We start from the raw sequence: 56,998 nt of genomic DNA, 5'->3' as shown, positions 1-56,998 counted from the left end.
ACGGCATGGTGCTTCAGTCCATCGGCGGCGGTGGCGGGCGGGCCTCGACCGTGGCCACCGATTCCGGCAACGGCATTTTCTCCGCGACCGTGGGCCTCGGAGCCTCGGGCGGTGCGGGCGGCGCCGGCGGCAAGGTCTATGGCAACGTGTACGGCACCATCCAGACGTCGGGCGATGCCTCCATCGGCGTTCTGGCGCAGTCCATCGGCGGCGGCGGCGGCATCGCCGCGACCAGCTCCACCAAGACATCGGGCAGCCACTCGCTCGCCCTGACCCTGGGCGGCGATGGCGGCAGCAGCAGTGAGGGCGGCATCGTCACCTTGGATCTCGCCGCCGGCTCGGTAATCCGCACCTCGGGGGACAATGCGTTCGGCGTGCTCGCCCAGTCCATCGGCGGCGGCGGCGGCATCGGCGGCACGTCTTCGGCCGACGCGACAGGCGCCGTCGCGTTCGGCGGGTCGGCCGGGCAGGGCGGGAATGGCGGCAACATCTACGCCCTCGCCGCTGGAACCATCGTCACCTCCGGCACCGGCGCGTCGGCCATCTTCGCCCAGTCGGTGGGTGGCGGCGGCGGCATCGGCGGCTCGGCGGCAAGCGCGGTGTTCTCGAACCAGGACGGCATCCAGGGCAGCGGCGGCGGCTCGGGCAATGGCGGCGCCATCTACGTCTCCCTCACCGGCACGGCCACGACGCGGGGCGACAACGCGCCGGTGATCGTGGCCCAGTCCATCGGCGGCGGTGGCGGCCTTGCGGCGACTGCCGGAGGCGTCGGCCTCGGCACGGCCGGCGGCGCGGGCACCGGTGGGCCTGTCACCGTGCTGGTCTCCGGCAGCGCCATCGCCACCGGCGACAATTCGCCGGCCATCTTCGCGCAGAGCCTCGGGGCGAGCGGAAACGGCCAGATCCAGATCCTCATCGCCGATGGCGGCGTGGTGCGGGGCGGCACGGGCACCGCTGCCATCGTCCTTTCGGGCGGGACCGAGAACACAGTCACCATCGCGCAGGGCGCGACGGTCTCCGGCCTCAGCGGCGTGGCCATCGCGGCCGGCGTCGGCGACGACAGCGTGGTCAACAAGGGCACGCTGAACGGCAGCGTCGATCTCGGCGGCGGCACCAACGGGCTCGTCAACGAGGCGGGCGCGACGTTCAATTCCGGCACGGTCGTCAAGACTGCCGGGGACACCTCCACCTTCGCCGCCACCTTCGGTGCGGGGCCGGGCGCTCCGGGCTTCATCAACCACGGTACGGTCAATCCCGGCGGGCTGGGCGTGATCGCCACCACCAGCATCGCCGGCGGTCTTGGCTCCGACGGCGTTCTACAGGTGGACGTGGATTCCGCCTCGGCCCGCAACGACCAGATCCGCGTCGTCGGCGGGGCCACCATCAGCGGCACCATCGATCCGCGCGCGACCAGCATCGCGCCGAAGGACTCCTACACCATCTTCGTCGCGGATCAGCTGACCAGCACGGCGGTGGCGAAGGACAGCGGCCTTGCCTACAGCTGGGCGGTGCATGCCGACGATACCTCCCTGACCATCAGCCCCATCGCCCACTTCCTGCCCAAGGGCGTGTGGCTGTCGGGCAATGAGGCATCCGTTGGCGGAAGCCTGCAGCGGGTGTGGGACACCGGCGATGTCGGCGGCATGTCCAAGGTGTTCAACGGCCTCATCGACATCAATTCGGCGCTGGCCTACCAGAGCGCGCTGGGCCAGCTCTCCCCGCAACTGCTCCAGGCCCCGGCGGGACTGCGCATCGGCGAGAGTCAGGCCTTCCTCGACCGCACCTTGAGCTGCCCCGTGTTCGTGGCATCGAGCATCCAGCTGCGGGAGGACAATTGCGCCTGGGCGCGGATCATCTACGACCACACCGGCCAGACGACCACCTCGCAGATGCAGGGCTATGCCTCCGACAGCCTGATCTTCCAGGCGGGAGTCCAGCACGAGCTGGCCACGGACTGGTTCCTCGCCTTGTCGGGCGCCTACCAGCAGTCGTCGGTCTCCAGTCCCAGCGGCTGGTTCTCGGCGAGCGGCAACGGCGGCGATATCGGCGTCGCCCTGAAGCGGCAGTGGGGCCCCTGGCTGTTCTCCGCGGCCGTGGACGCCGGCTGGGTCTCCTATGACAACACCCGGACCATCGGCATCGCCGGCGGTCAGGCCACCAGCAACTCCGATGTGTACAACGTCACCGGCCGGCTGCGGGCATCCTACGAATTCTCGTTCGCCAACTACTATGTGCGGCCGAGGCTGGACCTCGACCTCATTCACGTGGAGATGCCGGGCTTCAGCGAACTCGGCCGCACGGGAGCCGAGCTGGCGTTGCAGGGATCGAGCCTCACCACCTTCGTCGCCACCCCGGCGGTAGAGTTCGGCGGCCGGATGGACCTGCCGGACGGGGTGGTGCTCCGGCCCTACATGACGCTCGGCGCGTCCTTCGCCTCCAACGATGCCTGGCAAACGACGGCCCGCTTCCTGTGGGCGCCGCTGTCTGCCGGCAGCTTCGTCACCACCACGCCGCTGCCGGACGTGCTGGGCAATCTCGACCTCGGATTGCAGGCCGTTACCCGCGACAATCTGGAGATCAAGGTGGAGTACGGCCTCAATGTCGGCCAGGATTTCCTGTCCCAGCGCGGCATGGCGCGCTTCGCCGTCCACTTCTGAGGGCGGCGGCACCGGATGACTTTCTCCGCCGGGCGGTTAACATGCCGGCCGGTGAGCGAGGTCCGGGAGCAGCGGGTGGCGAGGTGGCGTGAGGCAGGGTGGGGGCGCGGCGCGTTTTGCGTCTGGCTTGCCTATGCCTTCGTGCTGCAATTGTTCGTCGCGGGCATCGCGCTCGAGCGCTCCGCCGTCACGGCCATGGCCAGCGCATCCGGCGGCAGCGCCCTGTGCGCCCGCAGCACCGGAGTTCCTGACAACAGCCCCGAGTCGCCGCAGGCAGACCATTCCGTCTGCTGCGCCCTCTGCGCCTTCCATTCTCTGGCGCCGATCCTCCCGGTTGCCGCCGACGCCGGACGTCCTGTCGCGACCCCCGCGATTTCCGAGCGGGCAGCCGTTGCCGCCGCAGAGGGAAGTGGTCGCGACCGCCGCGAGCCGCGGTCCTCGCAGGGGCCTCCCCTCGACGCCTGACCCCTGACGCCTTCGAAGGCCGAATCTGCCCCGCCTGCGCGGCCACGCCATCGCGTGTCCGGCTCGGGTGGCGGGCGGCTCATCAAGTCCAACCAGCAGGTTCATCCCGCCATGAGGCAGAAGCCCCATTGGCGCAACCAAGGAGCACCCATGTCCATTTTCCATCTCACCCGCCGTGCCGTGATGGCCGCTGCCGTCGCCACCGTCGCCCTGACGGGCGCTGCCGTGGCGCACGACTACAAGGCCGGCTCGCTGCAGATCGACCATCCCTGGTCGCGGGCGACGCCGGGCGGCGCCAGCGTCGCCGCCGGCTATCTGGTGGTGAAGAACACCGGCGCCGCGCCCGACCGCCTGATCTCCGCCATCGTGCCGTTCGCCGGCCGGGTCGAGATCCACGAGATGGCCATGAAGGACGGCGTCATGGTGATGCGGCCCATCCCGGACGGTCTCACCATCCCGGCCGGCGGCAGCGTCGAGCTGAAGCCGGGCGGCTACCACATCATGTTCATGGACCTGAAGTCCCCGCTCAAGGAGGGCACCTCTGTGGACGGCACGCTGACCTTCGAGAAGGCCGGCAGTGTGCCCGTGAAGTTCCAGGTGGAGGGCCTCGGCGCCTCCGGCAGTGCCCATCCCGGCCACTGAGTCCGTCGTCACGCTCCGGGTCCCGCCGCATGGCGGGGCCTCGGAAGCGCGGATCGGGAGCGGCGCGCACTGCGCCGCTTCCCCTCTCCACCGCGAGCGCTTGACAGCGCGGAGCTGTTCGGTGCCTGCTGCACGTGCGAACGGTGCTCCGGTTGCCACGGCATCCGGAGTGAAACGGGAATGGGGTAAGGCCTGAACCTGCGCGGAAATCCGCCAGGGAGGTCCGAAGCCCCAACCGCCCCCGCGACTGTGAGCGGCGAGCGATCTTCCAGTATGCCACTGGCCACAGCCCCTAGGGCTGGCCGGGAAGGCGGGGGTGAGCGTAGACCCGCGAGTCAGGAGACCGGCCGATCGCATGATGATAACCCTCGGGCCGTCGGGTGAGACGGCAACGGAGACCAGCATGCATATCGAACCCGGACTCGTGGACGGGGCCAAGATCGGCCTCAGCTATGTCACGGCGGCCGCCGCCGGCGGCTACGCCCTGAAGCTTGCCTATGAGGCGGTGCGCGAGCGCGGCTTCCTTTCGCTGGCGGGCCGCACCCTCGCCACCACCGCTCTCGTGTTCAGCTTTTTCGAGGTGCTGCCGCACTATCCGGTGGGCGTCTCGGAAGTGCACCTCATTCTCGGCTCGACCCTGTTCCTGATGTTCGGCGCGGCTCCGGCGGCCCTCGGCCTCGCCTTCGGCCTGCTCGTCCAGGGCCTGTTCTTCGCGCCGTTCGACCTGCCCCAGTACGGGATGAACGTGACGACCCTGCTGGTGCCGCTGTTCGGCGTCGCCGCCGTCGCGCGCCGCATCGTGGCGCCGGGCACGCCCTATGTGGAGCTGAAGTACGGGCAGGCGCTCGCGCTCTCCACCACCTATCAGGCCGGCATCGTCGGCTGGGTGGCGTTCTGGGCGGTCTACGGCCAGGGCTTCGCCTCCGAGAACATCGCCTCGGTGGCGACCTTCGGGGGCGCCTACATGCTCGTCATCATCGTCGAGCCGCTGGTGGACCTTGCGGTGCTTGCGGCCGCGAAGGCGCTGCATGGCGCCTTCAAGGGCGGCAACCCGCTGCTGGAGCGCCGGCTCTACGACGCGGCCTGATCGCGCCCGCAAGCAACCCTCGGATAACAGAACGCCGGCGGTGCTCCCGCCGGCGTTCTGCGTTTCAGGGAGCCTCGACGGGCGGGGGCAGCGCGGCTGGGGCTTCCGGGTCCGGCACCAGATGGAGGAGCGGATCGAAGCCGCCCACATGGTTCGCCCAGGCAAGGCCGACGGCGAGGCCCTTGGCGCGGGGCAGCACATGGAAGGCGGCCGCCACCGCCACCAGTTCGCTGGCCGCAAGCTCGAGCGCCAGCGGGAGCTCGCTGATAAGCTCCAGAATGCCGCCCACCAGCGATCCGGCCAGCAGCGCAAGAGGGATTGCGAGGACCGGCACGGCGTTGGTGACGCGGGCATGGCCCAGCGCCTCGCCGCAGTGCGTGCAGGCTTCCGAAACCTGCATCCAGCGCCCGAACAGGGCACCTTCGCCGCAGGCCGGGCAACGCCGGGACCAGCCACGCCGAGCCGCCGCCTCGATAGGGCGGGGCGGGTTGAAGCCGTTGGTGTGATAGAGCCGCCGCGGCGCGCGGCGCGCCGGATCGAACGCGGTGCGGGTGACGGTGCCGAATTCCGCCGACATGGCGGCGCGGGCGCGCGCGAGCGCCTCCGAAGACGCGTGAGATTGCGTGTCTGACATGAACGAAAACCCGAAGGGCCGCATGGGCGGCAGGGACCGGAGGCGTCGGGAGGCTCCCGCGCCGGTTCAACTTTGGGTCACGTCACAGGAGGGCCACGCGCCTGGGCGCCGCGGGCTTGCTCGGCCGGCTGGCGTTCGCAGCCCACGGGGAGGTGCGCGATGCGCCGGCCATCGGGCGCCGCGAGCGCGGGTTGCGGCGCCACGGCAAGGCCGGGCGCCGAGGTCAGCACGCAGGCGTCGCAGGGATGGGCCTTGAGAACCGTTCCGGCGTCTGCGCCATTGAGGCAGAGGTCCGGCAGCGTGCCGTCCGGCAGCGCATAGGCCGCAAGATCGACGGGAGCCTCGGAGGAGGGCAGGGCGACAGGCTGATGGGCGAACCCGAGCGTCAGCTGCGCCAGCACGAAAAGTGCGGCAGCCGCTACCCGCAAGCCCTTGAATCCCAACCCGATGCCCATGCTCCGCTTGTGTGCAACGCGGCAGAAGGGGTCAAGCGCGTGAATCTACGCAGCGTCTCCCTGCCGCAGGCCGGCTCTGGACCTGCCCGAAGCAGCCGTTATGGTCGCCCGCGACCAGCCAGCGGAACGAAGCCCGAGGAACCGCCCATGACCAAGACCGTGACCCTTCCCAATGGCGAGACGGTGCCCGCCCTCGGCCAGGGCACCTGGTACATGGGCGAGCGTTCCACCGCCCGCTCCGCCGAGGCGAAGGCCTTGCAGCGCGGCATCGACCTCGGCCTCACGCTCATCGATACGGCGGAAATGTATGCCGACGGCGGTGCCGAAGAGGTGGTGGGGGAGGCCATCGCCGGGCGTCGGGACGAGGTGTTCCTCGTCAGCAAGGTCTACCCGCACAACGCCAGCCGGACCGGCGTCGCCGCCGCCTGCGAGCGCAGCCTGAAGCGGATGAAGACCGACGTGATCGACCTCTATCTCCTCCACTGGCGTGGCAACCATCCCCTGTCCGAGACCATCGCCGGCTTCGAAGCGCTCCAGAAGGCGGGCAAGATCCGCCTCTGGGGCGTGAGCAACCTCGACACGGACGACATGGAGGAACTGCTCTCGACCAAGGGTGGCACTGCCTGCGCCGCCAATCAGGTGCTCTACAATCCGGGCCGCCGCGGGCCGGAATTCGACCTGTTCCCGGAGCTGCGCGCCGCGCGCATCCCGGTCATGGCCTACAGCCCCATCGAGCAGGCCCGCCTGCCGCGCGGCGGGGCGCTGGGCGCCGTGGCGAAGAAGCACGGCGTGGACCCGTTCCAGGTGGCGCTCGCCTGGGTGATGCGCAGCGGGGATGTCATCGCCATCCCCAAGGCGAGCCGCATCGAGCATGTGGAGATGAATGCCGCCGCGCGCGATCTGGTGCTGGACGCCGAAGACCTCGCCGCCATCGACAAGGCCTTCCCCCCGCCGCGCCGCAAGGTGGGGCTGGAGATGCTCTGAAGCACTTTCAAGCGAAGTGGATGCCGGTTCGCGTGAAGAGAATGCATATGCTCTAAGCCGGTCGCGCGTCCGGATCGTAGGGCGCGGCGATGACCACCACGTCGGCGTCGGGTATGGCGGCGGTGAGTGTCTGGCGCAGGCCCTGCGTCACCGAGCTGACATCGGCGATGGTGCGCCCGGGCGCGAAGCCCACCGTGATCTCCACATGGGCGACATTGCCGGACTTGCGGGTCCGAACGCCGATGAGCTGCTCATAGCGATCGAAGTAGGCGGCGAGCGCGGCGTTGACCTTCATCTGGAGCGGCTCGGCCAGCGCCCGGTCGAGAAGGTCCGGCAGGGCTTCCGAGATCATGGCGCCGCCGATGACCAGCATGAAGGCGGCGCCGATAAGCCCGCCGATATCGTCGGCGGCCAGCCCCACCTCGGTATGCGGCAGCAGCACGTCAAGGGCGACGCACACCACCACCGTCACCGAGGCGACCGCCTTGGCGATGCGGGCGCGGAACTGGCTGAGCACGATGATGGAGGTGCCCGCGCGCGTCGCCCGCCACAGCGGAACCAGCGGCGCCAGATTCGTGAACAGGTTGTAGACGACAAGCCCCAGGGCGGCGGCCACCCAGAATGGCGGCAGCGGCTCGGATTCGGTCGAATCCATCACCTTGATGAGGATGAACACCGCCGCGAGCAGCAGCAGCACGCCGATGGCGGCCGCGAACATGCGCTCGAGCTTGCCGATGCCGAAATCGTAGAAATACATGCGGCCGCGATGGGCGGCGCGCAGCGTCACCAGCGCGAGGCCTTCCACCAGAAGCAGCAGGCCGCCGCGCAGCAGTTCCGCCAGCATGGCCAGCGAACCGATCCGCGACACGGTGATGAGGTAGGGCACGAAAACGCTGAAATCGAGAAGGATGGCGAACAGGATCGCCCGTTCCTTCTGGAGATCGGTCGCTGTGGGCACGCGCATCAAACTTCGCCGTTCAGGTATGAGAACGCGCGACCCTAACCGAGACGAGCAGGAGGCGGAAATACAATCATTTTCCGCCACGCATGACGAGCTTGTCGCCGCGGAACTCGAAGGCGTCCAGCCGCGACAGGAAGCTCATGCCGAGGAGGCTGGTGCGCAATGCGCCGGCGGGAGAGACGAGGGCGGGCACATGCCGTTCGACGATGCTGCCGATGGTCATGGTGTCCAGCACCACGGCGGCGGCGCGCGTCCGGCCGGCGGCGGTGTCGACGGGCACGTCGTACTTCAGGAAATCCACCGGCAGGCCCACCGCCTGCGCCGCCTCGTGGGTCAGCACGACGGAGGAGGCTCCGGTGTCGACCAGCATGCTCACCCCGGAGCCGTTGATGCCGGCGCGCACCGCGAAGTCGCCACCCGCGCCGCGCGTCACCTCCACGATGCTCGTGCCGGTCTGCGCGAGATTGACCGCATAGCCCGGCGCGACCTCGGCCAGCACCTTGCGGCCGACCTGGGCGAGGGGGTCACGATAGGTGTAGCCGAGGGCCAGCAGCACCGCGAGCACCAGCCAGAAGGCGGCGGCCATGAGCGATTCGGCGATCCGGCCGCGAATGATGGACCACGCCGCCGCGCCGACGAACACGGCGATGGAAAGCTGACCCACCAGCGCACCGAACTTGTTGATGTCGATGCCCGCCACTTCGCCCTGCTCGTGGTTCACCGCGAGGATGACGCCGCCGGCGAACAGGCCGATCAGGAGGAGCCAGAGGAGACGGTCGCTGCGCATGGCGGCCTATTCCATGAAGGCGTCCGGCGCCGTCTGCCGGAGACGCGCCAGACGGTCGGGGAGGACGGCCATGATCCGGTCGCGCGCATCCGGGGAGAAGGAGGCCCAGCCGCCGATCTCGCGCAGCGTCCGCCCGCAGCCGATGCACAGCCCGCTCAAGGGCTCCACCGCACACACCTTGATGCAGGGCGTGACGATGGTGCCGGTGCGGGAAACGGTCCGGGTTTCTGACGGCTCGGTCATGGCTGCGCGGGCGGGCCCTCGGCTCCTTCCGGCTGAGGCGGGGCGGGAATCGCCGCTCGCCTACCGTCCGCCGAAGATAAGCACGCCGAGGAGGAACACAATCACCGCCACCTGCTGGGTGGCGCCCGCCACGTCGCCGGTCTGCCCGCCGATGAGGCAGCTCGACAGGCGCATCATCACCAGCAGCGCCAGCACAGGCCCGATCAGGCCGGCAAAGGCCGCGCCGATACCGAACGCCGCCACCATCAGCACGCAGACGATGAGGGCGGCGACCAGGGCACAGGACAGCGCCGCCGCTTCCGAGGGCCGGCCGACGGACGCGCCCGCGCCGTCGGTGCGGGCCGGGGGCAAAGCGGCGATGAGCAGCACCCCGGCGGCACGCGAGGCCGCTTCGCCGGCGATGAGGGCAAGGCCGGCGCGGAGCGGGCCGACCGATATGGCGAGCGCCTCCAGCGCGCCGATCCGCAGCAGCAGCCCCAGCAGGAGCGCAGTCCCGCCATAGGTGCCGATGCGACTGTCGCGCATGATGGCGAGCTTGTGTGCACGGTCACGGCCGCCGCCCAGCCCATCCGCGGTGTCGGCCAGCCCGTCCTCGTGGAAGCATCCGGTGGCCAGCGCCAGCGCCGTCACCGCGAGCACGGCGGCAAGGAACGCCGGCAGCTTCACGGCCATGGCGAGGATAAGGACCAGCGCCCCGATCAGGCCGAGCACAGCGCCGGCGATGGGGATCGCATAGGCGATGCGGTTGATGTCGGGCGGCGCGAAGGCGGTGTCATCCCGCGCCGGCAGCGGCAGGCGGGAATAGAAGCGCAGCGCGGCAGCGAGGTCCTGTCCGAGTGTTCTAGCCATCGGTTGGGGCTCGTCGCTCCGGGCGTTGCGAAGGGGCGGGGGGGGCCCGCCGCCCTTGGGAGCGCCATTTGCGGCGCAGGTCAAGTACCGCGCAGGTTACGGCCCGGCGCACGCGATGCGCACGGCGGGCCTGCCCAAATCCCCGATCAGAAGGTGATGAGGCCGATCATCTGGCGGATGAGGCTCAGTTCCTCGCCGCTGGTGGGCGTGGTCTGCGACACGAAGTCGAACACCTTGCCGTCCTTCAGTCCGTACTGGGCGATGCGCGTCACGCGCTTGTTCTTGTCGAAATAGACCGCGAGCACCTTCTGCTCGGTGATCTCCGGCTTCAGGAAGGCGACGCGCTGCTGGGTCTGGGAGATGTAGAAGAAGGCGTCGCCGTTCAGCGTCGCGACGGTGGACGGCGTGCCGAGCACCAGCAGCACCTGTTCCTGGCTCGATCCGACCGGGATCTGATCCAGCGCGCCATCGGCCAGCACGTAGCCGCGCTGATAGGTGCGAACCACGCCGGAGAGCTGGCCGCCCGTGCCGTTCACGATCACCTGGTCGCAGCCTGTGAGCGCCATCCCGGCGAGCAAGAGGGCGGCGGTCCCCGCAAGGCCGAGCCTCCGGTTCCTGGTGGTCGGCGCGTTCCCCGTGCGTTCATGCCTCTTGTCTCGTGACGCCACACGCATCCCCATTTTTGTCCAGTGAACGGCGCCCCGGCGCGCCGCCTCGGCTACCGCCCCTTGCCATGCGGGCGAGGGCGCGTTACGCCGCTTGCCCGTTCAACTCCTCGCCGGACCTTGGCCCGGAAGCCGAAATGCTCAACCTGTTCCGCTCGTCAAAGCGTGCCAAGTCCCGCGAGACCATCGAGCGCCTGTATGGCGTGATCGTGGCACAGTCGCGGCGGGCGGAGTTCTACACCGACTTCGGCGTTCCCGATACGCTGGAGGGACGCTTCGAGATGGTGGTGCTCCACACAGTGCTCGTGTGCCACCGCCTGAAGGACGGCGACGACACCGCGCGCGCTATGTCGCAGGAGATTTTCGACGCCTTCGCCGCCGACATGGACAGCACCATGCGTGAGCTGGGCGTCGGCGACCTCACCGTGCCGAAGAAGATGAAGAAGATCGGCGAGGCCTTTTACGGCCGTGTTGCGGCATATGATACCGCACTGGCCGACGGCGGCAACGCGCTGCTGGCGCAAGCTCTCGCCCGCAATGTTCTCGGTACGGAAGAGACGGTGCCCACGGCAGCCCCCTTCGCGGCTTACGTTCGTGCCGCTGCGGACAGCCTTGCGGCAACGCCCTTTGAAACCTTCGCCCGCGGCGTGCTGGTGCTGCCGGCGCCCCAACTCAGGCCTGCTCCGGAGGCGGGACAATGAGCGATCTTCCTTATTCCCACATGATCTCCGTCGCCGACCTCCCGCCGCTCGGCCTTCACCTGAAGCTCGCGCCCGATGCAGCCGCCACGGCGGCGCTTGCGCGCTATGCGGGCGTGCTCCACGCCGAAGGGATTCTGGCGACGCTTCACCTTGTGCCGGAGGGCAGGGAGGGCGTGCGCGTCTCGGGCCGACTCACGGCGACTGTCCGCCAGACGTGCGGGGTGACGCTGGAGGCGTTCGACGCGCCGCTCGAGGAGGAAATCGACGTCCACTTCGCCCCCGCCGGCACCTACAAGCCCTCCGAAGAGGACGAAGAGAACGAGATCGACCCGCCGGACGAGATCGTGGACGGGCGGATCGATGTGGGCGCGCTGGTGTGCGAGTTCCTGGCCCTCGGCATTGATCCCTACCCGCGCAAGCCCGGGGCGGTGTTCGAGCCGCCGGCGGAGGATCCCGCCATTTCGCCCTTCTCCGCACTCTCCCGCCTGAAGGACAAGGAGTGAGCGCACCTCGCCGCCCCGGAGCAGTTGCGATGGCGCCGCGACACGCTATTGTCCGCCCGCCGCAACGGCGACGGTAACGACGGGACATGCTTGCCGGGATTCCTGATCCCTCACCTTTTCCGCCAGGGCAGAGCCCGCCGCCATTCGATCGAAGCAGGGATTTACGCCGGAGATGACCGTACCCGTCCGCATCGCCGTCGACGCCATGGGCGGCGACCATGGACCCGAGACGGTCCTTGCCGGGGCGGAAATCTCGCTGGGGCGCCATCCCGACACAAGCTTCCTCCTCTATGGCGATGAGGCGCGGGTCCGCGAGGTTCTGAAGAGCCACCCCAAACTCGCTGCCGCGTCCCGCATCATCCACACCGACGTTGTGGTCGGCATGGACGACAAGCCGAGCCAGGCGCTGCGCCGGGGCCGCTACAAGTCGTCCATGTGGAAGGCCATCGACGCGGTGAAGGTCCACGAGGCCGACGTTGCCGTGTCCGCCGGCAACACCGGCGCGCTGATGGCCATGGCCAATTTCAATCTGCGTACCATGCCGGGCATCAGCCGCCCCGCCATCGCCGCCATCTGGCCGACGTTGCGCGGCGAGACTGTGGTGCTGGACGTGGGCGCCTCCATCGGTGCCACCGCCAAGAGCCTCGTCGAAATGGCGATCATGGGCTCGGCCATGGCGCGGGTGCTGTTCGACATCGAGAAGCCGACCGTCGGCCTCCTCAACGTGGGCGTCGAGGAGATCAAGGGCGTCGAGGAAGTGAAGGAAGCCGCGCGCATCCTCCGGGAGGAGGGGGTGTCGGTGAACTATCACGGCTTCGTCGAGGGCAACGACATCGGCGCCGGCACGGTGGACGTGGTCGTGACCGAGGGCTTTTCCGGCAACATCGCCCTCAAAACCGCCGAGGGCACGGCCAAGCAGCTCGCCTCCTACCTGCGCTCGGCCATGAGCCGGACGCTGCGGGCCAGGATCGGCTATCTCTTCGCGCGCGACGCCTTCCGCGTGCTGAAGGAGAAGATGGACCCGCGCCGGGCCAATGGCGGCGTGTTCCTCGGCCTCAACGGCGTCGTTATCAAGAGCCACGGCGGCACCGACGCGGAGGGCTTCGCCGCCGCCGTCGACCTCGCCTATGACATGGTGCGCCACCAATTGCTGGCGCACATCGAACAGAGCCTCACCAGCCGCAGGCCTCCGGAGATTTCCGAGCGCCGGCCGGAGGCCGCAGGGGCGGAAGGACAATCGTGAGCGGTATCAGGTCCGTCGCCCGGGGCACCGGGTCCTATCTTCCCGAGCGGGTTCTCAGCAACGCCGAGCTCGCGTCGCGCATGGACACGTCCGACGAGTGGATCGTCCAGCGCACCGGCATCCGCCAGCGGCACATCGCTGCGGAAGGTGAATTCACCTCCCACCTCGCCATCAAGGCGGCCCAGCGCGCGCTGGATGCGTCCGGCCTGACCGCCGCCGACATCGACCTGATCATCCTCGGCACCGCGACGCCGGACCTGACCTTCCCGGCCACCTCCGTGACGGTGCAGGCCGAGCTTGGCATCACCCGTGGCGCCGCCTTCGATGTCCAGGCCGTGTGCTCCGGCTTCGTCTTCGCCCTCGCCACGGCCGACGCCTATCTGAAGACAGGCGCCTTCAAGCGGGCGCTGGTGATCGGCGCCGAGACCTTCTCGCGCATCCTCGACTGGGAGGATCGCGGCACCTGCGTCCTGTTCGGTGACGGCGCCGGTGCGCTCGTGCTCGAAGGCGTGGACGCGGCGACAGCCGGCGATTCCGGTCTTCTCACCTCTCACCTGCGCTCGGACGGCCGCCATCGCGCCAAGCTCTATGTGGACGGCGGGCCGTCCACCACGGGCACGGCCGGCCATCTGCGCATGGAAGGCAAGGAAGTGTTCAAGCACGCGGTGGGCATGATCACCGACGTGATCGAGGACGCCTTCGCCGCCACCGGCGAGAGCGCCGCCAGCATCGACTGGTTCGTGCCCCATCAGGCGAACCGCCGCATCATCGACGCCAGCGCGCTGAAGCTGGGCATTGCACCGGAAAAGGTGGTGACGACCGTGGATCTCCACGGAAACACCTCCGCGGCCTCCATCCCCCTGGCACTTGATGTCGCAGTGCGGGATGGGCGGATTACCAAAGGTGATCTGGTGTTGCTTGAGGCAATGGGCGGCGGATTCACCTGGGGGTCGGCACTGATCCGCTGGTAGACCACATAATGCGTTGACCTTGCTCGGCTGGCGCGGCTAGTTTGCCGGACGCCGTTGCCCGCAGGCGCTGGGGTCTGTGGGAGGTGCGGCGTCGTATCCGTCACATTCGTGCAGCCTCAACTGTTAAGAATTGCTGCGTTTGCAAGGCTGGGCGGTCGCAGGGCGTTGGCGGCCGGTCCGAGCGCGCTTTCAGGGGTCGGGGAGACATATGGCTGGTCGGACCGTAACGCGGGCGGATCTGTGTGAGGCCGTCTATCAGCAGGTTGGACTTTCTCGCACCGAGTCTGCCCAGCTCGTCGAGATGGTTCTGAAGGAGATTGCGGACTGCCTCGCCCGCGGCGAGACGGTCAAGCTGTCTTCGTTCGGTTCCTTTGTCGTGCGCGACAAGGGCGAGCGCATCGGGCGCAATCCCAAGACCGGCCAGGAAGTGCCCATCGAGCCCCGCCGGGTCATGGTGTTCAAGCCCTCGAGCATCCTGAAGCACCGCATCAACGGCACCGAGCCGGACGGCGCCGACGAGGACTGATCCCCGTCGCCTGCCCACGGACAGGATTTCGTAACCGATCGCGCGAACAACCGGGGACAAGCCCTTGCCGTGGCTTGTCCGCCTTTCCGCATGCGCCAATCGCACCTATGATTCCCGCACGGGCTCTGGGCGATTCGGTCGAACGAAGCGGGAGACAAGGTGGGCGACGCGCGCGAGACGGAGAAAGCTCCGGACGCCTTCCGGACCATCAGCGAGGTCGCGGACGAGCTTGAGCTCCCGCAGCACGTCCTGCGCTTCTGGGAAAGCCGCTTCACCCAGATCAAGCCGGTGAAGCGCGCCGGCGGCCGGCGATTCTACCGGCCGGAGGACGTGGACCTCCTGCGCGGTATCCGCCACCTGCTCTACACCGACGGTTTCACCATCAAGGGCGCCCAGCGCGTGCTGAAGGACCAGGGCGTGCGTTACGTCCAGGATCTCGGCATCGAGCGTGAGGTGGCCTCCATGCGCTCCGCGCGTCCGGCCCGCGCCGCCGGCGGGGAGGGCGTGACGTTCGGCGGCCTGCTCGGCCTGCTGCCACGCCGACGCGGCAAGGGGCGGGGAGGGGAGGAGGATGTCCTTCCCGAGCTGCCCGAAAGCGCCGAGCTGCCGCTCCCCTTCCCCGATGCCGAGGCCGACCGCGATCTCGCGTCCGAGCCGGCCGCCCCCCCGAGGCCCCTGCGTGAAGGCAGCGCCCGTGGCGGCCGCTCGGAGAGGCTCGATCCCGCATTCGATGCCCCGCAGCGGGAAATGCCCCTGCGCAATCAGCCGCTTCGCGACAAACCCGAATTTGACGGATCGAGCCGCTCGCCCGATCGCGACAAGGCTCCCCCGGACCGCCGTCGCCCCGCAGCGGACGACCGCCGCGAGCCCTCGTTCGAGGCGGACGACTTTCCCGCCCGGCGCCCGGTCCAGCGGCACGATGCGGATATGGATCGCGACGCCGCTCCGATGCGTCGGAGTGATCCGGGATTGGAACCGAGGCTGGAGCCGGGCGTCGAGCGTCATATGCGTCGCGATCGTTCCCAAGCGGACATCGAGGCGGACGAGATGGCGAGCCGACGCGCAGAGCCGCCGCCGCCACGCCGGGCCGCGCCGGAGGGGCATCCGGGCGAACGGCTCGAGCCTCAGCTGCGCCCCATGCAGCGGCCGAGCCGCGGGCCAGCGTCACGTCTCGCCATGCCGGCCGACGATCAGGCGCCCCATTCGCCCGAACTCGACGACCCGCTGCTGCCGTTCCTGGATGATTTTCCGCCGGCACCGCAGGTGTCCGAGCCCATCGAGGACCGCATCCGCCGCCTGAAAGCGCAGGATCGACGTCCGCCGCGGCCGCATGAAGTCCCCGAGTACGACACCCACCATGAGGCTCGCCACGACGCCCGCGACGAGGCCCCGCGCGCGCTGGAACCAAGCCGCCCCGATCGCTCCGCGCCCTTGCCCCGCGAGCCGGAGGAATATCCGGGCCCGCCCGAGGATTTCATCCCCCGCCACGCCCGGCGGCCGGCGGCCGAGAATCGCGACTGGCTCGAGGCGGAGCCGCTCCCTCCACGTGACCGCGATACGCGCGAAGGCCGGCTGCTGCGTGACGGCGATTGGCGCCAGACCGATTGGGTGGAAAGCGCGACCGTTGAACCGACAGCCTCGGACGCCGATCGGGGCATCGACTGGCAGGCCAGGGACCGTCAGGACGAGGATCGGAGGGACGAGGAGTGGCGGGACGACGGCCGCTGGGCGGCTGACGCGCCTCCCGAACCGCCCCGCGCATTCCATGCCCCCTCCGCCCGTCCGGCCGATGACGAATGGCCCCAGGCCGCGCCATTGCCTGCCGAGGCGCCCGCCCCTTACCGACAGAACCCGAGAGCCGCCGAGCCGGAGTATTCCATGAACGACCAGGATCGGCCCCATGATCGGTCCGAGGATCGTTACGCCGATCGGCCGTCGGACCGGCGCGCCTTCGAGCGGCCCGTGGACCGCCCGCGCCGGCCGGACCCCCGCGCCGGTGAGGCGCGGCGCGAGCCGTCGCTGGGTGTCGCACCCGCCCCTGCGCCGCGCGCAGGCGCAGAACACCCCATGAGGCGTGATCCCTACCCAACGGAATCGTACGGTCCGGGAGAGGTGTCGGCCCGCCTGCCCCGGTCGCCGGGCAGTTGGCAGGGCGAGGCCATGCGTCGCGCGATCGACGAGGAATGGGGCGAGGGGGCCCCGCAGGCCCTTCCCCGCGCCACGCGCGTCGGGCCGCTCATCGGCCCCATCAGCGAAGAAGGCGAGGGCGGGTTTCCCATGCCGGAGTCCGAACAGCGGCTTCTGGCCGAGCGCATGGCCAGCCGTGGCTTGGCGCCTCAGCCTGCCGCACCCGCGCAGTCCCATGCGGCGTCGGTTCAACCGACGCGGCCGGCGGCCGAGCGGACCAGGGCGGCACCGGCCGTTCCGGTCGAGGAGGCTGTCGTCAGCCAGCAGGCGGAGCCGAGCCAGAGGCTCCCCCGTGAGCCTTTGCGTCCCGGTCCGCCGGAGCAGTATCTGCCGCCGCATCTTCGGTCGGAGCCGCGCGTGGTGGGTCAGCCACCCATGGCGGCACCGGTGCTCTCCCGCGACGACGTGCACCGGATGCAGTCGGCACTCTATGAGCTGGGCGAATGCCGTCGGCTGATGGAAGGGCTGACCGGACGGCGGGGCGAGGCCAGAGCGGCCGACTGACCGGCCATCATCGGGGTCGAGCAAGGCCGGGCGCGAGGCGATCCCCAGGTACGCCCGGCCTTGCCTTCAATTCCGTCCGGTCACTCGACGACGGAGAGGGAAACGCGGGTGACGCCAGAGCCGGTAAATCCAAGCTCCGACGCTGCCGCCTTGGACACGTCGATCACCCGGCCACGGACGAACGGCCCGCGATCGTTGATGCGGACCACGACGGCTTTTCCATTGCGAAGATTGGTGACACGCACCTTGGTGCCGAAGGGCAGGGAACGATGGGCGGCCGTGTAGGCCGTCGGGTTGAAACGTTCACCACTCGCGGTGCTGCGGCCTTGCCAATAGTAGGAGGCGATGCCGGTGGAGGTGTCCGCGTTCGCCATGTTCGGAACGGCCATGGAGGCCGGCAGGGACAGGGCGGCGCAGGACAGGACCACACGTATCTTCATCCGTTCAATCTTCCGTGTTGTTGAGGAAGATCGCCGAATGACCGCGCAATCAGGCCACATTGACACGGTTCGCCGGCGAAAGAGTGGCGATTCGTTCTCCTCTGCCACAATCCCGCCGCGATGTAGCGCCGAATAGCGCAGCCTAAGGTGGTATCTTTATCCCGTTTGAATGATCCCTGGGGAGAGCGGCGCGCGCTTTGCACATTCGGTTCGGGAGGGGCTTGTCGGGGCCACGGTGATGGTCTAAGCCTCCCCTCCACGTCGGAGCGTAGCGCAGCCCGGTTAGCGCACTAGTCTGGGGGACTAGGGGTCGGAGGTTCAAATCCTCTCGCTCCGACCATTCCATCCCGGCATCCGCAGTATCCCATCCCATTTTCGATCTGTGTGATGCCTGGGCCTGAACAGCCTCGGAGCGCGGCCATTTTCTCCTCCCTCCTTTCGCAATTGCTGAGCCGCCGAATGGGGGAGCCGTTGACGCGCGCGGCGGCTGCTGCGGGCTGCGCGTCTGCACCGGGGTGCCGCCGATTATTCACCTGATGCTTCAGGCGAATCGTGATTCGCATCTCTTTGCTGACGTAAGATTTTTTGCCGAAACCTCATCCAACCTTGCAGGGTCGGTGCGGCGGCAAGTCCGCGGGATTTCGGGGCCAAGGACCGCTTCAGTCCCGATGAAAACGCCGCCCGACAAGGTGGTGCGGTGTGACTCCGAGCGCGATTTGGAGCACCCTGCGACAGATTCTGCGCCGGGTGATCCCGGACGCCGGGAGAGACGTGATGCCCCCCTCCAGCGACGCCGCGACCCTGACCTTCACCATCCTCGGCTGCGGCTCCTCGGGCGGCGTACCGCGGGTGGGGCAGGGGTGGGGCGCCTGCGATCCCGCCAATCCGCGCAATCGCCGCCGCCGTTGCTCGATGTTGGTGGAGCGCGTCGGGCCGGGCGGCAAAACCAGCGTTCTCGTCGATGCTTCTCCGGACCTGCGGGAGCAATTGCTCGGCGTGAACGTGACCCATCTGGACGCTGTGCTGTTCACCCACGAGCACGCCGACCACACCCACGGAATCGATGATCTGCGGCCGCTGGCCATTCACAACCGCAAGCGGGTCGACATCTATGCGGACGAAGATACCGCCCGCATCCTGCATCAGCGCTTCGGCTATTGCTTCGCTACGCCCCCGGGCAGCGCCTATCCGCCGATCCTGAACGACCATCGGTATCGGGAAGGCCGCGAGATCGTCATCGATGGCGCGGGCGGCCCGATCGCGGCGCTGCCGTTCCGCCAGCGGCACGGCGACATCGACGCCTTCGGCTTCCGGTTTGGCGGCGTGGCCTATTCAAGCGACGTGAACGGGTTTCCCGAAAACAGCCTGATGCATCTGCACAATCTCGACGTCTGGATCATCGACGCCCTGCGGGAGACGCCGCACCCCTCGCATTTCACGCTTCAGGAAGCGCTGGACCATGTGGCGCAGCTCAAGCCCAATCTCGCGATCCTGACCAACCTGCACACGGACCTCGATTATTCCACCCTGGCGGCGCGCCTGCCGGAGGGGGTGATTCCTGCCTACGACGGCATGCAGTTCACGTCAGACATCCGAAGCGGCGCGGTCGTCCACGAGCGGACTGGGGCGGCAGGCTAGCTACCTGAGCGACTCGGGCATTACTTTTGAAGCCTCACTTAAGTCACTGTCTTGGATTGATAAAATTGTGAATTTTGGTGGTACCGAACCGTGGTGTCCAGCGGAGCGAAGGTTGCCCGTCGCCATCTAAGTTCCATAATATCTCTTCTGCGATTATTGTTTTCAGGGGAGACGCGATCGCCCCGCCTCACGCGTGCTGCGCCTTCAGGTCGACCAGCGGCGTGCCGTCGAGACAGTCCAGGCCGCGCACCATCACCTTGAGCCCCTCTACGCCCACGAGCGTGACGACCGAGGACGCGATGGGGTTCGGCCGCACGGGCGAGCGCAGCGCGAAGGTGCCGCGGGTGCCGCCGTCGCGCGGGCTCTGGAGCACCAGGTCGCGCCGCGCCCGGTCCATCCAGTAGAGCACCTGGAGGTGCGGGCAGTCGGCGACGCCGGTCAGGGCATCCGCCCAGCGCGGATCAATCTCCAGCGTGCAGACCGGCCCCTCCTCCGGATCGCCGCGGCGCGGACAGGTCCCGCGCACCGTCCACGGCGTGCGGATGCGGCCGATGAAATAGAGCCCCGCATCGAACCGTTCCGGCAGCGCGACGCAGGTCTCGCCGGGCCGGATGTCGTCGTCGATGGGGCCGGTGGGCGCGATTTCGATCATGGGCGGGAATCCGTTGGACGCCGACAGCATAGGCGTCGCAACCCCGTGCTCAAAGGCGGCATCGGGCGCAGTCGCGCGCGGCGTGCCCGCGCATTAGGATGGTGCCCCATCCCTCCGGAGCCCCCCATGCAGCCCTCCCGCGATATTGCGCGCCTCATCGAGATCATGGCGGCCCTGCGCACGCCGGGCACCGGTTGCCCGTGGGATCTGGAGCAGACCTTCGCGACCATCGCGCCCTACACGCTGGAAGAGGCCTATGAGGTGGCGGATGCCATCGCCCGCGCCGACTTGCCGGACCTGAAGGAAGAGCTGGGCGACCTGCTGCTGCAGGTGGTGTTCCACGCCCGCCTGGCGGAGGAGCAGGGCGCCTTCGCCTTCCCTGACGTGGTGGAGGCCATCACCACCAAGCTGGTGCGGCGGCACCCCCATGTGTTCGGCGACGCCCGCGACCTGTCGCCGGAGGCGGTGAAGGGGATGTGGGCCGAGATCAAGGCACAGGAAAAGGCCGAGCGCGCCGCCGCCCGCGCTGCTGCCGGGCTGGCGCCGGAGGAGGGCGGAAAGGGGACCCTCTCGGGTGTCGCCCTGCCCCTCCCTGCCCTCACCCGCGCCTTGAAGCTTCAGGAGAAAGCCAGCCGCGTGGGCTTCGACTGGAACGACGCGCGGCAGGTGCTGGCCAAGATCCGCGAGGAGACGGAGGAGGTCTCGCAGGCCCTCGACGCCGGCGGCACCGAGGCCATCCGCGACGAGATCGGCGACCTGCTGTTTGCCGTGGTGAACCTCGCCCGTCATGCGGACGTCGATCCCGAGACGGCGCTGCGCGGCACCAACGAGAAATTCACCCGGCGCTTCGGCCACGTGGAGACGCAGCTCGCGGCGGATGGCCGCCGGCCCAACGATGCCAGCCTCGACGAGATGGAAGCCCTCTGGCAGGACGCCAAGCGGCTGGAGAAGCAGAGCGAGCGCGCGGCCGAATAGCCGCCCGCTCGCCGCCCTACATGGTGTGGACCCGTCGCGCCCCGAAGCGGCGGGCGACAAGGCCGGCGCGCTCCGGCGGGATGCGCAGGGCCACCTGCAGCACGCCGTCCTCGCCGGTGGTGCGCTCCAGCACCTCGCCATGGCGATACAGCCAGCCGAGCCCCTCGCCGTCCTCCGCCGCAAGGATCACCGAAAGCGTCACGCGCCCGGAGGTGATGCGACGCTCGATAACGCCCAGCAGATCGTCCGTCCCCTCCCCGGTCAGGGCCGAGACGGCAACGGGCGCCTCGGCCCCCGCACGCAAGGTCTGGTTCTGCACCTGCTCGCGAGCCTCGGGCGAAAGCCGGTCGATCTTGTTCCAGACCTCGATGACCCGGCCGCCGTCCTTGACCTCGACGCCGAGGTCTTCCAGCACGTCGGCCACATCCGCCGCCTGCGCCTCGGTATCGGGGTGGGAGATGTCGCGGACATGGAGGATGAGGTCTGCCTCCAGCACCTCTTCCAGCGTGGCCCGGAAGGCGGCGACGAGCTGGGTCGGCAGCTCGGAGATGAAGCCCACCGTGTCGGAGAGGATGATGCGGGTGCCATGCGGCAGGTCCACCGCCCGAAGGGTCGGGTCGAGGGTGGCGAACAGCAGATCCTTGGCCATCACCTCGGCGCGGGTCAGCCGGTTGAACAGCGTGGACTTGCCGGCGTTGGTGTAGCCCACCAGCGCAACGATGGGATACGGCACGCGCTTGCGGCTGGCCCGGTGCAGGCCGCGCGTGCGCTTCACCTGCTCCAGTTCCTTCTCGATGCGAATGATGCGATCGCCGATGAGACGGCGGTCGGCCTCGATCTGCGTCTCGCCCGGTCCGCCGAGGAAGCCGAAGCCGCCGCGCTGGCGTTCCAGATGGGTCCAGGAGCGCACCAGCCGGGAGCGCTGGTAATTGAGGTGGGCCAGTTCCACCTGCAACGCGCCTTCCTTGGTACGGGCGCGCATGCCGAAGATTTCGAGAATCAGCGCGGTGCGGTCCACCACCTTGGTGGACCAGGCCTTCTCCAGATTGCGCTGCTGCACGGGAGACAGAGCGGCGTCGAAGAAGACGAGATCCACATGCTCGGCCTCCACGATCGCCGCCAGCTCTTCCACCTTGCCGGTACCAAGATAGGTCGCGGGGCGGATCTCGGACAGCGATACGAGGCCGGAGAAGACGACGTTCAGCTCGATGGCGGCGGCAAGGCCCACGGCCTCGTCGAGCCGCGCCTCGGGGCTGCGCCGTTCCGGCGCGCCTCCCCTGCCCCGCCGGCTGACGACGGGCGTGACGACAGCACAGCGCACGGCCGGCGCGCGACGGTCGATACCGCCACGCGTGGGCTCGTGCGTCGTGTCGTGGGTGGGGCTTTCGGAATCCATCCCGGATTCGGGCAGCAGTGCCTCATGCTCGCCGGGGACCGGAATATCCTCCCCGGCGTCGATGGGACCTTCAACCTTGCGGCCTGCGAGCTTGGACGTTGCCGTCTTCGAGGTATCTGCCTTGGACTTTGAACGTCCGCCCGCCTTCTTCCCGCTTTGATGCTGCACGCTTAAGCCTTTTCTCCCCCATCGTCCGTGGGATCGAACAACTGAACCGGGTGACCCGGCATGATGGTGGAAATGGCGTGCTTGTAAACCAGCTGGGAATGCCCGTCCCGGCGCAGGAGCACGCAGAAATTATCGAACCAGGTAACGACGCCCTGCAATTTCACCCCGTTCACCAGGAAAATCGTGAGGGGAGTCTTGTTCTTGCGGACGTGATTGAGAAAAGTGTCTTGGAGATTTTGTGTCCGTTCCGCCGCCATTTTCGTATCCATTGTTTCGGCGTTGAGGCCCACGGGCAAGCGCACGTCTGGAGTGTACACCCCCGTGAGAGTTGGGCTGCTAGAATGGCACAGCCCCATGGCGGCGCAATATTATTTTGCTCCGCAACATGATCCGGTCTGGGACAAACTCAGGCGACTTCCGAAAAATCGTGGAATTTCAATCGCAAAGCCTTGGCGACGGGGCCGGGGACACCCGATCCAACCGGGGTGCCATCGATCATCACGACCGGCATGATGACCGTGGTCGCGGCCGAGATGAACGCCTCGTCGGCCGCGTGGGCCTCCGCAACCGTGAATGGCCGTTCCTCAACGGTATAGCCGAGATCCGCCGCCACCTCGAATGCCACAGTGCGGGTGATTCCCCTGAGGATACCGCTGTCTGCGGGGCGCGTGACGATGGTGCGGCCGGCGGTCACGATCCAGGCGTTGGTGGAGGCGCCTTCGGTCACATAGCCGTCGGCATCGACGAACCACGCCTCGCGCGCGCCGGCCTCCTTCGCCAACTGCTTCGCCAGCACGTTTGGCAGCAGGGAGACGCTCTTGATGTCGACCCGCGGCCAGCGATTCTCCGGCACGGTGATGACGGCGACGCCCTTGCGCGCCAGAGCTTCCTGCGCCTCCCGGTCCGTGCGGCGTGCGGTCACGACAATGGAGGGGGCGGTGTCGGGTGCGGGGAAGGCGTGGTCGCGACGCGCGACGCCCCGGGACACCTGCAGGTAGACCATGCCGTTGCGCACGTGGTTGCGGCGCACCACCTCGCGGAGCACGGCGGACAGTGCCGACCGTGACATGGGCGCTGCAATGAACAGCTCGCGCAGGGAGCGATCGAGCCGGTCGAGATGGCGGCGTTCGTCCACCAGGCGGCCGCCGAGCACCTCGCAGACTTCATAGACGCCGTCGGCGAACTGATAGCCGCGATCCTCCACATGCACGCTGGCGTCGCGATGGGGGAGATAGCGTCCGTTGACGTAGGCGATGCGCGACATGACTGCGTCGGCCCTCAGGTGCGCCAGATGGCGAGATGGATGAAGACGAAAAGCCCGATGATCTCCAGCCGCCCCGCGACCATGCCGATGCCGGCGACCAGCACCGAGCCCCACGGCAGGGAGGAGATGGCCGGCCAGCCGCCGCCCGCGGCGTCGTAGACCGGGCCGGTATTGGTGACGACCGCCGCCGCCGCAGCCAGTGCCGCATCGAGCGAGGGCAGGCCGGGGCTGAGCGCGATCACGCACAGGCCGTACAGGAAAGCGAGGCTCGCCGCCCCCGCCCAGACGCCCCGCATGGCGGAACCGACGCCGCCCTCCAGCGCCGAGGGCAGGACGATGTGGGGATAGACGAGGCGCAGGAGATCGCCCCGCGTGCGCAGCAGGATGGCGCGCAGCCGCAGCATCTTCAGCCCGCCCGCCACCGACAGCGCACCGCCGCCCAGCAGAACCACGAGGATGACAAGGCCGAGCGGCAGGTTGGCATAGGTGCCTTCGTGCGGGCCGATGCCGCTGGTCGAGATCAATGAGGCGGCGGTGAACAGGCCGTCACGCACCGCATCGAGCGACGACATCTCGTCGGTGCGGAACAGCAAGGCGCCGAGGATGATGCCGAGCACCGCCCACCAGCCGATGATGACGAGGCTTTCCACCTGCTCCGGCGCGGCATTGATGCGGCGGGTGATCAGTGCCCGGTGCCAGCGCACGCTGGTGGCGCTGAAGATGAGGAAGGGCAGCAGCAGCCACTTGGGTGTCTCGTCAAGCGCCAGCGCCAGTTGTGCCTCCGGCGGCAGATGGGCGCCGGCGGAGACGACAGCGGTGGCCAGCGTGAAGGCCACATAGAGGGTCTCGCCGGACGCGAGCAGCACGATCATCGCCAGCGCGGTCGCCGCCAGATAGGCGGGGCTGATCTCGCGCAGGACCTTCATCAGATCCACCACGTCGAGCGCGGTGCCGCCGCGCGGCGTGCGGTCCGGCAATCCGCCGAGGCCCGCCGGCGCCAGCACGGCGACCGCAGTGACCACTGTCAAGAGACCGCCGGCCCATTGCAGCAGGCCGAGGAAGACATAGAGGCTCGCCGGCCCCTGATGGAGCGCGGTGAGACCGGTCGCGGTGAAGGCGGAAAGCGCCTCGAACCAGGCCTGAAGCGGCGACAAGCCGGAGACGATGGCGACCGCCGGCGTCGCCATCAGCGGCAGCACAAGCCACATGCAGGCCACCAGCGCCACGGCACCGGTCCGCGTCAGCCGGGTCTCGAGCCCATGGGTGGTGAAGCGCAGCAGGCCGGCGAGGAACAGGCAGAAGCCGGACGTGGCGAGCCACACCGCTACGGGCCCCGTGCCGGAGCGCGCGGCGACCGCCATCGGCAGGAGCGCGAGCGCCCCGATGGCGGCGATGCCGGCGGCAAGCGGGCGGGCGGCGTTGGCCATAGGATTTCGCGTCCCGGGATCGGGTCAGAAGAATTCGAGCGCCACGCGGAACAGCTGCTCCACGCGCTTGATGCGATCGGCGAGGGCGAACAGCACCACCCGGTCGTGGGCGCGCACGACGAAATCGCCGCGCGGCAGCAGTACCTGCCCGTTGCGCACCACGGCGCCGATGCGCAGCCCGTCCAGCAGGCTGAGATCGCGCAGCGGCTTGCCCACCAGCGGCGAGGTTTCCAGCGCCTCCGCCTCGATCATCTCGCCAGAGCCGTCGAGCAGCGCATGGACGCCGCGGATGCGGCCGCGCCGCACATGCTGGAGCACCTTGGAAACCGTGATCTGGCGCGGGTTCACATGGGCGTCGATGCCGAGGCCGCGGGCGAAGGTGGCGTAGCCCTGCTCGTTCAGCAGCGCGAGAATGCGCTTCGCCCCCACCTGCTTGGAAAGAAGGCAGGAGAGGATGTTGATCCGGTCGTCGTTGGTGAGGGCGATCATGGTGTCCGCCTCCCCCACCCCCGCCTCGTCGAGAATGGCGCGTTCCAGCGCGTCGCCGTTGAGCACGACGGTGCGGCGCAGTTCCTCGGCGATGGTCTGCGAGCGCTCGCGGGACGCCTCGATCAGCTTCACGCGCGCGGCGGCGTTGCGCTTCTCCAGCTCGGTCGCGACGTAGTAGCCGATATTGCCACCGCCTGCGATGACGATGCGCTGGGCCGGCACCTCGTCATGGCCGAACAGGGAGAGCGTGCGCTGCACGTGGTCGGCCTGCGCGACGAAATAGACGAGATCGCCGGTGAGGATCTGGTCGTTGGAGCGGGGCACGAAAGTGCGCCCGGCCCGGCTCACCGCGACGATGGTCGCCTGGATGTCCGGGAAAAGCTCGGTCAGCTGCTTCAGCGGCGTGTCCACCACTGGGCAGTCCTCGGTGCAGGAAACGCCGACGATCACCACCGCGCCGTCCGCGAAACTCACCGTGTCGGAGGCGCCGGGCAGGGAAAGGCGGCGCAGCACCATCTCGCCCACCTCCACCTCGGGGGAGATGATGACGTCGATGGGCAGCTGGTCGCGGGAGAACAGGTCGCGCCATTCGGGGGCGAGATAGGTCTGGGCGCGGATGCGGGCGAGCTTGGTCGGCACGTTGAACAGGGCGTGGCCCACCTGGCAGGCCACCATGTTCACCTCGTCGTGGAGGGTCACGGCGATGAGCATGTCCGCCTGCTCGATGCCCGCGCGGGCGAGCACGTCCGGATGGGACCCCTGCCCCACCACGCCGCGCACGTCGAGCTGTTCCGTCACCATCTGGATGCGGCGCGGGGACGTGTCGATGATGGACACGTCGTTCTGCTCACCGGCGAGGCGCTCGGCGATGCCGAACCCCACCTGGCCCGCGCCGCAGATCACGACCTTCATGAACCCTCCCCCCGGCGCCCGGCCCCCGCAGGTCAGCGGACCGAACGCACCGATGCAGCCCCCTTTTCGGGCACCCCGTCAACCCGCCCCGGTCACGTCCGGGGACCTTCACCCTACGCCGAGAGCCTTAAGCTTTCGATGAAGGGCGGAGCGCTCCATGCCGACGAATTCGGCGGTGCGCGAGATGTTGCCGCCGAAACGGTTGATCTGGGCGGCGAGATATTCGCGCTCGAACACCTCGCGCGCCTCACGCAGCGGCAGGCCCATCAGATGCTCGCCGCCATTGCCGTTGGGCAGGGTCGGCACCAGCGCGCCCACGTCCGGCGGCAGCATGGCGGCGGTGATGGTTGCCTCCGGGTCGCCGCCGGCGAGAATGAGCAGGCGCTCCACATTGTTGCGCAGCTGGCGCACGTTGCCCGGCCAGTCGTGGGATTGCAGCACCGCCATGGCGTCCTCGCCGATGGGCCGGCGTGGCAGACCGGTGGTCTGGGAGATGCTGTCGAGGAAGAAGTCCACGAGATCGGGAATGTCCTCGCGCCGCTCGGCGAGCGGCGGCACGCGGATCGGCACCACCGAGAGGCGGTGATAGAGATCCTCGCGGAAGCGGCCCTTGGCAATCTCCTCCTCCAGGTTGCGCCCGGTGGAGGAGATGATGCGCACGTCCACCGTCACCTTGTCGTTGGAGCCGACGCGGGTGAAGGTCTGCTCCACGAGCACCCGCAGCACGCGGTTCTGCGTCTCCCGCGGCATGTCGGCGATCTCGTCGAGGAAGAGCGTGCCGCCGTGCGCCTCTTCCAGCGCCCCGCGCTTCTGCTCCCTGCCCTCCCCGTCCGCGACGCCGAACAGCTCGAACTCCAGCCGCTCCGGTGTCATGGCCGCGGAATTCAGCACCACGAACGGCCCCTGCGCGCGCCCGGAGACGCTGTGAACGAGCCGCGCGGTGAGTTCCTTGCCCGAACCGGACGGGCCGACGATGAGGATACGGCTGTTGGTGGGGCCGACCCGTTCGATGGTGCCCTTGAGCTGCTGGATGGCGCTGGAGCGGCCGACGAGGATGCGCCCGTGCGGCGTGAGCTGCTTCAGCTCCTTCAGCTCGCGCTTGAGACGCAGGGTCTCCAGCGCCCGCTCGGTGACCATCACCAGCCGGTCGGCATTAAACGGCTTCTCGATGAAGTCGTAGGCACCGCGCTTGATGGCGGCGACCGCGGTCTCGATGTTGCCGTGGCCGGAGATCATCACCACCGGCAGGTCCGGGTGCTGCGACTTGATCTCGTTGAGCAGTTCCAGGCCATCGAGGCGGCTGCCCTGCAGCCAGATGTCGAGGAACACGAGATTCGGCCGCCGCGAAGCAATGGCGCCGAGCGCGCCGTCGGCATCCCGGGCGGTGCGGGCGGAATAGCCCTCGTCCTCCAGAATGCCGGCGACCAGCTCGCCGATATCGGCCTCGTCGTCGACGATGAGGATGTCCATGGCCATGGATCAGGCCCTCCCTGCTTGAGGGACCGGTTGCGCCCCGCCCGCGCCGGCCGGTGGTAGACCATCCGCCCGCATCCGGAGCCTGATCCAGGCGCCGCGACCCTCGGGCGAATCGTTGAGTTCAATGCCGCCGCCGTGCTCTTCCATGATCTTGCCGACGATGGCGAGGCCGAGCCCCGTCCCCTTCTCGCGCGTGGTCACATAAGGCTCCAGCAGGCGGCTGCGTTTTTCGCGCGGTAGGCCCGCGCCGTTGTCGATGACGTCGATCAGGAGATCCTCCCCCGCCGCGGAGACGCGGACGCGGATGCGGCCCTTGCCGCGCTCGGCGTCCGGGACAGCCTCGATGGCTTCCGCGGCGTTCTTGAGAATGTTGGTGAGTGCCTGGCTGATGAGCCGGCGATCGAAGCGGGCCGGCTGCGCTGCCGGCAGCTCGGCCTCGAAGGTGACGTCGGGGTGTCCGACCCGCATGAGGAACACGGCTTGGCGGACCGTCTCGGCGAGATCCTGCGCATCCACCACGGGCTTAGGCATGCGGGCGAAGGAGGAGAACTCGTCCACCATGCGGCCGATGTCTCCCACCTGCCGGATAATGGTGTCGGTGCACTGGTCGAACACATCGCGATCCTGGGTGATGTGGCGTCCGTATTTGCGCTTCAGCCGCTCGGCGGACAGCTGGATGGGGGTAAGCGGGTTCTTGATCTCGTGGGCGATGCGCCGCGCCACGTCCGCCCATGCCGAAGTGCGCTGGGCGGTGATAAGGGCGGTGATGTCGTCAAGCGTCACCACCCAGCCGTGCGCCTCGGCTCCCGACTGCTCAGTGGTGACGCGCATGGCGAAGATGCGCTCGCGACCGTCGCGATGGACCGTGATGTTGCCCTGCACCGCCCGCTGCCCGGCGCCCCGCGCCTCCTCGAGCAGTGAGGCCGTCTCCGGCACCACCTCGGCGAGCGGGCGGCCGAGGCCCTCGGCCTCGGTGACACCGAGAAGGCGCTCGGCGGAGAGGTTGAGGATGGTGACGCGGGCCTCGGCATCAAGGCCGATCACGCCCGCGCCGACGCCGGAGAGCACCGCTTCGGTGAAGCGGCGGCGGCTGTCCATCTGGTCGCGGGCGCTGACCAGGGCGTTGCGCTGGGTCTTCAGCTCGCCGGTCATCTTGTTGAAGGTCTCGCCGAGGGTGGCGAGGTCGCCTTCCGCACGGTTCACCGGCACCTGGATGTCGAGATTGCCCTTGGCCACGCGATCCGCCGCCCACATCAGCCGGCGGATGGGCGCGACCAGCCATTTGGAGAAGGTCACGCCGAGCCACACCGCCGACAGGAGCACGATCAGCGTGACGATCGAATACATGGCGGCAAAGGCGAGCTGGACGCTGAACCGCCTCTGCTCCAGCGCGCGATAGTCCGCGAGCGTGTCGCTCGTCACCTTCAGGTAGCCCAGCACGCGCGGATCGATGGGGCGGGCTACGTAGAGGAAGAGATCGTCGAAGCCGATGAGCGGCACCACGGCGCCCACATAGTCGGCATCCACATAGATGATGGGCTGCTCGGCCGTGGCCTCGTTGATGGCGATGTTGGCGGGGACGAGGTATTCCCGGCCGGTGCGCAGGTTCGCCCGCTCCACCACGGAGAGGTCGCGGTGGATGATCTGGGCACCCGGCACGTTGCGCAGGGCCGCCTGGGCCGTCAGCACCTGGCGGAATTTTTCGATGTCCGTGTCGTAGAGGGTCTTCTGCTGCGACAGGTCGTTGGCCATGGCCAACGCGTCGCCGCGGATGGAGAGCGCGTGCTCGCGCACATAGGTCTGCGCCACCGAGGAGGCCGAGCCGACGATCTCCTGCGTGCGCTCGGAGAAATAGCGGTCGAGGGTCCGGTCCAGGGTGAAGCTTGCCACCAGCGCCACCACGACCGCCGGCACCACGGCGACAATGGCGAACAGGCCGATGATGCGCACATGGAGCCGCGAGGCGGCTCGGCCGCGCGCCCGCGCCTGCCAGATGCGCCAGACTTCCCGGCCAATGATGGCGAGCAGCGCGACCGCGGCGATTGCAGATGCGGCCAAGGCCTCGAGCGTCACCGTCGGCGTCGGCACGATGGAGGTGAGGCCCATGATGATGGCGAAGGTCGCCACCGCCAGAGCCAGCGACAGCACCACCACGACGGGCGCGAACAGGCGGGCGAACAGACTGCGCCGCGGCCTCACGTCTCTTGCGGCGTACCTGACCGGCTCATCGCTCATGTGTGCCTGACCGTCCCAACGCTACCGGCCGCGCGACGACTCGCGCAGTCCAGAGTGATGCAGTGGAACGACACTGGTGCAAAAATGTGACAGACGCATCCCCCTTCCACCGTATTTGCGGTGAGGGAGCAAAACGCAGGTAGCCGGGTCAACGAACGACCCGGCCTTTTCTGTCCATCCGAAAGATGAGGCCCCGCAAGAGTCCGTCCCCTGCGGGAGGGCGGCGCCCGGCCGCGATCGAATCAGCGCGCGGCTGGCAACGTGACCGGAATGAAGCCAAAATCCGACAGGGTCTTCTGGCCGGACGGGGAGAGGATGTACATGGCGAAGTCGGCGGCCGGCAGGGATGCCGTGTTGGCGAGCGTCAGCCCATATTCCGGCCCGACCGCGAGGTCGCGTGGCAACGCCACCACCTTGTACCTGCCGGGGTCCGCCTTGCTCATCTCCTGGGTACCTGAGCAGTAGTAGATCGCCACATCAGCGCTCTTGTCGCCGAGGGCCACGGCCAGCCGGTGGCGGCCGTTGAGCGGTCCGGTCGTGGCCGCGCCGCCGAATACCTGCTGCGCCTTTCCGCTCAACGTGGCGAACGCGCCCGGGTGCTGCTTGTCGATCAGCGCGAACAGCTCCCACGTATAGTCACCGCCCGGATCGGCTTTGGGCGTCGAGGTGGCGAGGCGGATGTCCGGCTTCAGCAGGGTCTCCACCAGCGTGTCGGACGCGAGCGCCGGGCCATCGGCCAGAGCGATGGCGCACAAAGCGTTGCGGGCGAACAGGACGCTGTCGCTGGCAAGGCCCTTGTCCGTCAGCGCTTGGGCGTGGGGCAGAGCGGCGGACGCGAAGATGTCGAAGGCGCCGCCGTTTTCCAGCTCGGTCCTGAGCACGCCGGACGGGCCCCATTTGGTGGAGACGTGATCCCTTGGGTGACTCCGGCCATATTCCGAGATCATCGCGTTGAAGGCGCCGGTGAGGCTGCCAGCCGCGACGAGGCGGATATCCTCGGCGCGGGACGTTGCGGCGGAAAGGCAAAGAAAAACAACGGCGCAAATGCGGGCGCGCATGGCAAGGCTCCGAAATGAACAAGCGAATGAGCTATATTCATTCGGATATATCGTGGCCGTCAATAAACCCCGCGGATGGGACACCCGCGGGGCGTGTGCGTCGTCTCAAGACGTGGGGGTCACCGCGACGTGCGGATCACCTGGATATCGAGATCGCGAATCTTCTTGCGCAACGTGTTGCGGTTGAGCCCGAGCAGTTCCGCCGCCTTGATCTGGTTGCCGCGGGTGGCAGCGAGCGCAGCGGAGAGGAGCGGATATTCCACGTCCTTCAAGATGCGGTGATAGAGGCCGGGCGGGGGCAGGTTCTCGCCGAAGCCGGAGAAATAGGTGTTGAGGTGGCGCTCGACCGAAGCGGCGAGCGTCGCGTCCACCGGGCCTTCTTCCGACAGCATGTTCGGCATGGGCTCGGAGAGCTCCGCCTCGATGATGGCGGGGGTGATGACCTCCTGCGGATAGAGCGCGGCGAGGCGGCGGACGAGGTTTTCCAGCTCGCGCACGTTGCCGGGCCAGCGATAGCGCTTCAGCCGGTCGAGGGCGGCGGTGTCAATCTGCTTGGCCGGCAGGCCTTCCCGCTCCGCTTGGAGGAAGAAGTGGCGAACGAGGTCCGGCACGTCCTCCGAGCGCTCGCGCAGCGGCGGCAGGCGCAGGGGCACCACGTTCAGGCGGAAGAACAGGTCTTCGCGGAACAGGCCCTGCTGGATCAGCGTGCGCAGATCCTTGTTGGTGGCGGCGATGATGCGCACGTCGGTCTTGATGGGCGTGCGCCCGCCAACCGTCGTGTATTCGCCCTGCTGGAGCACGCGCAGCAGGCGGGTCTGCGCCTCCATCGGCATGTCGCCGATCTCGTCGAGGAACAGCGTGCCGCCCTCCGCCTGCTCGAAGCGGCCGGGATTGCGGGTGGTGGCGCCGGTGAACGAACCCTTCTCGTGGCCGAACAGCTCGCTCTCGATGAGGTCGCGCGGGATGGCCGCCATGTTGATGGCGACGAACGGCCCGGTGCGGCGCTTGCCGTAATCGTGCAGCGCGCGGGCCACCAGCTCCTTGCCCGTGCCGCTCTCGCCCGCGATCATCACGGTGAGGTCGGTCTGCATCAGCCGGGCGAGGAGGCGGTAGATCTCCTGCATGGCGGGCGAGCGGCCCACCAGCGGGATGTTGTCCTGCTCCTCGGGGGCGTGGTGGTGACCGTCCCCCTTCTTGGGCTCCGACAAGGCGCGCCCGACGATGGAGATCAGCTCCTTCAGGTCGAAGGGCTTGGGCAGATATTCATAGGCCCCACGCTCGGAGGCGCGGATGGCGGTCATGAAGGTGTTCTGCGCGCTCATGACGATGACCGGCAGATCCGGCCGCGCCTTCTTGATGCGCGGCAGGAGGTCGAAGGCGTTCTCGTCGGGCATCACCACGTCGGTGATGACGAGATCGCCATCGCCCTGGCTCACCCAGCGCCACAGCGTGGCGGCGTTGCCGCAGGAACGCACCTCATATCCCGCGCGCGAGAGCGCCTGGTTGAGCACGGTGCGGATCGCGGCATCGTCGTCGGCGACCAGGATGCTTCCGGATGGCATCGACACCTCAATTGTCCTCTCGAACAGGGCTCTTGCCGCGATACATGGGCAGGAGCACGCGGAACGTGGTGCGGCGGGGCTGGCTGTCGCATTCGACGATGCCGCCGTGGTCGCCGATGATCTTCGCCACCAAAGCAAGACCGAGGCCAGAGCCGGTGGGCTTGGTGGTCACGAACGGGTCGAACAGGTGGGGCACGAGGTCGTCCGGCACGCCCTTGCCGTTGTCCCGCACGCAGAACTCAAGCGGCAGGCTGACGCGCGTGGAGGCGCCCGGCACCATCAGCCGCACGCCGGGGCGGAAAGCGGTGGAGAGCAGAATCTCGCCATCCTGGTCGCTGTCGATGGCTTCCGCCGCATTCTTCACCAGGTTCAGGAACACCTGGATGAGCTGGTCGCGGTTGGCGAGCACCGGCGGCAAGGAGGGATCGTACTCCTCCACGAAGCGGATATGGCGGGCAAAGCCCGAGGCCGCGAGCGTGCGCACATGCTCCAGAACCGCATGGATATTCACCGGCTCGCGCTCCACCGGGCGCTCGTCGGAGAACACCTCCATCCGGTCCACCAGCTTCACGATGCGGTCCGCCTCGTCGCAGATCAGGCGGGTCAGCGCCCGGTCCTCGTCGTCGGCGGACTGCTCCAGAAGCTGCGCCGCACCGCGGATGCCGGAGAGCGGGTTCTTGATCTCGTGGGCCAGCATGGAGGCGAGCGCGCTCACCGAACGGGCGGCGCCGCGGTGGGTGAGCTGGCGGTCCATCTTGTCGGCGATGGTGCGCTCCTGGAGCATCACCACCACATGGTCCGGCTGCTCGTTCACCGGCGCCACGTGGATGTCCACGATGCGCTCGCCGCCGTTGCGCGGTGTGCCGAGGTCCACCCGATATTCGTTCACCGGCGCGCCGCGCTGGCGCACCTGATCGATGAGGCCGAGGAGCGGCGTGCCGAACGGCACGAACTCGGTCAGGGGACGCCGGCGCAGCAGCGGCGCGCTGACCTCGAAAAAGGCTTCGGCCGCCACGTTGGCCTCCACCACATGGCCGTTGCCGGCGATGGTGAACAGCGGATGCGGCACGGCATCGAGAATGGCGCGCGTCATGCCGGGCTCGGCGTTGCCGGCCTTGGCGACAGGGTGAACGGGCGGGCTGACGGCTTCCTGCGCCGCCTCCATCTTCGCCGCCTCGTTGGCAACCTCCTTGCCCGCAGCCTTGGTCGCGGCCTTCGAACTGCCCTTGGCCTTTTTTTCCATCTTCCGTGTGTCTTGCTTTCTGGCTTCGGCCGTCATGCCGCGGCCCTCCACATGAGTTCGTCGTAGGCCGCCGTGATCCCGGCCTTCACGCGGCCGGGCTCGTCGAGCACCAGCAGCGCCTTGCGCCAGCGCTCCACGAAGGCGGCGCGTGCATTCCCCTGCCCTGTTGCCGCGGCATCGAGCGCCCAGCCGATATGCTTACGCGCCTGCCGGACGCCGAGGGCCGTGCCATAGAGCGAGAGCCAACCCTCGTAGAGTTCCAGCAGGATGTCCCGCTGCAGATCGAGCGGCGGATCCTCCTCGACCATGCGGCCGGCGAGCACCTGCGCCACCCGGCCCGGTAACCAGGGCCGGCCCTGCGCGCCACGGCCGATCATGAGTCCATCAGCACCGGATGCCGCGAGAATGGCCGGACCATCGGAAAGGCTCGTCACGTCGCCGTTGGCGATCACGGGGATCGATACGGCATCCTTCACCGCGCGGATGGCGCTCCAGTCCGCCCGGCCGGTGTAGAACTGGCAGCGGGTGCGGCCGTGGATCGTTACCATGGAAAGCCCGCACGCCTCCGCCATTTCGGCGAGGGCGACGGCGGTGGGCGAGCCATCGTCCCAGCCGAGGCGGGTCTTCACCGTGACCGGAACGCTGACCGCCCCGCGCACCTCCTCGAAGATGGCGCGCGCCAGAGGCAGGTCGCGCAGCAGGGCCGCGCCGGCGGCGCCGGTGGTCACGCGCTTGGCCGGGCAGCCCATGTTGATGTCGATGAGTCCGGCACCGGCGGCCTCTGCCACGCGCGCGGCCTCGCCCATGAGTCGCGGATCGTTGCCGGCGATCTGGACGGCGTGAAACGACACGCCCTCCCCTTCAGCGCGCAGCAGCATCTCGGGATGGCCATCGAGAAGCGCCTCGCTGGCGAGCATTTCTGATATGACGAGCCCCGCGCCATGGCGGACAGCCATCCGCCGCACCGGCGCATCGGTGATTCCCGCCATGGGGGCGAGGATGACCGGATTGGGCAGGGTCACGGCGCCGAGGCGCAACGCCGGAATGGACAATGGGACAGTCTCTTGCACAGAATTTAGGCCAGCTGTGTTCTGCCTACATCTTAGACAAATGTGCGCGGCACGCAAGGGCAGTGTGCGCACCGCTGCACCGCAGCATGTCCGGTCCCGACTTGCACTGCCAGCCTGACCCGCCGCCTTCATCCAAAAAGGAAGGCCGGCCGTGACCGGAACGTCGGCCACGAACTGCGTGGCGATCGTGGTGGCTGCCGGGCGCGGAAGCCGCGCGGGCGGGCCTTTGCCGAAGCAGTACCAGCAAATGGGCGGCGAGCCGGTGTTGCGCCGCACGCTGCGCCTTTTTTGCGAGCATCCGGCCATCACGGCCGTGCTTGCGGTCATCCATAGCGATGATTCAGGCCTCTTTGCGGACGCCGCGAAAGGCCTGCCCAAGATTCTGGCACCGGTTTCCGGTGGCGCGACGCGTCAGGACTCGGTGCGCGCGGGGCTCGAGGCGCTGGCCGGCGTCGATGCGCCGGCGGTCGTGCTGGTGCATGACGCCGCGCGCCCCTATGCGACGCCCGATCTCATCAGCCGGGCCATTGCAGCGGCAGGGAACGGCGATGCCGCGATCCCGGTGCTTGCCGTGACCGATACGGTGAAGCGCGTCGATGCGACCGGCGTCGTGGCGGAGACGCTGGACCGCGCCGTGCTGCGGGCCGTGCAGACGCCCCAGGCCTTCCGCTATGCCCCGCTTGTCGCCGCCCATCGGGCGGCGGCGGACAGCGGCGTCACGACGCTGACCGACGACGCCTCGGTGATGGAATGGGCCGGGCACAGGGTCGCTACCTTTGCCGGAGAGACAGGGAACATCAAATTGACCACAGCCGAAGACATGTCCCGCGCCGCCGCGACCTTCGCCGAACTGCCGGACGTGCGCACCGGCACCGGCTTCGACGTCCATGCCTTCGGCCCCGGCGACCATGTGATGCTCGGCGGTGTCGCGGTGCCCCACGGTTTCGGGCTGGTTGGCCATTCGGATGCCGACGTGGGCCTCCACGCCCTCACCGACGCCCTGCTGGGGGCGCTCTGCGACGGCGACATCGGCGCCCATTTCCCGCCCTCGGACCCGCAATGGAAAGGCGCGTCCTCCGACCGCTTCCTCGCCCATGCGGTGGACAAGGTGAAGACGCGCGGCGGGCGTATCGCCCATCTCGATCTCACCCTCATCTGCGAGGCGCCGAAGGTCGGCCCCCATCGTGATGCCATCCGTGCCGAGATCGCGCGCATTACCGGCGTTCCGGTCGCCCGCATCTCGGTGAAGGCCACCACCACGGAGAAGCTCGGCTTCACCGGCCGGCGCGAGGGCATCGCCGCCATGGCCAGCGCCACCATCCGCCTGCCGGCGGGAGAGGAGATCTGACGATGGACGAGGAAACCTACGCCCGCGCCGTCGCCGTCCTCGACGCCTTCCGCGCCCGCGGCTGGACGCTGGCAACGGCGGAATCCTGCACCGGCGGCCTCGTGGCCGGCGCCCTCACCGAGGTGCCGGGATCGTCGGATGTGGTGGACCGCGGCTTCGTCACCTATTCCAACGCCGCCAAGATGGCGATGATCGGCGTGCCCGAAGCGACCCTTGCCGCCCACGGCGCCGTGAGCGAGGCAACCGCCCGCGCCATGGCCGAGGGCGCGCTGAAGGCGGCAGGCGTGGATGCCGCGGTGGCCATCACCGGCGTGGCCGGGCCGGGCGGAGGCTCGGCGGCCAAGCCCGTGGGCCTCGTCCACTTCGCCTGTGCCCGTCGTGACGGCAACGTCGTCCACCGAGAGAAGCGATTCGGCGAGATCGGCCGCGCAGAGGTCCGCCGGCTGTCGGTTCTCGAGGCCCTCGACCTGCTGCGCAGCGCAGCGTCCTGAAAACGAAAAAGCCGCCCGAAGGCGGCTTTTCTGTCCTGAAAGGCGATCGCCCGTCAGTTCTTGGTCACGACGCAATCGCCCCCCTGCGCGCGCAGGGACTGACAGAGTTCGTTGGCTTGGTCGCGGCCGGCGAAGGGACCGACCTGGGCGCGGTAATAGATGCCCTTGTCGCCAAGGTCCGCCTTCTTGACCGTTGCCTTGTAGCTGCCGAGCAGGTTCGGATACTTGGCCTGCAGCGCCTTCCACGAGCCGAGCGCATCGCTCTCGGACCGCTGGGAAGCCACCTGCACCACATAGGTGCCGGCCGCCGTGGGCGCGGGAGACGTGCTTGCCGTCGCATCCGCAGGGGCGGAGGCGGGCACGGTGGTGACGGGATTGGGCTGGGGCAGCCCCACCGGGATCGGGTTCTGGCTCGGCGCATAGGCCGAGACGGCGCTGGAGGGCACGCCGGGCGTCACGCTGCCGTCGGCGCGCACGGTCATGGTGCGCACGCGCTTGGGCTCGGTGAGGTTCTGTGTCGCCTGCATGGGCTGCTGGGTCGCAGCCGGAGCGCTGTCCGCCGGGGCGCGGGCGGCAGACGTCACGTCCACCGGCTGCTCCTCGCGGGGCACCATCTTCTCGTTTCCGGCGGTCACGGGGCCGCCCACGCGGTCATAGATCGACTTCTGGGCGTCTGCCGTGGCCGGCGTCGTGGTCTTGGCCGGGGCGGAATCGGCCTTGATGACCGGCGGCGCGCTGGACGATGACATCAGGCCGGAGCGGCCCACGGCCATGTTGTAGGCGAACACGCCGGCAACACCCGCGACCAGGAGACCCACCAGCGAGACGCCGAGCAGAAGCGCGGTGCGACCACGGCGGCGGCGCGGCTCGGGCTCGTACATCTCATCGCCGTGGGGCGGCATGTAGCCGTCATCGGCATATTCGGGATCGTAGCGGTCGTCGTAGTCGTCGTAATCGTAGTCTTCGTCACGGCGCGCGGCGGAATAGGCATAGCCCGCCTCGTCCGTCTCGTCGTCGTAGCGCGCCGACTGGTGGGCCGGCTGGCCGGAGGCGGGACGACGGTCGTCCGGGTAACGCGCGTCCTGATACCGGGCATCTTGAGAGCGCGCGTCCTGACGATATCCCTGGGCATCCGCCCGGCCGTAAGCCTGCTGCGCCTGCGGGGCCTGCCCCTGCCCGTAGCCGGCGGCCCGCGCGCGGGGATCGGCGTTGCGGGGATCGGTCTGGTGAGGATCGGGCTGGCGCGGATCGTCTACGCCGTCGTCATAGTCGTCGTCGTAATCGTCATAATCCTGAGCCGGCGGCTGCTGCGGCGGCACGGCGCGGGCAGCGGCCGCATCGCGGGCGAGCGAGCCGTAACCCAGGCGAACGTCAGCCGCGCGCGGGTCCGCCGGGCGGGGCGCAGGGGCGTAGGACGGCGCAGGCTGGGCATAGCCGGACTGGCCATAGCCCTGCGGGGCGCGGGACTGGGGCTCCGGCGCATAAGAGGGCGCGGCGCGCGCCGGAACGGCGGGCTGGCGTGCGGGGGCGGTGTTCCACGCCTCGGCGTCGTCGTCCTCATCATAATCGTGTTCGACAGCGGCCGGACGCGGCGGCGGCTGGAGCGCGGCCCGCGTCGGCTGAGGCGGCACCAGACGCTGCGCCGGTGCGGGAGCTGCCGGCGGCGCATAGCGCTGCGCGGGGGCTGGGCGGGGGGCCGCCTGCTGGGGCGCGCCCGAACGGGACTGCTGTTCGGGCTGGAGCCCGTCGAAATCGTCGAAGGGATCGTGATCCATGAGCCGAGCGAGCTCGGCGAGGGGATCACGTCCACCCGCGCGATCGCCACTGGCGGCCTGCGCCGGCCGGGAGCCGGGGCCGCTTCCCGTGGCAGCATCGTCACGCCGGTAGCGGTACCTGCTTTCGTCGCCCATGTCGCCTCGATGTGTTGCGCCGCCCACCCGGCCGGATCCTCGCGAAATGGATCTTCGCGAACCGGCCACAAAGCCCCGCCCGCACCTCGGCCAGCATACGCCGGACCGCAACCGGACGAGCGATTATTTCATCTCGTCAACGGCCTCCACCCCGAGCACCTTGAGACCGGAAGCGAGTACCGTGGCAACGCCATGCACCAATGCGAGGCGAGCCGAGGTCAAATCTCGATCATTCTCGATAATGAAGCGTAAATGTGGCAAGTCTTTTCCCCGGTTCCACTGGGCGTGGAACTCGCTCGCCAGATCATGCAGGAAGAACGAAATGCGGTGCGGCTCGCGCGCCGTTGCCGCCTGCTCGACGAGGCGCGGCCAGGAGGCGATGCGCCGCAGCAGCGTCAGCTCGCCTTCGTCGTCGAGTCGCGACAAGGCGGCCCCGGCGAAGGCGGCAGGTTCGGCGGGCAGATCGGAGAACTGCTCGCTTGCATTGCGCAGGATCGATTTGGCCCGGGCGTGGGCATACTGCACGTAGAAGACGGGATTCTCGCGTGATTGCTCGATCACCTTGCCGAGGTCGAAGTCGAGCGGCGCGTCATTCTTGCGGAACAGCATCATGAAGCGCACCGCATCGCGGCCCACCTCGTCCACCACCTCGCGCAGGGTGACGAACGAGCCTGCGCGCTTCGACATGCGCACCGGCTCGCCATTGCGGAACAGGCGCACGAGCTGGATCAGCTCCACATCGAGGCTGCCCTTGCCGCCCGACACGGCCTTCACCGCCGCCTGCATGCGCTTCACGTAGCCGCCATGGTCGGCGCCCCAGACGTCGATCATCTTGAGGAAACCGCGCTCCACCTTGTCCTTGTGGTAGGCGATATCGCCGGCGAAATAGGTGTAGCTGCCGTCCGACTTCTTCAGCGGCCGGTCCACGTCGTCGCCGAAGTCGGTGGAGCGGAACAGGGTCTGCTCGCGATCCTCCCAATCCTCGATGGGTGCGCCCTTGGGCGGCGGCAGGCGGCCCTCATAGACCTCGCCCGACGCGCGCAGCGCCTCGATGGTCGCACCCACCTTGTCCACCGCGCCGAAGGCCAGCGAGCGCTCGGAGAAGAACACGTCGAACTCGATGCCGAGGGCAGTGAGGTCGTCGCGGATCATCTCCATCATGCAGCCGATGGCGAAGGAGCGGAACACCGGCAGCCACTCGCTCTCGGGCGCGGCCGTGTATTCGCCGCCGTGCATCTCGGCGAGCTGCTGGCCGACGGCGACGAGATAGTCGCCGGGATAGAGGCCGTCCGGAATGTCCGCCTTCTCACCCGTCACCGCCTCGCGATAGCGCAGGAAGACGGAGCGGCCGAGCACGTCCACCTGGGCGCCGGCGTCGTTGATGTAATATTCCTTGGTCACGGCAAAGCCGGCGAACGCCAGCAGGCGCGCCATGGCGTCGCCGAACACCGCGCCCCGACAATGGCCCACATGCATGGGGCCGGTGGGGTTGGCGGAGACGTACTCCACATTCACCTTCTCGTCCGCGCCGAAGGTTGAGCGGCCGAAATCGAGGCCCTTTGTGAGCGCGGCGGCGAGCACCTTGGGCCAGAAGGCGGCATCGAGGGCGATGTTGATGAAGCCGGGACCTGCCACGTCCACCCGCGCCACGCCCGGCACCGCCTTGAGCTTGCCCGCGATCTTCTCGGCGAGGTCGCGCGGCTTCAGGCCGGCGTCCTTGGACAGCACCATGGCCGCATTGGTGGCGAGATCGCCATGGGTCGCATCGCGCGGCGGCTCCACCACCACGCGGGCGAGGTCGAGACCGGATTTGACGAGGCCCTCGGCGGAAAGGGCGGCGACGGCTTCGCGGACGTGATCGGCGAAGATCGCGTAGACGTTCATGGAATGGGGTCCAATCGGGTTCGGTTGCCGGCGCGCCTAACGCAAGTCCGGTGTCGAGTCAAAGAAGCGGGCGTGCTGGTCGAGGGCGTAGCGGTCGGTCATGCCCGCGATGTAGTCGCAGACGCGGCGGGCGAGGCGCTCGCCTTCCAGCGTCTCGATACCGTCCTGCCAGGAAGGCGGCAGATCCTTCGGGCGGTTGATGAAATAGGCGAACAGATCGCGGATGACCCCCTGCGCCTCGGCCATGATGCGGTTGACCCGCTCGTGCCGGTACATACGCGGAAAGAGGAAGCCCTTCAGCGCCTTCTCCTTCTGCCGCATGGCATCCGAGAAGGCGACGATGGGTGCGCCGAGGGCCCGGACATCCTCCGCCGAGGCCACGCCGGCGGCCTGTGCGCGGCGGGTGCTTTCGGCTACCACGTCCTCGATGAGCAGGGTGATGACCAGACGCAGCACCTCGTTCACCGTGCGCGGCACGTCGAGGCCGGGATAGCGCCCGCGCACGCTGGCCAGCGCCTCGCCCACCAGCGGCAGGCCGGCGATATCGTCCAGCGTGAACATGCGGGCGCGCAGGCCGTCGTCGAGATCGTGCACGTCGTAGGCGATGTCGTCGGAGATGGCGGCGACCTGCGCCTCCGCAGAGGCGTGACTCCACAATTCGAGATCCTGCTGGGCCGAATGCACGCGGATGGCGTGGGGCAGGCCGTCGCGATAGCGGCCGATGCCGTTGCCCTCGCGGTCGGTCAGCGGGCCGTTGTGCTTGGCGATGCCTTCCAGCGTCTCCCACGTCAGGTTGAGGCCGTCGAAGGCGGCATAGCGGCCTTCGATGCGGGTGACGACGCGCAGCGACTGGGCGTTGTGGTCGAAGCCCCCCTGCCCCGCCATGCAGGCGTCCAGCGCCCGCTCGCCGGCATGGGCGAAGGGCGGGTGGCCGAGATCGTGCGCCAGCGCCAGCGCCTCGGCGAGGTCCTCATCCAGCCCCAGCGCACGGGCGATGGAGCGGGCCACCTGCACCACCTCCAGCGTGTGGGTGAGGCGCGTGCGGTAGTGGTCGCCCTCGTTGAAGACGAAGACCTGCGTCTTCTGCTTCAGCCGGCGGAAGGCGGTGGAATGGATGATGCGGTCGCAATCGCGCCGGAACGGGCTGCGCGGCGGCATCTCGGGTTCCGGGACCAGCCGGCCGCGGGAGCGCTCGGCTTCGCAGGCCCAGGCCACGCGGGGCGTCGCGCCGCTCACCGCCATGACCGCCCCTCCCCCGTTCCGGCCGGCGCGGCACAAGAACCTGCGGCGACGCACAAAACCCTTTTGCACCGCCCGCCCTTTAAATCAGGAGCGGATGGACTTACCTTAGAAGCCATTGCCAGCTTCAATTCGTAAAGTCGATACCATGGAAACCTCCCTCGCCCCGACGACCGCTCCCGCCGATGCTCCGGTGACGGAAGTGGACTTCACCGTGACCGACGCGGCCGCGCGCCGCATCTGCCAGATTCTTTCTCCCGAGCCTGCCGGCACGTTCCTGCGCATCAGCGTGGAAGGCGGCGGCTGTTCCGGCTTTTCCTACAAGTATGATGTGACGCAGGAACAGTCGGACGACGACCTCGTCATCGAGAAGGAAGGCGCCAAGATCGTGGTCGATCGCATGTCGCTCGACTATTTCAAAGGCTCCCAGCTCGACTACAAGGCCGACCTGATGGGCTCCGCCTTCAAGATCTCGAACCCCATGGCCACCGCCAAGTGCGGCTGCGGGTCCAGCTTCGCGGTCTAATCCGCTCTCTGGCGCAGCCGCACACAACGCGAAAACGCGCGGCTTTCGTTCCAGCTTCGCGGCTGGAACGCCACAGGTCCTCTAAGGCGCCACGTTGCGCGGCACGGCGCTGCGCCACAGGCGCGGCAAGCCCTTTGGCCAGTCGTCGCCGTAGCAGGGGAAGAAGCGCTCCGTGCGGGCATAGATGATGAGGTCCGGCGCGTAGCGCTTCACGTCGTCGAAGCTGAAGTCGCAATTGCCCGTCACCCGGGCGGAGGCGTGCATCCAGGCCACCTCCTTCACCCGCGCATTGGCGAACAGTCGCGGCCACGCCAGGGCGGTGAAGGAATCGCCCATGATCAGGACCTTGAGCCCCTCCGGCGCGTAGTCCCGCACCACCGACTTGAAAGCGATGTGCTCGTTGAGGCTGCGCAGCACGGGGTCGAAGCGCGGCTTTGACGCCTTGGCGGGCAGGTTGAGGCGAAAATCCTCCTCCTTCACCTCCGGCGGCATGCGCATGGCGCGCAGCAGGTCGCCCCGCGCGGCCGGCTCCAGCGGCCCGACCACCTGCGCCGGGTCCATCTGCCAGTCGAGATGACCGGCGGCGACCATCACCGCATTGAAGGCGAGAATGCTCGAGCGGGCATTCCAATGGGTGTCGGTGAGGAGATAGCGCGGCGCCGGGCTCGCCTTCAGCACCGGGCGCAGATCCACGGTGGTGACGCCCCGGGCCTTCAGCCCCGCCAGCGCGAGGTCGTATTCCGTCGTGGGGTAGGTGAGCGCATCGTTCCACAGCGGCAGCGCCTCAGTTTCCACCGACTGCGCGTTGGGCGGGAGGGCGACGACGATCTTTGTGCCGAGGGGTGCGAGGATGCGCTGCATCTCGCCGAGCATGTCGACGAAGCGCTCCACGTTGGCCGTCCGCACCAGCGCACCGGCGGATTGGGCGGGGGTCTGCTCCCGGCCCCAGAACAGCTGGCCGTCGCGGCCGGCATAGAAGGGCTTGCTGTCGGGGGAGTCCAGCTCCGCCCGAAGCTCCCGGCGCAGAACCGGCAGGGTGGCGCGGAAGCCGAAATTGTCCTGGATGAAGATGCCGATGTTGCGGAACCACAGGTCCAGCTTGCGGCTGAACTCCCATTCGGGCGCCACCTTCACCCGCCACTGCATGCTCGCGAGCGGGTCGGGAATGAGGTTCGACAGCAGCAGGAAGCCGAACAGGCCGGCGACGAGGACGCCCAGATAGCGGCGATGCCGGGAGAGCATTGTCATCGGGCGCTCCTCAGAACCGGTAATAGAGGAAGGGCGTGCCGTTGGTGCCGCCCACCCAGGCGACGCTCGCCAGCATCAGCACCGCGATCAGCGCGAAATCCGCCACCCGCGCCATGGTCCCCTCCCCCGACAGGATTTTCCAGCGCGGCCAGCGGAAGAAGCCGATCAGCCCGCCCACGACGAGGGCGATGATGGCGAGCGGCGTCAGGCCGAAGCCCAGCGCCATGGAGGCGCGGCTGAAGCCGTTGAGGCCGGCGAGGCCGTGGAACATGTCGATGGCGCCCGGCAGGCTGTCGGCGCGGAACCACACCCAGCCGATCATCACCACCAGCACCGTGTAGAGGTGGCTGACGACGCCGGGCATCCGCTTCAGCCAGCGGCCGAGGAAGGCGCGCTCGATGATGAGGAAGGCGCCGTGGTGCGCACCCCAGATCACGAAGGTCCAGCTTGCCCCGTGCCACAGTCCGCACAGCAGGAAGACCACGGAGAGATTGATGTAGGTGCGCATCTCTCCGCGCCGGTTTCCGCCCAGCGGGATGTAGAGGTAATCGCGCAGGAAGGCGGACAGGCTCATGTGCCAGCGCCGCCAGAAATCGGTGATCGAATGGGCGGTGTAGGGCAGCCGGAAGTTCCGCGGCAGCACGAAGCCCACCATGATGCCGAGGCCGACCGCCATGGTGGAATAGCCCGCGAAGTCGAAATAGATCTGCACCGTATAGGCATAGAGGCCGAGCCAGGCCTCCACGAAGGTCGGGTGGGTGGTGGTGTCGAACACCCCGTCCACCAGCCGCGCCACCTCGTCGGCGATCAGCACCTTCCAGGCGAGACCGATCACGAACAGCCGCGCGCCCGCCGAAAACCGCCCGAGCGTGACCCGCCGCTGCGAGAGCTGTCGCGCGACGGTGGCGTAACGCACGATAGGGCCGGCGACCAGCTGCGGGAACATGCACATGTAGAGGGCGAACTGCGCCGGATCGCGGTTGGCGTGGACCTTCTTCTTGTAGATGTCCGCGAGGTAGGAAATGGCGTGGAACGAATAGAAGGAGATGCCCAGCGGCAGCGAGATCTGCGGCACCGGCAGCAACAGCCCGGCCGGCTCGATGAGGGCGTTGAGGTTCTCCGCCAGGAAGCCGGTGTATTTGAATACCCCGAGCAGGAGGAGGTTCAGCGTCACGCCCAGCGCCAGCACGCGCTTGCGCTCGGCGCCTTCGCGCACCTCGATGGCCTTGGCGAGGAAGAAGTTGGCCGCGACGGAAGCAAGAAGGATCAGGATGTGCGGCGTATAGCCCGCCGAATAGAAGACAAGCGAGAAGGCCAGAAAGATGTAGTTCCGCGTGGTAATGGTCTTCGCGGAGAAATAGGCGACCAGAAAGAGCGGGAAAAAATAGAACAGGAATTCGATGGACGCGAAGGTCATGCCGCCGGGCCGCCAGAGATTGTCATCCGGCGTTCCTGCCACTCTTTGCTCGCTGCCGCAACCCTTTGGCGGGTCGTGAGAGGTGTGGCGATAGGTAAGGCGCTCCGCCCCATTGCCTCCCCGCCGGGCCGGCGTATCCTCCGCCGCGAAGGAGCCGCCATCCCATGCGCATCGCCACCTGGAACGTGAATTCCATCCGCCAGCGTCTCGACCACGCGGTCCGCTGGCTGGGCGAGACCCGGCCGGACGTGGTCTGCATCCAGGAGATCAAGTGCCAGACCGAGGCCTTCCCGAAGGAGGCGTTCGAGGCGCTGGGCTATAACGTGAGCGTGCATGGGCAGAAGGGGTTCAATGGCGTCGCCCTCCTCTCCCGCCTGCCGCTGGAGGACGTGACCCACGGCCTCGCCGGCGATGACGGCGACGAGCAGGCGCGCTTCATCGAGGCGGTGGTGTCGGTGAAGGGCGGCGTGGTGCGGGTGGCCTGCATCTATTTGCCCAACGGCAACCCGCCGGAGACCGAGAAATACCCCTACAAGCTCGGCTTCATGGAGCGCCTGTCCGCCTTCGCGGCCGACCGGCTGAAGCTGGAGGAGCCGCTGGTGCTCGCCGGCGACTTCAATGTGATTCCCGAACCGCGCGACGCCGCCGATCCCGCGGCCTGGACGGGCGACGCCCTGTTCCTGCCGCGCACCCGGCAGGCATTCCGCTCCCTGCTCAATCTCGGCTTCACGGATGCCCTGCGCGCCACCTCCGATGCCGGCCGGCTGTTCACCTTCTGGGATTACCAGGCCGGCGCCTGGCAGCGGGACAACGGCATCCGCATCGACCACCTCCTGCTGTCGCCGCAGGCGGCCGACCGGCTCATCGCCACCGGCGTCGACAAGCATGTGCGCGCCTGGGAGAAGCCGTCCGACCATGTGCCGGTGTGGGCCGACTTCTCCATCGCGGCGTGAGGACAAAATGGCGGGGGACACGACGACCTTAGAAGGCGGCTGCCTGTGCGGCCGCCTGCGTTACCGGCTTGAGCGGGTGAAAAGCGCCTATTGGTGCCACTGCACCATGTGCCGCCGCGCCTCCGGCTCCGCAGCCCTGCCCTGGGTCTCCGTGGCGCGGGAGGATGTCACCTTCATCTCCGGCGAGCCTGCCATCTTCGAATCGAGCCCCGGCGTCATCCGGCGCTTCTGCGGCCATTGCGGCAGCCCGATCGTGTTCGACATGGCGCGGGAAGCTGATGTGGACGTCACCATCGGTACGCTGGACGATCCCGACCGCGTGCCGCCAACCCATCACATCTGGGTCAGCTCGGCGCTGCACATGGCGCATGATCTCGGCGCAGGATTGCCGCGCTACGACGGCGAACGCCCCTCCGACTCGTAAACCTCAGCGCTTCGCCGTCTTCAGCCACACTTCCAGATAGCCGAGCGCCTTCTCGCGCTCGTCCGGCGTCGCCTCGGCGAAAGCCTGCTCGTGGGCGTTCACCACCCACTTGTCCTCGGGACGAACGGCGGAATCGCGGGCCAGCGTCAGCCACATCAGGCCACGGGCCCGCTGGCGGGGCACGCCCTCGTCACCGCGGAAGAGCAGCACGCCGAGGGTGGCCTGGGCCTCGTACTGGCCCTTCTGAGAAGCGAGCGTCAGCCAGCGGCCGGCGTTGCGCGCGTCGCGGGGGCCGCCGACGCCTTCGAGGTAGAGCTTGCCGAGCTGGTACTGCCCGTCCGCGTCGCCGAAGTAGGAGGCGGCATAGGAGAACATGTCCCGCGCCCGGGAGGGATCGCGCTTCACCCCGGCGGAGGGGATGCCCACGAGATAATAGGAGCCCAGCGCCACGAAGGCATTGGCGACGAAGCGCGACTGAGCGGTGCCGGGATAATCCTCGGCGTGGCTGCTGGCGATCTTCTGAAAATATTCGAACGCCTTGGCGTCGTCGCGCTTGACGCCGTCGCCGTCCATATAGATGCGGCCGAGCTTCCACTGGGCCATGGCGTGGCCCTGGGCAGCGGCATAGCCGAGGGCGTCGATGCCCTTGGCGGTCTGCCCCGCGCGGAGCGCCTGCGCGCCGGTGCGGAAGGCCTCGTCCACGGGACGCACCTGCGGGGCCAGCGGCACGTTGGCCGGCGGCGTCAGCGGCTGCATCTCGTAAGGCTGGAGGGTCTGCGCGGTGCCGTCGAAGGCATGGGCGCGTCCGGCCGCAAGACCAGCCACGGCGAGGAAAAGCACGCCGGTAATCGCGGCAGGCACGCGCACCCGGCGCTGGCGGCGCGGCGCGCTCACCGTGCCGTTCACCGCGCCCCGAAATGTCCCGTGTGTCGCAACCGAATTCATGATGGACGGAAGGTGAACTGACGCGGCGGCAATATCGGGGCCGAGGAAAGGCCGAGCAGCGGCACCTCTGAGGCGACCTTTCGGGCGAAGCCCGGCGCCGCCCGCCGGGGCATCCTCTCGCCATGTGCAACGACCGTCCATCAGGACCCACCTCAGGCGCGGCGGCCGGAAACACATTCCGGGTTACGCTCACCGCAGCGCGTTGAGGTTCGATTTCATGTCGTTTTGTGGCGAGTTCGCGGCGTAAGGCCCCTACGGGAACCCAGCACGTTCAAAGGATCGGGAGTGTGTCTTCTCTGTCACAATAACAGGCGCCAAGACCCTGCAAGAAGGCGGCCGGAAAGTTCAAGTCTTAACCATGATCAAGACGGTCGGCAAAAACTGAGGCGCGGCGGCAACACTTGCCCCCGCGCCTCGGCCACTCGCCATTGACGTTTCGGAAAGCCGAGCCCTCAGGCACCAGCGGAGAGCTGGCTGATGGCGGCGCGGACCTTCTCCTTGCGCAGGATGTATTCCTCGCGCTTCTCGCGCTCGGCTTCCACCACCTCTTCCGGCGCGCGGGCGACGAAGCTCTCGTTGCCTAGCTTGGCGTCGATGCGGGCGACCTCCTGGTCGAGCTTGCCCTCTTCCTTGCGCAGGCGGGCCAGCTCCGCGCCGAGGTCGACCACGCCGGCGAGTGGCAGGGCCACCACTTCGCCCCGGACCACCATCTGCACCGAGCTGGCGGGCACCTGATCGGACACCGAAACGTCGGACAGGCGGGCGAGGCGGCGGATGGCGTCGTCCCAGGCGGCCACGCGCGCGGTCGTCTCCGCGCCGGGCTGCACCAGCACGAGGGGCACCTGCGCACCGGCCGGCACGTTCATCTCCGCCCGCACGGAGCGGATCTCGGTGATGAGGTCCACCACCCAGCCCACCTCAGCCTCGGCGTCAGGCGCCTCGAGGCCGGAAAGGTCCGGCCACGGCGCCAGCGCGAGCAGGCTGGTGCGCGCCGGCCCCTCCTTGCCGGTCTCCGACCACAATTCCTCGGTGAGGAATGGCATGAACGGGTGCAGCAGGCCCATGGCCACGTCGAGCACGTAGGCGGTGGCGGCGCGGGTCTCGTCCTTGGCGGCGCCGTCGGGGCCGGAGAGCACGGGCTTCGCCAGTTCCAGGTGCCAGTCGCACACCACGTTCCAGATGAAGCGGTAGACCGCGCCGGCCGCCTCGTTGAAGCGATAGGCGAGGATCGCCTCGCTCACCTCTGACGACGCACGCGCGGCCTCGCCGATGATCCAGCGGTTGAGGGTGCCCTCCACCTTCGCCGGATCGAACCCGTCCGCGCGCACGCAGCCGTTCATCTGTGCGAAGCGCACGGCGTTCCAGAGCTTGGTCGCGAAGTTGCGGTAGCCTTCCACGCGCGAGGTGGCGAGCTTGATGTCGCGCCCCTGCGCCGCCATGGCGGCAAGCGTGAAGCGCAGGGCGTCCGCACCGTACTTCTCCACGAGGTCGAGTGGGTCGATGACGTTGCCCTTGGACTTCGACATCTTCGCCCCCTTCTCGTCGCGGACGAGGGCGTGGATGTAGACATCCCTGAACGGCACTTCGCCGTCCATGAAGTGCAGGCCCATCATCATCATCCGGGCGACCCAGAAGAAGATGATGTCAAAGCCCGTCACCAGCACGCTGGTGGGATAGAACTTTTTCAGCTCGGCCGTCTCGTCGGGCCAGCCCATGGTGGAGAAGGGCCACAGGGCGGACGAGAACCACGTGTCCAGCACGTCCTCGTCGCGGGTAAGGAACCCTGCCCGCTTGTCCGCGTCGTCGATCAGCGCCTGCGCCTCCTCGGGCGACAGGCTCTCGTTGCCGACATTGTGGGCCAGCGCCTCTTCGAACGCCTGGTCCTCGTCCTCGGCCACGAAGACGTTGCCGAAGGGGTCGTACCAGGCCGGGATCTGGTGGCCCCACCACAGCTGGCGCGAGATGCACCAGGGCTGGATGTTCTCCAGCCACTCGAAATAGGTCTTTTCCCAGTTCTTCGGCACGAAGGTGGTGCGCCCCTCGCGCACGGCCGCCAGCGCCGGCTGGGCGAGGGTCTTGGCGTCCACGTACCACTGGTCGGTCAGCCACGGCTCGATGACCACGTTGGAGCGGTCGCCGTGGGGCACCATGTGGGTGTGCGGCTCGATGGTCTCCAGCAGCTCCAGCGAGGTGAGCAGCTCGACGATGTGCTTGCGCGCGGCGAAGCGGTCCATGCCCGCCAGATGGGTGAGCACGCCGGCCGCGTCCGGCAGATCCACATAAGCCTCGGGCCGCTCGGCGTAATCGTCCTGGATGCCCTGCGGGTCGATCCGCGCCTCGGCGTCGAGCACGTTGATCATCGGCAGATCGTGCCGGCGACCCACGTCGAAGTCGTTGAAATCGTGCGCTGGGGTGATCTTCACCGCGCCGGAGCCCTTCTCCGGGTCGGAATACTCATCGGCGACGATGGGAATGCGCCGGCCCACCAGCGGCAGGATGACGTGCTTGCCGATGAGGTCGCGATAGCGCTCGTCATCCGGGTGCACCGCAACCGCGGTGTCGCCAAGCATGGTCTCGGGCCGGGTGGTGGCGACGACGATGAAGCGGTCCTTCTCGCCCTCGATGGGATAGCGCAGGTGCCAGAGATTGCCCTTCACCTCCACCTGCAGCACCTCGAGGTCCGAGATGGCGGTGATGAGCTTGGGGTCCCAGTTGACGAGGCGCTTGTCCTTGTAGATCAGCCCTTCGCGATAGAGCTGCACGAACACCTTGAGGACGGCGCGGGACAGCCCCTCGTCCATGGTGAAGCGCTCGCGCGACCAGTCGCAGGAGGCGCCGAGCTTCTTCAGCTGGTTGACGATGGTGCCGCCCGATTCGGCCTTCCACGCCCACACCTTCTCGATAAAGGCCTCGCGGCCGAGATCGCGGCGGCCGGGCAGCTTCTGGGCGGCGAGCTGGCGTTCCACCACCATCTGGGTGGCGATGCCGGCGTGGTCGGTGCCCGGCTGCCAGAGCACGTCCTTGCCGCGCATGCGCTCGAACCGCGCCAGCACGTCCTGCAACGTGTTGTTGAGCGCGTGGCCCATGTGCAGGGAGCCGGTGACGTTCGGCGGCGGGATGACGATGGAGAAGCCTTCCGCGTCCTTGCGCTCGGGACGGCCGCAGCGGAACGCGCCGGCATTTTCCCAGCGATCGGCGATGCGATCTTCAACGGCGGCGGGATCGAAGACTTTTTCCAGCATGAACGGGACTCCGCGGCGCCGCTCGGCCGTCGCCGACGCAGCGCGCCGGGCCGGCTCCGCGTCCGCTGTGGTCGGAACGGGTCAGCCGGCGTTTAAGCCGGACGCGCGGTCCGGCGTCAACACGCCGGCCGCACGGGAATGGAAAGAGAGGTGTGTGGCGAGGCCCGCGGGCCTAACGCTGGCGGCGGGCGACGCGCTCGATCTCGGCCCGCACCAGATCCTCGACGATGGTCGGCAGGTTGGCGTCCAGCCAGTCCTTGAGCATGGGGCGGAGAATCTCTTTCACGAGATCTTCCACCGTGCGCTCCTTCTGCGGCAGCAGAACGTCGCCGAGATTGCGGAAGGCGGCCATCACCGCAGCATCCGCATTGGCAGAGAGCAGGTCGCGACGGCGCACGCTCTCCGCGGGATGGCCATCGCCGGCCGGCTGCACCGGACGATGGTCCTCGAAAGCAGAAGACGCCGGCTGCGGGCGCAGGGGCCGCGGCTGGGGCTGGGCCGCGGCAGGCTCGTGGCGATCTTCCATTTCCTCCACCGGATGGTCGGGATAGGTCGGCTGCTGCACCGGGCGCGGTTCTGCGCGCTGTGACGCGGGAGGAGGCTCGTGGCGGGCTTGACGTAGGGCCGCGGCGGCCTCGGCGAAGACCGCTTCATCCTGTTCATCCAGCCACGGACGTTGCTGCCTTGCGGGCGCTTCTGCGACAGGACGCTCGCCCGCGGGACGCACAGGCGCTGCCGGACGTGACGCGGGCCGCGGCGCCGCCGCATAGGCACCGGCAACCGGCGTTGCATCGCGCGGAGCGGGACGGCGGGGAATAGGCGGCGGCTCAGGCGGCGCCTGCCGCTGCGCCACCATGCGGGGCTCCGGCGGACGGCGGGGGCGCCCATCGCCGGAAGGCGAATTTTCGCCGCGGCGGGGAGCCGCCTCGGCGTGCGCCGCCGGCTGCTCGTCATCCGCCATGATGCGGCGAATGGAGGCCAGGATTTCTTCCATCGACGGTTCCTGCACCTTGGGGCTCGCAGCCATGTCCCGACCTCGGCCGAAGACGAACCGGCGGACTTCCGGATGCGGAAATTATCCGCATCCGGAAGCCGACGGAGAGAATCGCCAGTTGTAGAGGGAGTATGGCACCGCCTCAGTTGGCAGCAACAACTGTCGCAGGGGCGTCTTGGGGATTATTTGCCGTCAGGCGTGCGAACACCGGCCCAGCTGTCGCGCACCTGATTGTAATGCACGCGAGGGTCGTAATAATTCACCTTCAGACCCAGCGACAGGGCATCCAGCCGGCCGATGGTGGAGATCAGCGCATAGGCGGCCACCACCCGGTCGCGCTGGGCGACGACCAGGGACGACTGCGAATTGGTGAGGTCGCGCTGGGCGTTCAGCACGTCGGTGGTGGTGCGCTGGCCGACCCGCCATTCCTCGCGGACGCCCTCAAGGGCGAGCGTGTTGGCGGCGACGGACGCCTGAGCCGCCTGGATCTGCGCCTTCGCGGCCTCAAGCGCACCCCAATACTGCACGGCCTGGGCGCGGATGGTGTCGCGGTTCACGTCCACCTCGATACGCGCCTGCGTCAGCAGTTCCTTGGCCTGACGGATGTTCGCGTACTCGACGCCGCCCTGGTAGATCGGCACCGAGAGACTCAGCGTCACAGCGGCGCCGGTCTGGGAATCGACGGCCAGATTCTGGTCGTAGCCCTGCACAACCTGCCCCTGCAGCGTGAGGTTCGGTGACAGGCCGCCCTCTGCCACCTTGACCTGGAACATCGCCGCGTCGACCGCAAACTCCGATGCCTTGATGGCCGGGTGCCGGCTGAGCCCGGTGGAAATCACCTTGTCCACCGACCCCGGCAACGTGGACTCGATGGAACGCGGCGTGCTGAGCTTGCCCGGCTCGACGCCGATCACCTGCCGGTAGTTCGCGCGGGCCGTGGAAAGGTTCGCGACCGCCTGGCTCACCTGATACTGCGCATCCGCCACCCGGGCTTCGGCCTGGGCCACGTCGGTGCGGGTCACCTCGCCGACGTTGAAGCGGTCGCGCGTGGCGCGCAATTCCTGCTGGAACGCCGCCAAGCTCTGCTTCTGCAGTTCCAGAAGGGCAATAGCCTGGATGACGTTCATGTAGGCTGTGACGCCGTTCAGCATCACCGTCTGCTCGGTGTTGCGCAGCGTCTCGCGCGATCCCCGCACCTGCGATTCAGCGTTGCGGGTCTGGTTGGCGGTGACGAAGCCGTTGAACAGCGTATAGGCGGCATTCAGCGCGAAGGACCGCGGCCAGATCCATCCGTTGGTCTTGACGCCGGACGCCTGCTGCTTGGCGAATTCCGGCCCGGCCTGCGCGGTGGCGTTCAGGGTCGGGCGATAGCCGGACAGAGCCTGCGGCACGGTTTCGTCCGTGGCGCGGGTTCCTGCGCGCTGGGCGTTCAGCGTGGGGTTGTTTGTGTAGGCCATGGCCAGCGCCTGATCCAGCGACTGGGCAGACGCGACACCCATAGCCAAAGCAAAGACACTGACGCCCGCCAAACATGCAACACCGCTTCGGCGAATGCGCTTTGCAACCGACATCCCAATCTCCCGATCCGACACGGCCATGCAGACTCGCCGCACCGACTCTGCCGCGCGGTAACTTTTCGGTAAGATATCGGTCCCGCTCCCGATCCGAAACCGATCGGTTCGATGGAAGCGGCGTTTTCGGCCTACCGCGGCAAACGCGCCACAGTGGTCAGAAAGTGAAGCGGGGCGCGGCCTTGAAGCCGGGAAGCGCGGGAACGGCGGCGTTGAAGGCGACCCGCTCGCTCACGGAACCCGCCACCTTGGTAAACACGCAGGCCTTGCCCGCCCCGCCGTGACCAACGACGGCGACAAGGCGTCCGCCTTCCTTCACCTGATCGAACAGGGCGGCCGGCACCTCGTCCACCGAGCCGTTGAGGAGGATGAGGTCGTAGGGGGCTTCCGCCTTCCATCCCGCGTTCAGCGGGCCCTGCATCACCGCGACATTGGCGACGCCGATCTCGGCGAGCGTGGCTGTGGCTGTGGCCGCGAGGCCGGCATCTTCTTCCACGGCCACCACCTGCTGGGCGAGCCGGGAGAGAACGGCGGCCGAATAGCCGGTGCCGCCGCCGATATCGAGCACATGGTCATGCTCCTGCACGTCCGCCTCCTGGATGAGGCGCGCGAGGATCATGGGCTCGATGAGGTAGCGGGTCGGGCTGCCGGAGGTCAGAGCGAGGTCGTCGTCGATATAAGCGAGCGACTTGAGCTGGGCCGGAACGAAAAGCTCGCGGGGGATTTCCAGCATCGCACCGACGATGCCCGGGTCGGTGACGTTGTTGGTGCGCACCTGGCTATCCACCATGCCGCGGCGCAGCTCGACGTAATCGATCATTTTCCCGTCTCCGGCCATCCCCTTGGCCCGGGGCGCTCAGCGGAGGCGTATCCCGTGCCGTCGGGCTCAAGAGCCATATTGCCGCCCCTTTTGCAAGGCGCCCCTCGGGAGCGGCGGCTGCGCGGACGGGCTCATGTGGCCGCAAGTCGCATGGTTCCCGGCCGGCAGCGGCGGGAGTGTCCTCAACCCTGACGAACGCGCGGATCGACCCGCGCACCGGCCGCAGCCGAGGAGGCGCGACGCATGACGGCAACCAACATCCCCTCCCCGCCTGCATCGCAGGAACCGCAGCCCGAGGGGCTCGACGAAGCCGCGGTCCGTCGTCTGGTCCATACTTTCTATGCGCGCGTGCAAAAGGACGCCCTGCTCGGCCCCATCTTCGGCGGTCGCATCGCCGACGAGGCCTGGCCGGTCCATCTCGCCAAGATGTGCGACTTCTGGTCCTCGGTGCTGCTGAAGTCCGGCCGCTACGAAGGCCGCCCCCTGCCGCCGCACCTGGCGCTCGGCAGCGATGCGGGCGAACCGCAATTCGCGCGCTGGCTCGCCCTGTTCCGCCCGACCGCCCTTGAGGTATTGCCGCCCGATGCAGCCCAGCAGGCCATCGCCCATGCCGAGCGGATGGCGCACAGCTTCCGCCTCGCCATCGCCTTCCACAAGGGCGAGGACACCACGCGCATCATCCCCTACGGCAACAGCTGAGCGGAAGGCGGAGCCTGCGGGAAAACCCGCCCCCCGCCTTCCGGACGTGCATCAGAGTTGCTTGTCAGTGGTGCTGATGAACTTCATGCCGCTCGCGGCTTCGAGGTTGGCAAGCGCCGCGTCGATGACGGAGAAGATGGTCGCCCGGGCCGTTGCCTTGCTCAGGTCAAGCTTGGCCGAGCTTGCGACCTTGAGCTTGGTCAGCGCCGACGAGAACGCCGCGTTCGCCTGTGCTGCGGTGTAGAACTGCGCGGGGTTGGTGCCGTTGGAATAGGACAGGGTCTGGGCAACCCTCGAGAAAACGTTGGCCAGCGCGCTCATGTTGAAGACGACGCTGTTGGTCGGCGTGGTCTTCAGGGACGGGCTCGTGGTCGGGATCGGGTTGTTGTAGAGCTGGTCCAGGTAATAATGGACCTGATACGGATACTGAACGTAGGTATCCGAGCTTCCCCAGGCTGAACTATAGCTGTTCACCGATGTGACGGTCGCGGCCGTCGCCGTGGCGCCGAGATTGCTGTAGCGGGACACGAGCGGTCCGTAGAAGCCCTGATTGTAGGCGACGTTCAGGATCACATCGAGGAAGCTGTTCGGCAGTGTCGTGAAGTTCTTGAGCGCCGTATCGAAGGCCGGCTCCCACGGGGTGGTCCAGCCTCCCGCGCCCTTTCCGGTGACGTTCAGCGCAACCAGGTCGTTGTAGTGGAAGTAGGCCACCAGGGCCGGGCCATAGTATTTGTTGTTGAAGGAGGCCGGCGTCGCCTTGGTGTATTGTGTGGCCGCATTGGCCATGGTGAAGCCGATATTCTTCTGGATCGCCACATAATTTATGAGCGAATGGCCCTTGGGCTGGTAGCTGCCGGAGACCATGTCGGCGGCATAGTTGTTGATCTGGTACGGGCCGCCCTGGCCGACGCCCATGACCGCCTGCTGGTTTGCATTCGGATCAATGAGGTCGCTGCTCGACTTATAGTATTGGGTCGCGATATTTTCCTGAAGCAGCTGGGCGAAGATCGATCCGTAGAGATAATCCTTGTTGTACTGGATGCCGGGAAAGCCTTCATCGATGAGATGGCCCAGCAGCACGCCGGCGACGATATTTGACATGATCAGGTCGTCGTAATTCCCACCTGTGAGGGTGAGCGAGTCCTGGGCGGTGCCGACACCCAGCAGCAGATGGAAATTGATCGTCCCTGTGCTGGCCGTGCTGGGCGGCGGGCCACTGAGGGTGGTGACGGTGACCGGCGCCGATTTGGCCGACGCACCGACCGAATCGACCGCTGCAACGGCAAAGCTGTAGGAGGTGAGCGGCGTCAGGCCCGACACCGTCACGCTGGCGCCGGACGAGGTCGTCGTCAGGGCGCCATTCATATAGATCTGGTAGGCGGATATGGTGCAGTTCGCGACCGTCACCGGGGTCCATGTCAGCGTCGTCGCGTTGCCGGTGGTGCCGGACGCGGCGAGGCCCTTGGGGACCGGCGGCACAGCGGTGCAACTGGAGCACGATCCGGACTGGGTCCACGGCTGCCCGGTGCCTGATCCCCCATTGTTGGTGGCGGGGTCCTGATTCTGGGTCCACCAATTGGCACGGTAGATGATGCCGTTTTCGCTGGCCTGCGCGCCCGCCGTGTAGACCGATGACGAGTTCCAGGCTGCAGGGCAGGACTGGGCCCATGCCGATCCTGCTAGCCATGGGGTGAAGGCGGACACCAGTGCGATGGACGTGGCGTGAAGAATCCTCATGGCAGCCCCCGATTTGACAGCCCTTTGGGCGGTACCGGTATAGGGCACTCCACGCTTGTGTCGATAGCTGAAAATGTTGCGACTTAGTAACGCCCGGCGCGGTGGAGAGATTTCGCCTTGGATCTATGAGCTGCGGCCACCATTTACCACTTTTGATACCTTCGGATGCTGCGATTTATATACGCAATTGGAAGTTGGTTGCATGTGAAGTCTCGCCGCAACCGCAGCGGTGGTGATTCCATTTTGTGACGGCGCGCCCCTTTTCCGGGATGTGCTCGAAAGCACTTTGAACCCGACGAAACCGGCCGATGCGGTACTCGGAACCACCCGCCCCCTCGACGCACATTCTTCCCTTGGGTAAAAGGGGCGGTGGGCCAATGGTTCGCCGATGCGAGCGCTGACGAGGAAGCCGCCGATTGTCGATTAGGATTGCTGCGGTCATTCCACTCTATAATGGCGCACCGTTCATTGAAGCGGCGCT

Annotated in this window: 50 protein-coding genes, 1 tRNA gene, 1 pseudogene and 1 riboswitch (2 of these 53 only partly in view); of the genes and pseudogenes, 21 read left to right on the top strand and 31 right to left on the bottom strand. The window is 68.1% G+C overall.

What is annotated here, in order from left to right:
• The 4 genes from EJ105_RS18885 to EJ105_RS18870 all read left to right on the top strand — a co-directional run.
• Positions 1-2,657, top strand: the 3' portion of a protein-coding gene (locus EJ105_RS18885) for an autotransporter outer membrane beta-barrel domain-containing protein (protein ID WP_250167556.1). 7,468 nt of this gene lie to the left of the window's left edge; the window shows 2,657 of its 10,125 coding nt (coding positions 7,469-10,125); its start codon lies beyond the left edge, outside the window; it ends in the stop codon at positions 2,655-2,657.
• 15 nt (positions 2,658-2,672) lie between these two features.
• Positions 2,673-3,122 (top strand): hypothetical protein, encoded by a 450-nt coding sequence (locus EJ105_RS18880; protein WP_250167555.1) that lies wholly within the window; start codon positions 2,673-2,675, stop codon positions 3,120-3,122.
• A 150-nt stretch (positions 3,123-3,272) separates the two neighbouring features.
• The gene (locus EJ105_RS18875) at positions 3,273-3,764 is read left to right on the top strand and encodes a copper chaperone PCu(A)C (RefSeq protein WP_250167554.1); all 492 of its coding nucleotides are present in this window, start codon (positions 3,273-3,275) and stop codon (positions 3,762-3,764) included.
• A gap of 124 nt (positions 3,765-3,888) precedes the next feature.
• Positions 3,889-4,130, top strand: a riboswitch (cobalamin riboswitch).
• 37 nt (positions 4,131-4,167) lie between these two features.
• Positions 4,168-4,851, top strand: coding sequence for an energy-coupling factor ABC transporter permease (locus tag EJ105_RS18870; protein WP_250167553.1), 684 nt, complete (start codon positions 4,168-4,170; stop codon positions 4,849-4,851).
• Positions 4,852-4,915: 64 nt separating this feature from the next.
• On the opposite strand, the gene EJ105_RS18865 is transcribed toward EJ105_RS18870, so the two are convergent.
• Positions 4,916-5,485 carry a DUF983 domain-containing protein gene (locus EJ105_RS18865; RefSeq protein WP_250167552.1) on the bottom strand — a complete coding sequence of 190 codons (570 nt, stop codon included), beginning with the start codon at positions 5,483-5,485 and terminating at the stop codon, positions 4,916-4,918.
• Positions 5,486-5,562: 77 nt separating this feature from the next.
• The gene (locus tag EJ105_RS18860) at positions 5,563-5,940 is read right to left on the bottom strand and encodes a hypothetical protein (protein WP_250167551.1); all 378 of its coding nucleotides are present in this window, start codon (positions 5,938-5,940) and stop codon (positions 5,563-5,565) included.
• 147 nt (positions 5,941-6,087) lie between these two features.
• On the opposite strand from EJ105_RS18860, the gene EJ105_RS18855 reads away from it, so the two are divergent.
• Positions 6,088-6,924 (top strand): aldo/keto reductase, encoded by an 837-nt coding sequence (locus EJ105_RS18855; RefSeq protein ID WP_250167550.1) that lies wholly within the window; start codon positions 6,088-6,090, stop codon positions 6,922-6,924.
• Between the two features lie 52 nt (positions 6,925-6,976).
• Here the strand turns inward: EJ105_RS18855 and EJ105_RS18850 are convergent, their stop codons facing one another.
• The 5 genes from EJ105_RS18850 to EJ105_RS18830 all read right to left on the bottom strand — a co-directional run bounded on the left by EJ105_RS18850 (position 6,977) and on the right by EJ105_RS18830 (position 10,330).
• Positions 6,977-7,888: a cation efflux transmembrane domain-containing protein gene (locus tag EJ105_RS18850; RefSeq protein WP_250167549.1), complete on the bottom strand. Its 912-nt coding sequence runs from the start codon at positions 7,886-7,888 to the stop codon at positions 6,977-6,979.
• Positions 7,889-7,955: 67 nt separating this feature from the next.
• Positions 7,956-8,672 carry a retropepsin-like aspartic protease family protein gene (locus EJ105_RS18845; protein ID WP_024279031.1) on the bottom strand — a complete coding sequence of 239 codons (717 nt, stop codon included), beginning with the start codon at positions 8,670-8,672 and terminating at the stop codon, positions 7,956-7,958.
• Between the two features lie 6 nt (positions 8,673-8,678).
• Positions 8,679-8,915, bottom strand: a complete 237-nt coding sequence (locus EJ105_RS18840) for a DUF1289 domain-containing protein (protein WP_284145531.1) — start codon at positions 8,913-8,915, stop codon at positions 8,679-8,681.
• 60 nt (positions 8,916-8,975) lie between these two features.
• Positions 8,976-9,764, bottom strand: a complete 789-nt coding sequence (cobS, locus tag EJ105_RS18835) for an adenosylcobinamide-GDP ribazoletransferase (protein ID WP_250167548.1) — start codon at positions 9,762-9,764, stop codon at positions 8,976-8,978.
• A gap of 146 nt (positions 9,765-9,910) precedes the next feature.
• A complete protein-coding gene (locus EJ105_RS18830; protein ID WP_250167547.1) occupies positions 9,911-10,330 on the bottom strand; it encodes an outer membrane protein assembly factor BamE in 420 nt (139 codons plus the stop codon).
• A 236-nt stretch (positions 10,331-10,566) separates the two neighbouring features.
• Here EJ105_RS18830 and EJ105_RS18825 point away from each other — a divergent pair, with 236 nt between their 5' ends.
• The 6 genes and pseudogenes from EJ105_RS18825 to EJ105_RS18800 all read left to right on the top strand — a co-directional run.
• The gene (locus EJ105_RS18825; protein ID WP_029558530.1) at positions 10,567-11,130 is read left to right on the top strand and encodes a ubiquinol-cytochrome C chaperone family protein; all 564 of its coding nucleotides are present in this window, start codon (positions 10,567-10,569) and stop codon (positions 11,128-11,130) included.
• A complete protein-coding gene (locus EJ105_RS18820) occupies positions 11,127-11,633 on the top strand; it encodes a YceD family protein (RefSeq protein WP_250167546.1) in 507 nt (168 codons plus the stop codon). Before EJ105_RS18825 ends, EJ105_RS18820 begins: the two co-directional genes overlap by 4 nt.
• Before the next feature lie 172 nt (positions 11,634-11,805).
• On the top strand, positions 11,806-12,876 hold the full coding sequence (plsX, locus tag EJ105_RS18815; protein ID WP_024279025.1) for a phosphate acyltransferase PlsX: 1,071 nt from the start codon (positions 11,806-11,808) through the stop codon (positions 12,874-12,876).
• Complete coding sequence (locus EJ105_RS18810; RefSeq protein WP_029558531.1) at positions 12,873-13,847, top strand: beta-ketoacyl-ACP synthase III; 975 nt, start codon at positions 12,873-12,875, stop codon at positions 13,845-13,847. The genes plsX and EJ105_RS18810 overlap by 4 nt, the downstream gene beginning before the upstream one ends.
• A gap of 208 nt (positions 13,848-14,055) precedes the next feature.
• Entirely contained in the window at positions 14,056-14,373 is a 318-nt protein-coding gene (locus tag EJ105_RS18805) for an integration host factor subunit alpha (RefSeq protein WP_024279023.1), read from the top strand.
• 159 nt (positions 14,374-14,532) lie between these two features.
• Positions 14,533-14,811: pseudogene (locus EJ105_RS18800) on the top strand (MerR family transcriptional regulator); the annotation flags it as partial.
• A 2,333-nt stretch (positions 14,812-17,144) separates the two neighbouring features.
• On the opposite strand, the gene EJ105_RS18795 reads toward EJ105_RS18800, so the two are convergent.
• A complete protein-coding gene (locus tag EJ105_RS18795; RefSeq protein WP_024279021.1) occupies positions 17,145-17,504 on the bottom strand; it encodes a septal ring lytic transglycosylase RlpA family protein in 360 nt (119 codons plus the stop codon).
• A gap of 262 nt (positions 17,505-17,766) precedes the next feature.
• Here EJ105_RS18795 and EJ105_RS18790 point away from each other — a divergent pair.
• A tRNA-Pro gene (locus tag EJ105_RS18790) sits at positions 17,767-17,844 on the top strand.
• Positions 17,845-18,278: 434 nt separating this feature from the next.
• Positions 18,279-19,142 (top strand): MBL fold metallo-hydrolase, encoded by an 864-nt coding sequence (locus tag EJ105_RS18785; protein ID WP_250167595.1) that lies wholly within the window; start codon positions 18,279-18,281, stop codon positions 19,140-19,142.
• Between the two features lie 187 nt (positions 19,143-19,329).
• Here EJ105_RS18785 and EJ105_RS18780 read toward each other — a convergent pair whose 3' ends face one another.
• On the bottom strand, positions 19,330-19,794 hold the full coding sequence (locus tag EJ105_RS18780) for an SAM-dependent methyltransferase (RefSeq protein WP_250167545.1): 465 nt from the start codon (positions 19,792-19,794) through the stop codon (positions 19,330-19,332).
• Between the two features lie 126 nt (positions 19,795-19,920).
• Here EJ105_RS18780 and mazG point away from each other — a divergent pair, with 126 nt between their 5' ends.
• Positions 19,921-20,769, top strand: coding sequence for a nucleoside triphosphate pyrophosphohydrolase (gene mazG / locus EJ105_RS18775; RefSeq protein WP_250167544.1), 849 nt, complete (start codon positions 19,921-19,923; stop codon positions 20,767-20,769).
• 16 nt (positions 20,770-20,785) lie between these two features.
• On the opposite strand, the gene hflX is transcribed toward mazG, so the two are convergent.
• The 11 genes from hflX to dusB form a co-directional block, all read right to left on the bottom strand.
• The gene (gene hflX / locus EJ105_RS18770) at positions 20,786-22,165 is read right to left on the bottom strand and encodes a GTPase HflX (protein ID WP_029877129.1); all 1,380 of its coding nucleotides are present in this window, start codon (positions 22,163-22,165) and stop codon (positions 20,786-20,788) included.
• A gap of 170 nt (positions 22,166-22,335) precedes the next feature.
• Positions 22,336-22,590, bottom strand: a complete 255-nt coding sequence (gene hfq / locus EJ105_RS18765; RefSeq protein WP_024279016.1) for an RNA chaperone Hfq — start codon at positions 22,588-22,590, stop codon at positions 22,336-22,338.
• Between the two features lie 149 nt (positions 22,591-22,739).
• Positions 22,740-23,597, bottom strand: a complete 858-nt coding sequence (locus tag EJ105_RS18760) for a D-amino-acid transaminase (protein WP_250167543.1) — start codon at positions 23,595-23,597, stop codon at positions 22,740-22,742.
• A 14-nt stretch (positions 23,598-23,611) separates the two neighbouring features.
• Positions 23,612-25,024 (bottom strand): hypothetical protein, encoded by a 1,413-nt coding sequence (locus tag EJ105_RS18755; RefSeq protein ID WP_250167542.1) that lies wholly within the window; start codon positions 25,022-25,024, stop codon positions 23,612-23,614.
• A gap of 24 nt (positions 25,025-25,048) precedes the next feature.
• A complete protein-coding gene (gene trkA, locus EJ105_RS18750) occupies positions 25,049-26,425 on the bottom strand; it encodes a Trk system potassium transporter TrkA (RefSeq protein WP_250167541.1) in 1,377 nt (458 codons plus the stop codon).
• 108 nt (positions 26,426-26,533) lie between these two features.
• Complete coding sequence (gene ntrX / locus EJ105_RS18745) at positions 26,534-27,901, bottom strand: nitrogen assimilation response regulator NtrX (protein WP_024279012.1); 1,368 nt, start codon at positions 27,899-27,901, stop codon at positions 26,534-26,536.
• A 3-nt stretch (positions 27,902-27,904) separates the two neighbouring features.
• Positions 27,905-30,136 carry a sensor histidine kinase NtrY-like gene (locus tag EJ105_RS18740; RefSeq protein ID WP_284145530.1) on the bottom strand — a complete coding sequence of 744 codons (2,232 nt, stop codon included), beginning with the start codon at positions 30,134-30,136 and terminating at the stop codon, positions 27,905-27,907.
• Between the two features lie 242 nt (positions 30,137-30,378).
• A complete protein-coding gene (locus EJ105_RS18735; protein WP_250167539.1) occupies positions 30,379-31,194 on the bottom strand; it encodes a substrate-binding domain-containing protein in 816 nt (271 codons plus the stop codon).
• Positions 31,195-31,313: 119 nt separating this feature from the next.
• Positions 31,314-32,756 carry a nitrogen regulation protein NR(I) gene (ntrC, locus tag EJ105_RS18730; protein WP_024279009.1) on the bottom strand — a complete coding sequence of 481 codons (1,443 nt, stop codon included), beginning with the start codon at positions 32,754-32,756 and terminating at the stop codon, positions 31,314-31,316.
• Positions 32,757-32,763: 7 nt separating this feature from the next.
• Positions 32,764-33,849 (bottom strand): two-component system sensor histidine kinase NtrB, encoded by a 1,086-nt coding sequence (locus EJ105_RS18725; protein WP_156026471.1) that lies wholly within the window; start codon positions 33,847-33,849, stop codon positions 32,764-32,766.
• 182 nt (positions 33,850-34,031) lie between these two features.
• The gene (gene dusB, locus EJ105_RS18720) at positions 34,032-35,051 is read right to left on the bottom strand and encodes a tRNA dihydrouridine synthase DusB (RefSeq protein WP_284145529.1); all 1,020 of its coding nucleotides are present in this window, start codon (positions 35,049-35,051) and stop codon (positions 34,032-34,034) included.
• 169 nt (positions 35,052-35,220) lie between these two features.
• Here dusB and EJ105_RS18715 point away from each other — a divergent pair, with 169 nt between their 5' ends.
• Positions 35,221-36,417 (top strand): bifunctional 2-C-methyl-D-erythritol 4-phosphate cytidylyltransferase/2-C-methyl-D-erythritol 2,4-cyclodiphosphate synthase, encoded by a 1,197-nt coding sequence (locus tag EJ105_RS18715; protein ID WP_250167538.1) that lies wholly within the window; start codon positions 35,221-35,223, stop codon positions 36,415-36,417.
• A 2-nt stretch (positions 36,418-36,419) separates the two neighbouring features.
• Positions 36,420-36,908: a CinA family protein gene (locus tag EJ105_RS18710; protein ID WP_250167537.1), complete on the top strand. Its 489-nt coding sequence runs from the start codon at positions 36,420-36,422 to the stop codon at positions 36,906-36,908.
• Between the two features lie 53 nt (positions 36,909-36,961).
• On the opposite strand, the gene EJ105_RS18705 is transcribed toward EJ105_RS18710, so the two are convergent.
• The 3 genes from EJ105_RS18705 to EJ105_RS18695 all read right to left on the bottom strand — a co-directional run bounded on the left by EJ105_RS18705 (position 36,962) and on the right by EJ105_RS18695 (position 41,944).
• Complete coding sequence (locus tag EJ105_RS18705; protein WP_250167536.1) at positions 36,962-38,818, bottom strand: SPOR domain-containing protein; 1,857 nt, start codon at positions 38,816-38,818, stop codon at positions 36,962-36,964.
• Between the two features lie 123 nt (positions 38,819-38,941).
• On the bottom strand, positions 38,942-40,702 hold the full coding sequence (gene argS, locus EJ105_RS18700; protein ID WP_250167535.1) for an arginine--tRNA ligase: 1,761 nt from the start codon (positions 40,700-40,702) through the stop codon (positions 38,942-38,944).
• Positions 40,703-40,738: 36 nt separating this feature from the next.
• Positions 40,739-41,944 (bottom strand): deoxyguanosinetriphosphate triphosphohydrolase, encoded by a 1,206-nt coding sequence (locus tag EJ105_RS18695; protein WP_169120374.1) that lies wholly within the window; start codon positions 41,942-41,944, stop codon positions 40,739-40,741.
• Positions 41,945-42,089: 145 nt separating this feature from the next.
• On the opposite strand from EJ105_RS18695, the gene erpA reads away from it, so the two are divergent.
• Complete coding sequence (gene erpA / locus EJ105_RS18690) at positions 42,090-42,467, top strand: iron-sulfur cluster insertion protein ErpA (protein WP_081837719.1); 378 nt, start codon at positions 42,090-42,092, stop codon at positions 42,465-42,467.
• A gap of 81 nt (positions 42,468-42,548) precedes the next feature.
• Here erpA and EJ105_RS18685 read toward each other — a convergent pair whose 3' ends face one another.
• Both EJ105_RS18685 and EJ105_RS18680 read right to left on the bottom strand, forming a co-directional pair.
• Positions 42,549-43,715, bottom strand: coding sequence for an alginate O-acetyltransferase AlgX-related protein (locus EJ105_RS18685; RefSeq protein WP_250167534.1), 1,167 nt, complete (start codon positions 43,713-43,715; stop codon positions 42,549-42,551).
• A gap of 10 nt (positions 43,716-43,725) precedes the next feature.
• Positions 43,726-45,174, bottom strand: coding sequence for an MBOAT family O-acyltransferase (locus tag EJ105_RS18680; RefSeq protein WP_250167533.1), 1,449 nt, complete (start codon positions 45,172-45,174; stop codon positions 43,726-43,728).
• A 122-nt stretch (positions 45,175-45,296) separates the two neighbouring features.
• Here EJ105_RS18680 and xth point away from each other — a divergent pair, with 122 nt between their 5' ends.
• Together xth and EJ105_RS18670 are read left to right on the top strand one after the other, a co-directional pair.
• Positions 45,297-46,085 (top strand): exodeoxyribonuclease III, encoded by a 789-nt coding sequence (xth, locus tag EJ105_RS18675; RefSeq protein WP_029558554.1) that lies wholly within the window; start codon positions 45,297-45,299, stop codon positions 46,083-46,085.
• 7 nt (positions 46,086-46,092) lie between these two features.
• On the top strand, positions 46,093-46,509 hold the full coding sequence (locus EJ105_RS18670) for a GFA family protein (protein WP_250167532.1): 417 nt from the start codon (positions 46,093-46,095) through the stop codon (positions 46,507-46,509).
• A gap of 3 nt (positions 46,510-46,512) precedes the next feature.
• On the opposite strand, the gene EJ105_RS18665 is transcribed toward EJ105_RS18670, so the two are convergent.
• The 5 genes from EJ105_RS18665 to EJ105_RS18645 form a co-directional block, all read right to left on the bottom strand.
• Complete coding sequence (locus EJ105_RS18665) at positions 46,513-47,403, bottom strand: tetratricopeptide repeat protein (RefSeq protein WP_250167531.1); 891 nt, start codon at positions 47,401-47,403, stop codon at positions 46,513-46,515.
• 503 nt (positions 47,404-47,906) lie between these two features.
• Positions 47,907-50,696, bottom strand: a complete 2,790-nt coding sequence (locus EJ105_RS18660) for a valine--tRNA ligase (protein ID WP_250167530.1) — start codon at positions 50,694-50,696, stop codon at positions 47,907-47,909.
• A 172-nt stretch (positions 50,697-50,868) separates the two neighbouring features.
• On the bottom strand, positions 50,869-51,261 hold the full coding sequence (locus tag EJ105_RS18655) for a PopZ family protein (RefSeq protein ID WP_250167529.1): 393 nt from the start codon (positions 51,259-51,261) through the stop codon (positions 50,869-50,871).
• 611 nt (positions 51,262-51,872) lie between these two features.
• Positions 51,873-53,261 (bottom strand): TolC family outer membrane protein, encoded by a 1,389-nt coding sequence (locus tag EJ105_RS18650; protein ID WP_250167528.1) that lies wholly within the window; start codon positions 53,259-53,261, stop codon positions 51,873-51,875.
• 157 nt (positions 53,262-53,418) lie between these two features.
• Positions 53,419-54,081, bottom strand: coding sequence for a protein-L-isoaspartate O-methyltransferase family protein (locus EJ105_RS18645; RefSeq protein WP_250167527.1), 663 nt, complete (start codon positions 54,079-54,081; stop codon positions 53,419-53,421).
• A gap of 243 nt (positions 54,082-54,324) precedes the next feature.
• Here EJ105_RS18645 and EJ105_RS18640 point away from each other — a divergent pair, with 243 nt between their 5' ends.
• Positions 54,325-54,780: a group III truncated hemoglobin gene (locus EJ105_RS18640; RefSeq protein WP_250167526.1), complete on the top strand. Its 456-nt coding sequence runs from the start codon at positions 54,325-54,327 to the stop codon at positions 54,778-54,780.
• A 51-nt stretch (positions 54,781-54,831) separates the two neighbouring features.
• On the opposite strand, the gene EJ105_RS18635 is transcribed toward EJ105_RS18640, so the two are convergent.
• A complete protein-coding gene (locus EJ105_RS18635; RefSeq protein WP_250167525.1) occupies positions 54,832-56,517 on the bottom strand; it encodes a fibronectin type III domain-containing protein in 1,686 nt (561 codons plus the stop codon).
• Between the two features lie 416 nt (positions 56,518-56,933).
• On the opposite strand from EJ105_RS18635, the gene EJ105_RS18630 reads away from it, so the two are divergent.
• Positions 56,934-56,998 carry the beginning of a glycosyltransferase family 2 protein gene (locus EJ105_RS18630; RefSeq protein ID WP_250167524.1) on the top strand. Its footprint extends 916 nt past the window's final position, so only the first 65 of its 981 coding nucleotides appear in the window; the start codon lies at positions 56,934-56,936; the stop codon falls past the right edge of the window.

The organism is Xanthobacter aminoxidans (assembly GCF_023571765.1).
Lineage (GTDB): Bacteria > Pseudomonadota > Alphaproteobacteria > Rhizobiales > Xanthobacteraceae > Xanthobacter > Xanthobacter aminoxidans.
The sequence above is the reverse complement of the archived record's forward strand: the minus strand, read 5'-3'. Positions and strand labels throughout refer to the sequence as shown.

Coding starts and splice junctions, on each gene's coding strand:
- EJ105_RS18795 (WP_024279021.1), bottom strand. CDS start 17,504: ATGAAGATACGTGTGGTCCTGTCCTGCGCCGCCCTGTCCCTGCCGGCC.
- EJ105_RS18755 (WP_250167542.1), bottom strand. CDS start 25,024: ATGGCCAACGCCGCCCGCCCGCTTGCCGCCGGCATCGCCGCCATCGGG.
- plsX (WP_024279025.1), top strand. CDS start 11,806: ATGACCGTACCCGTCCGCATCGCCGTCGACGCCATGGGCGGCGACCAT.
- EJ105_RS18820 (WP_250167546.1), top strand. CDS start 11,127: ATGAGCGATCTTCCTTATTCCCACATGATCTCCGTCGCCGACCTCCCG.
- ntrC (WP_024279009.1), bottom strand. CDS start 32,756: ATGCCATCCGGAAGCATCCTGGTCGCCGACGACGATGCCGCGATCCGC.
- EJ105_RS18650 (WP_250167528.1), bottom strand. CDS start 53,261: ATGTCGGTTGCAAAGCGCATTCGCCGAAGCGGTGTTGCATGTTTGGCG.
- ntrX (WP_024279012.1), bottom strand. CDS start 27,901: ATGGCCATGGACATCCTCATCGTCGACGACGAGGCCGATATCGGCGAG.
- EJ105_RS18840 (WP_284145531.1), bottom strand. CDS start 8,915: ATGACCGAGCCGTCAGAAACCCGGACCGTTTCCCGCACCGGCACCATC.
- EJ105_RS18860 (WP_250167551.1), bottom strand. CDS start 5,940: ATGGGCATCGGGTTGGGATTCAAGGGCTTGCGGGTAGCGGCTGCCGCA.
- hfq (WP_024279016.1), bottom strand. CDS start 22,590: ATGGCGGCGGAACGGACACAAAATCTCCAAGACACTTTTCTCAATCAC.
- EJ105_RS18780 (WP_250167545.1), bottom strand. CDS start 19,794: ATGATCGAAATCGCGCCCACCGGCCCCATCGACGACGACATCCGGCCC.
- EJ105_RS18670 (WP_250167532.1), top strand. CDS start 46,093: ATGGCGGGGGACACGACGACCTTAGAAGGCGGCTGCCTGTGCGGCCGC.
- EJ105_RS18785 (WP_250167595.1), top strand. CDS start 18,279: ATGCCCCCCTCCAGCGACGCCGCGACCCTGACCTTCACCATCCTCGGC.
- EJ105_RS18850 (WP_250167549.1), bottom strand. CDS start 7,888: ATGCGCGTGCCCACAGCGACCGATCTCCAGAAGGAACGGGCGATCCTG.
- EJ105_RS18830 (WP_250167547.1), bottom strand. CDS start 10,330: ATGGCGCTCACAGGCTGCGACCAGGTGATCGTGAACGGCACGGGCGGC.
- EJ105_RS18725 (WP_156026471.1), bottom strand. CDS start 33,849: ATGACGCGCGCCATTCTCGATGCCGTGCCGCATCCGCTGTTCACCATC.
- EJ105_RS18735 (WP_250167539.1), bottom strand. CDS start 31,194: ATGCGCGCCCGCATTTGCGCCGTTGTTTTTCTTTGCCTTTCCGCCGCA.
- EJ105_RS18705 (WP_250167536.1), bottom strand. CDS start 38,818: ATGGGCGACGAAAGCAGGTACCGCTACCGGCGTGACGATGCTGCCACG.
- EJ105_RS18640 (WP_250167526.1), top strand. CDS start 54,325: ATGACGGCAACCAACATCCCCTCCCCGCCTGCATCGCAGGAACCGCAG.
- EJ105_RS18870 (WP_250167553.1), top strand. CDS start 4,168: ATGCATATCGAACCCGGACTCGTGGACGGGGCCAAGATCGGCCTCAGC.
- EJ105_RS18635 (WP_250167525.1), bottom strand. CDS start 56,517: ATGAGGATTCTTCACGCCACGTCCATCGCACTGGTGTCCGCCTTCACC.
- xth (WP_029558554.1), top strand. CDS start 45,297: ATGCGCATCGCCACCTGGAACGTGAATTCCATCCGCCAGCGTCTCGAC.
- argS (WP_250167535.1), bottom strand. CDS start 40,702: ATGAACGTCTACGCGATCTTCGCCGATCACGTCCGCGAAGCCGTCGCC.
- EJ105_RS18865 (WP_250167552.1), bottom strand. CDS start 5,485: ATGTCAGACACGCAATCTCACGCGTCTTCGGAGGCGCTCGCGCGCGCC.
- EJ105_RS18805 (WP_024279023.1), top strand. CDS start 14,056: ATGGCTGGTCGGACCGTAACGCGGGCGGATCTGTGTGAGGCCGTCTAT.
- EJ105_RS18825 (WP_029558530.1), top strand. CDS start 10,567: ATGCTCAACCTGTTCCGCTCGTCAAAGCGTGCCAAGTCCCGCGAGACC.
- EJ105_RS18660 (WP_250167530.1), bottom strand. CDS start 50,696: ATGCTGGAAAAAGTCTTCGATCCCGCCGCCGTTGAAGATCGCATCGCC.
- trkA (WP_250167541.1), bottom strand. CDS start 26,425: ATGAAGGTCGTGATCTGCGGCGCGGGCCAGGTGGGGTTCGGCATCGCC.
- cobS (WP_250167548.1), bottom strand. CDS start 9,764: ATGGCTAGAACACTCGGACAGGACCTCGCTGCCGCGCTGCGCTTCTAT.
- hflX (WP_029877129.1), bottom strand. CDS start 22,165: ATGGATTCCGAAAGCCCCACCCACGACACGACGCACGAGCCCACGCGT.
- EJ105_RS18760 (WP_250167543.1), bottom strand. CDS start 23,597: ATGTCGCGCATCGCCTACGTCAACGGACGCTATCTCCCCCATCGCGAC.
- EJ105_RS18855 (WP_250167550.1), top strand. CDS start 6,088: ATGACCAAGACCGTGACCCTTCCCAATGGCGAGACGGTGCCCGCCCTC.
- EJ105_RS18685 (WP_250167534.1), bottom strand. CDS start 43,715: ATGACAATGCTCTCCCGGCATCGCCGCTATCTGGGCGTCCTCGTCGCC.
- EJ105_RS18875 (WP_250167554.1), top strand. CDS start 3,273: ATGTCCATTTTCCATCTCACCCGCCGTGCCGTGATGGCCGCTGCCGTC.
- erpA (WP_081837719.1), top strand. CDS start 42,090: ATGGAAACCTCCCTCGCCCCGACGACCGCTCCCGCCGATGCTCCGGTG.
- EJ105_RS18645 (WP_250167527.1), bottom strand. CDS start 54,081: ATGATCGATTACGTCGAGCTGCGCCGCGGCATGGTGGATAGCCAGGTG.
- EJ105_RS18710 (WP_250167537.1), top strand. CDS start 36,420: ATGGACGAGGAAACCTACGCCCGCGCCGTCGCCGTCCTCGACGCCTTC.
- EJ105_RS18740 (WP_284145530.1), bottom strand. CDS start 30,136: ATGAGCGATGAGCCGGTCAGGTACGCCGCAAGAGACGTGAGGCCGCGG.
- EJ105_RS18695 (WP_169120374.1), bottom strand. CDS start 41,944: ATGGCGGTGAGCGGCGCGACGCCCCGCGTGGCCTGGGCCTGCGAAGCC.
- mazG (WP_250167544.1), top strand. CDS start 19,921: ATGCAGCCCTCCCGCGATATTGCGCGCCTCATCGAGATCATGGCGGCC.
- EJ105_RS18880 (WP_250167555.1), top strand. CDS start 2,673: ATGACTTTCTCCGCCGGGCGGTTAACATGCCGGCCGGTGAGCGAGGTC.
- EJ105_RS18845 (WP_024279031.1), bottom strand. CDS start 8,672: ATGCGCAGCGACCGTCTCCTCTGGCTCCTCCTGATCGGCCTGTTCGCC.